The organism is Bradyrhizobium sp. ORS 285, from assembly GCF_900176205.1.
Lineage (GTDB): Bacteria > Pseudomonadota > Alphaproteobacteria > Rhizobiales > Xanthobacteraceae > Bradyrhizobium.
On record NZ_LT859959.1, the window covers coordinates 2,372,672 to 2,430,342 of the forward strand.

A 57,671-nucleotide genomic window follows, 5' to 3' on the forward strand; every position below is an offset into this window, starting at 1 on the left:
ATTGATCTAGTATCGGACGAGATTTCCCAGCTTGCCCCTCGGGGTTTGCTTCGGGAGTTTTGGGCAACTGGACCCATCCCTATTCCGCCAGACAACTCTCCCTAGAGCTGGTCATAGGTTCAAACGCTGACGACCACATGTGCCGACTTTTCCGCGCACAACCTTTGGGGCATTTTAGCTTAAGTCGCAATTCACATTTTGTTAAGGTGCAGCCACCGCAGCTGGCGGCCTCTTTCACATCAACCAGGCGTGCAATGGCGCCTCTTAGCACGCAACGTAAGTCCCCCCGACCCGAGGAGCCAAATTGCGAGTCTGGGGGGACACCGGCTGCGCCACCAGCCGACCTGCCACGGACGCCCTTAATCCGTAGCCTACATCCGTAATGGGCTGAATGCAGACGCCGGAAACTCGTTCGCAGAGTCTGCCTTCGGTCACAATAGCGACCTGTCGTCGAGCCATTCGGACCGATGGCGGGAGGCTTCCGCGTCGAAGAGGGGCGGGGGCGCGACCAATCGAACGGCTCGAGGCGGACCCGCGTGTCCGGGTGGCCCATTCATCGTGGTCGGTTCGGCGATTGCGTTCCGCGATGAAGCGCCCTTGTTCGAAGGCGTCAGCCGCAGGTCGCGGCGCAACCTCGCATAGGATGGCCGCGGGCGAGAGGGTGAGCCAGTCGGTGTGGTCGCCTGCCGTCGCTGCCGTGCGCGTCAAAGGCAACTTCAAACGCAATTTTCATTCAAATGACGCAAGGGCGGCAGGCGGCTGGACCCTGCGGCGCGTGAGCTGGGTCCTGCCGGCGTGCTCACGCCTTCTGACGGCCGTAGATCAGCAGCATCAGGATGATCACCGCGCCGTAGATCAGCTGGCGGCCGGCTTCGCTGATCTGCATCACCGACAGGATCGATTGCAGCAGCGTGATCAAGATGACGCCGGCGATCGTGCCGAGATAGCTGCCGCGGCCGCCGAGGATGTGGGTGCCGCCGAGCACGACGGCGGCGATCGAGGGCAGCAGATAGGCATCGCCCATCGACTGCGCCGCCTTCGACGCATAGCCCGCGAGCAGCACGCCGCCGAAGGCGGAGAGGGCGCCAGACAGCGCGAAGGCCGCCATCGTGATCCGGCGCGTGTCGATGCCGGAGAGATAGGCGGCGCGCTCGCGGTTGCCGATGGCGTAGATGGCGCGGCCGAAGGTGGTGCGCGACAACAGCCAGATCGCGGCGCCGCCGATGATCGCCCAGGCCAGCACGGCATTGGGAAGGCCGGGCACGGCATGGCCGGTGGCAAGATAGCGCATCGCCTTCGAAGCGGAATCCTGCGGCGCAAAGCCGCCGGTGTAGGCGACCATCAGCCCTTGCGCGACCGCGTTGGTGGCCAGCGTGATGATCATCGAGGGAATACGCAGATAAGCGACGCCGATGCCGTTGAGCAGGCCGATCGCGGCGCCGCAGAGAATGCCGCAGGGGATCGCGAGGATGGCGCCGGTGGTGCCATGCGCAGCGGCGGCGCAGGCCATCATCGCGCCGGATGTCACGACCCAGGGCACGGACAGATCGATCTGGCCGAGCAGGATCACCAGCATCATGCCAGTCGCGATCACGCCGAGGAAGCTCGCGACCTTCAGCTGCTGCAGCAGATAGTCCGGCGACAGGAAGCTGCGCGAGTAGAGACTGCCGACCAGTAGCAAGAGCAGGATGCAGCCGAACGAGGCCGCCACCGCCGGATCGATCCGGCGCAGTAGGCCAGCGCCACGAGAGGCCGGCCGGGTTGCCGTTGCGTCGCTCATCCGAACCACTCCAGCCGATTGCGGACGCGCAGCAGGCCGAACGCGCCAATGGAGACCGCAAGCATCAGCACGATCCCCTGGAACAGCGGCTGCCATAGCGGATCGAAGTCGAACACGAACAGGAGATCGCCGATGGTTCGGAAGGCCAGCGCACCGAAGATCGCGCCGATCGCGCTGCCGCGTCCGCCCATCAGCGACACGCCGCCGAGCACCACAGCCGCGATCGAGAACAGCGTGTAGGCGTTGCCGCTCGCATAGGCCGCCTCACCGGTGTAGGAGAAGAAGGTGAGGAAGAGGCCGCCGATCGCCGACAACAGGCCGGCGAGCGTGTAGGCCATGAACTTGGCGGCGCGGATCGGCGCGCCGGACATGTAGGCGGCGACCTCCGACGAGCCGGTGGCGAAGGCGGCGCGGCCGATGACCGAGCGGCTATAGGGCACCCAGATCAGAATCGCCGTCGCGGCCAGCGCCACGAGACTTGTCGGCAGCACGCCGAATATGCGTCCCGTCAGCGCATCGGCCAGCGCCTCGTTGACGGAGCCGCCGGGATTGGGCCTGAGCATCAGCGCCACGCCGTAATACATCGCGCCGGTGGCGATCGTCGTCACGATCGGCTGCAGCCGGCCGAAGATCACGATCGCGCCGTTGATCATGCCGCACAGCAGCCCGGTGCCGAGCACGCCGGCAACGCCGAGCGCAGTCTCTGTGGCCGTGCCGACGACGATCCAGGAGGCGAGACAATTGGTGAGCGTCAGGATCATGCCGACCGAGAGATCGATGCCGGCGGTGATCACCACGATGGCCTGCGCCATGGCGACGAAGGCGAGCAGGGTCGCCTTGTTGGACGCGGTCTGCACCATGTTGGCGCTGAATCCGGCCGGATGGTTGGTCGCATAGATCAGGAACATCGCCACGAAGATGCCGATCGCGAGCATGGTGCCGCGCTGCTCGGCGAGCCAGTACCGCCACTCGGTCATGCCAGACTCGCTTCCGCCGGTTCGCTGTCGTCGACGTTGAGGGCGCTGCTGACCAGCGCGCGCTCTGTGATCTCGGCGCCCGCGAGCTCGCGCCTGACGGCGCCGTCATACATCACCAGCACGCGGTCGCAGCAGCCGATCAGCTCGTCATAGTCGGTCGAATAGAGCAGGATCGCGGCGCCCTCGTCGGCAAGCCTGCGCAGCAGCCGGTAGATTTCCTGCTTGGTGCCGACGTCGATGCCGCGCGTGGGATCATTCAAGAGGATGATGCGCGGCTTGTTCATCAGCCATTTCGCGATCACGACCTTCTGCTGGTTGCCACCGGACAGCGCGCTGACCGGGAGGTCAGGCGAGGCGGTCTTGATCTCGATCAGGCGGATCATCTCGTCGATCAGGGCCGATTGGCGCTGCCGGTCGATGATGCCGAATCGCGCGAAGCGGTCGAAGGCCGCGGCCGAAAGATTGTCGCGCACCGACATCGGCAGCATCAGCCCCTCGGTCTTGCGGTCCTCCGGAATCAGCGCGAGGCCGATGCGCTCGGATTTGGCGGCGACGGGGCTGTCGATCGCAACCTTGTCGCCATCGATGAGAATGTCGCCGCTGGTGTCGCGGAGCACGCCGAACAGCGCCAGCAGCAGTTCGCGCTGGCCCTGGCCATCGAGTCCACCGAGACCGATGATCTCGCCTGCATGCAGCGAGAACGAAATCTCCTTGAGCCGGTCGCCCCAGCCGAGCTTCCTGCATTGCAGGGCGGGCGGCCGGCCGTCTGGCTGACGCAGCGGCTTGTCCGGAAAAACATGCTTGTATTCGCGGCCGATCATCAGCTCGATCACCTCGGCGTCCGTCTTGGTGCCGGCGGTGAAGGTTGAGATGCGGCGGCCGTTGCGGAACACGCTGCAATCATCGGCGAGCTCGGCGATCTCATGCATGCGGTGGGAGATGTAGAGCAGCGCGAGGCCTTCGCTGCGCAGGCGCTTCAGCACCTCGAACACCTTGGTGACGTCGGAGGCCGTCAACGCCGATGTGGCCTCGTCGAGAATCAGGATCTTCGGCTGCCGTGCCAGCGCCTTCGCGATCTCGACCATCTGCCGGCGCGACAACGGCAGGTCCCTGACCAGGGCGCGCGGGTGGATGTCGCCGGCACCGGCGCGATGCAGCGCCTCCTCGGCGATGCGGCGCAGGGCGCGCCGGTCGATCATGCCGAGCCGCGTCGGCGGATGAGAGATCATGATGTTGTCGGCGACTGAAAGATCCGGGATCAGCGACAGCTCCTGGAAGATGCAGACGATCCCGGCGTCGTTTGCCGCCGAAGGATTACTGAACGCGACCTCACGTCCCCCGAGCGTCATGCGGCCTTCGTCCGGCGCGACCACGCCGACCATGAGCTTGATCAAGGTCGACTTGCCGGCGCCGTTCTCGCCGAGAATGGCGTGGATGCGCCCGGGGTGAACCTCGAGATCCGCCCGGTCGAGCGCGACGACGCCGCCATAGCGCTTGGACAATCCTTCGGCGCGAAACAGCGGCTCGGCCGCGATCATGATACTCTCTTCCTCAGCGCTGTCGCGACAGTCACGTTCGATCCACCGCGCCATTCCCTTCGACGGCGCGGCGGATCAGAGAAGGTGGCTTACTGGTTTTCCTTCGACTGGCCCATGATCTCCTGCGCCGTGAAGTTGATGCCGCAGGTCGGGAAGGAGTTGCCGACGAAGAAATTGTCGGATTGGGACGGGAAGTAGTCCACGTCCTTCTTGAAGTTGGGATCCTCGACGACCGACAGTGGCAACTTGACCGATTGCGGCACCACCTTGCCTTCGAGGGCCGCGAGCGCCACCTTGATCGCGACGGCGACCTGGGCAGGACCGGTGCCGGCCGAGGAACACTTCAAGCCTTCCGATGATTTTGCCGCGCAGAACTTGCGGAAGCCGTTCTCGGTCTCTCCGCCGAACGGCACCATCTTGTGCTTGGCGTCGAGCATGGCCTGCACGATGCCGGTGTCACCGCCCTGGCCGGAGATCGCATCGAACGGACCATTGGTCGCGATCGCATCCGCGGTGGCCTTCTGGGCGACGCCGTCATCCCATTTGCCGACGACCTCGGTGGTCTGCCACTTTTTTCCCGAGCTGCTCAGGACCGATTGGAATCCGTTGTGCCGGTCGGTGTCGACCGAGGTGCCGGCGACGCCGCGCACTTCGAGCACCTTGCCGCCATCGGGCACGTTCTTGACCAGCCACTTCGCCCAGAGCTCGCCGAGGCCCTTCTGGTCGACGTTGACGTTGATCGCATCTTCGGTCGCGAGAATGTTGTCGAAGGCGACGAGGATCACGCCGGCCTGCTTGGCGCGCTTGATCACCGGGCCGAACGCCGTCGGGTTCTGCGCGTTCACGACGATGGCGTCATAGCCGGAGTCGATGAAGTTGTTGATCGCCGAGATCTGCGCCGGCACGTCCTCGCCGGTCGAGACCACCTTGAACTCCTTCAGCTTGGCCTTGACCTCCGGCTGGGCCGCATAGGCCTTCGCGGTCTGGATCATCTGGATGCGCCAGGTATTGGCGATGTAGCCGTTCGCAAGCGCGATGCGGTAGGGGCCCTTCTTGGCGGGATACTTGAAGAACTTGGTATCGCCGGCCCACGGCACCATGCATTCGGGCTCAGCCGCGGGACCCTTGACCATCTCCGGCTCTGCAAGCGCCTTGCTTGCGAATGCCGAGACCAGCACCAGGGATGCGCAGGTTGCAAGGCACCGCGCCGTGATCGATTTGGAAGACATTCGTGACCTCCCCATTGTTGCAGCGCCAATCATTGACGCATGTGCGAGACGCCTCACTTGTTGTCGGAGGTTGTTCGAGCGCCGCTCGTCGTCTCAACGATCGCAGCGATACTGGCCAATGACAGCGCTGTCAATTACCGGCGCGTGGCGGGGTGTTTGGCAAGTGGACGCGAAGCGCATTGCGCCTCGAAGGCATTTTTGATGCCTCGAATGCGTCTGACCGCGGCCGCGTCCTGCGCGCATCACCGATGTCAGCGCTATCACGGCGGCATTTTGCGTCGCACCGAGGAAAATGAGACTGCCCGTCAAGGTGGCGGCTGGCGGCGAGACCCGGTGCAGCGCGGCGTCCGCTAGCCTTCGGAGCGATGGGGGGCTCATCCTCGCTTGCCAAACATGGTGAGGGACCGGTGAGGCCTGCCGCCAACACGGCCAGCAACGACTGGCCGGCACAATCGTGTGCTCCAGCAATGGGCGACAAGGGAGGAGTTCGATGCACATGCGACGCGTGGGGTTCGCCGTGGTCACGGCGCTTTTGCTGTCCGGTACGGCTGCGTTCGCTCAGGAGAAGATCAAGGTCGGAGTCACGGCAACGCTCGAGGGCACCTATACGGTGCTCGGGGAGGACGGCATGCGCGGCCATGTCACCGCGCTGAACGTGCTCGGCAAGAAGGTCGGCGACAAGGAGCTGGAGTTCGTCGTTGCCTCGACCGATGCCACGCCTGACTCGGCGGTGCGCGCCGTGCGCAAGCTGATCGAGCAGGACAAGGTGCAGATCCTGCTGTCGCCGCTGTCGGGCGACGAAGGCATCGCGGTGAAGAACTTCGCCAAGACTCATCCGGAACTGACTTTCGTCAACGCCGCGTCCGGCGCGCAGGAGACGACCTATGTCGATCCGGCGCCGAACTTCTTCCGCTTCAACATGGACGGCGCGCAGTGGCAGGTCGGCCTAGGCAAATATGCCTATGAGACCAAGGGCTATCGCAAGATCGCGACGGTCGGCGAGGACTACTCCTTCATCTATACCCAGGTGTTCGGCCTGGCGCTCGAGTTCTGCGGCCTCGGCGGCAAGATCTCGAGCCGGCAGTGGGTCCCGCTCGGCACCAAGGATTTTGCATCGGTCATCGCCGCGCTGCCCGACGATGTCGATGCCATCTATCTCGGTCTCGGCGGCGCCGACGCGGTCAACTTCCTCAATCAGTACCAGCAGGCCGGCGGCAAGGCTCACCTGATGGGCGGCTCGATCATGATCGACCAGACCATCCTGTCGTCCAAGGGCAACGCCAAGAACGCGCTGATCGGCACCATCGCAGCCTCGGGCCAGGCCGATACCTGGGAGGATCCGCGCTGGCAGAAGTTCGTCAAGGCCTATCAGGACTCGTTCCCGCCGGAGAAGCGCTTCCCGAGCCCATCGCTGCTGGCCACCAATTATTACGGCTCGACCATGGCGCTCATTCTCGCGCTGCGGGAGGTCAATGGCGATCTCTCCGATAACCAGTCGAAGCTGAAGGCGGCGCTGGCCAAGATTGAGATCGACGCGCCCAACGGCAAGATCAAGCTCGACTCCAACCGCCAAGCGATCGGCACCAACTTCGTCACCGAGGTGGTCGATGATGGCAAGGGCGCGCTGTTCAGCAAGGTGGTGAAGGTGATCCCCGACGTCAACCAGACACTGGGTTATGACGCGGCCACCTTTGCCAAGATCGGGCTGCCAAGCCGGACCGTGCCTGAATGTAAGAAGTACTGACCAATTGCGGTCAGCAACTCACGCGGCCGGACGCTCGCTCCGGCCGCGTCGTCGCGTCTCTTGCTTTCTGTGCAGCAATGCCCGACGCTGACAAATAATCAAAAAGTCATATCGGTGGGGAAGTGATGAGTAGGGCGCTTGCCGTCTTTCATGCACGCTTCGGTCGCGCGACGGTCTATCAGCTCAATCGGCCGTTCAATGTGCATGCCCATCGCGAGGGGCATCTGATCTTTCACGTCGGCGGAACGCCGGCCAACATCGATGTCTGCGATCAGCGCCATGTCATCGGCGAGGACTCGATCGTCGCGGTCAATCCATGGGAACCACATAATTTCCTGCCGAACGATATCGACAACGGCGCGATCTTCTTCGTGCTCTACGTCAATGCCGAATGGTTCGCACCGCCAGCCATGCGCGAGGGGCTGAAATTCGGCAGGACCTGCTTCCGCCGCACCGCCGCGCTCGACCGCTGCATTCGTCGCACCGCAGCGCTGGTCTGTGGCGCGCCGTCGCTCGGCTGCCTCGATGGCGAGCTGCGCCAGCTGATCGAGAGCTGCTACGAGGAGAGCTGGCGTGTGTCCGAATTGACGCCGGAGCGGCCAAGCACCGAGGTGACCGATTTCCGTGTCCGCAAGTGCATCAAGCTGATGTCGGACAGCCCCTGTGCCGAGATCGAGCTCGATCATATCGCGCGAGAGTCGGGACTGTCACGGCCGCATTTCTATCGTCTGTTCCGCAGCCAGACCGGCGTGACGCCGAACCTCTATCTGAACACACTCCTGATGGAGCGGGCGCTGGATGCGGTCGTCGCAACGGAGTCGCCCATTGCCGACATCGGCTTCGATCTCGGCTTCTCGTCGCAGAGCGGCTTCACCCGCTTCTTTGCCGGCAATGTCGGCATGGCGCCGACCGATTATCGCCGCGCTGCAAAAGTGCTGCGGTCCTGACGTGCTGCTACGCATCGCGCGAAAAGAGACTGTCGATCAAACAGGCGTTCTCGTCTGCCGTTAGTCTTTGGCGGAACGTGATCCGGCAAAGGATCCGACGAGGGAGGACGAGCGATGGCCGGCGTCACCGGCGATCTTCGGCTGCACGCGCGACGCCGTTGTGAAGACGGCGCCGGTTTCCTCGACGTGAGGGGGCGCCGATGAGCGGCTTCATCGAGCGCCGGCCGATCTGGTCCCTCGTCATTCTGATTGCCTTCGCGTGTCTTGCTTGGCTGATCATCGCGGTGTGGCCGCCGGGGCTGGAAGAGGCGATCGGCCGCAAGAAGGTGTTCCTGAGCGCCGTGTTCAACGGGATCACGCTGGGTGGACTCTACTTTCTGGTCGCGAGCGGATTCACCCTGATCTTCGGCCTGATGCGCAACGTCAACCTTGCGCACGGCTCGCTGTATCTGTTCGGCGGCTATGTCGGCTACGGCGTCTCGGCCGCGACCGGCTCGTGGATCCTGGCCTTCATTGCGGCCTTCATCGTCGTCGCTGTCGTCGGCGTGCTGCTTCAGCTGCTCGTGTTTCGCCGCATGGAGGGGCAGGACCTGCGGCAGACCATGGTGACGATCGGGCTGTCGATCGTGTTCGCTGATCTCATGCTGTGGGCGTTCGGCGGCGACTTCTATCAGATCCAGACGCCGGCCTGGCTGATCGGACCGGTCCAGCTGCCGCTGATGACGGCAATGAAGTCGTCCGGCGAAGCGGTGTTCCTGCAATATCCGCTGGTGCGGCTCGTGATCTTCTGCGGCTCGGTGGTGATCGGCGTGCTGATGTGGCTCGCGCTGAACCGCACGCGGGTCGGCATGATCGTCCGCGCCGGCGTCGACGACCGCGAGATCCTCGCCGCGACCGGCGTGCAGATCCAGCTCGTCTTCGTCCTGGTGTTCGCGCTCGGCGCGGGATTGGCCGGCATCGCCGGCGTGGTCGGCGGGACGTTCCAATCGATCTCGCCGGGAGAGGATACACGGTTCCTTCTTGCGTCGCTGGTCGTGGTCATCGTCGGCGGTATGGGATCGATCCCGGGCGCGGCGCTCGGCGCTGTCATCATCGGGCTCGCCGAGCAGCTCGGCTCGGTCTACATCCCGACCTATGCGATCGTCGTGACGTTCCTGATCATGGTCCTGGTGCTCGCGCTGCGGCCCCAGGGCCTTCTGGCGAGGCGATGAGATGTCGCTGATCCAGGAAGCGCGGGCGAGGGAGGGCATGGTCGGACCACGCGGTGCCGTGGGCCAGCCGGCTACGTGGTCCGTCACCGAGCATCCATGGGCCTGGGCGGTGGCGGCCTTGCTGCTGATCATGCCGCTCATCGCAAACGGCTTCTTCCTGATCGAGATCTTCGGCACGACCCTGATTCTCGGCACGATTGCGCTGAGCCTGATGTTCCTCGCCGGCTATGGTGGCATGGTCAGCCTGATGCAGCTCACCATCGCTGGCTTTGCCGGCTACATGGTCGCGGTCTTCGGCGTCAGCGGCAACGCCACTATCAGCCTGGGCTGGCCGTGGTGGCTGGCGACGCCGATGGCGCTGGTGCTCGCGGTGCTGTTCGGCACGCTCGGCGGCGCGCTCGCCGTGCGGACCGAAGGCATCTACACCATCATGATCACGCTCGCGATCGGCGCGGCGTTCTACTATTTCACCAACCAGAACTGGGGGATCTTCAACGGCCATACCGGCATCAACACGATCGCGACGCCGCATTTTCTTGGCATCAACTGGCGCAGCGATATCGCGTTCTATTATCTGATCCTGGTGGTCGCCGCGCTGTGTTACTTCGCCGTACTGTATCTGTCCCGCGCGCCGTTCGGTCTGGCACTGCAGGGCGTGCGCGACAATCCCCCGCGCATGGCCGCGCTCGGCTTCAACGTCAATGCACATCGGATTGCGGCCTACGCGTTTGCCGCGCTGATCGCCGGCCTCGGCGGGGTGCTGCAGGTCTGGAACTATCGGCAGATCTCACCGGGCTCGGTCGCCGTCGAACGCTGCATCGACATTCTGATCGTCGCGGTCGTCGGCGGCGTGACCCGGCCGGTCGGCGCCTATATCGGCGCCTTCATCTTTGTCATCCTGCGCACCTTCGCGCTCGACTTCCTGGTCAAGGTCGGCCTCGACGGCAACCGCTTCCGTTTGCTGATCGGCCTCGGCTTTCTCGCCATCGTGTTTTTCTCGTCCGACGGCGTCGTCGGCCTCTACGAGCGCTGGCGCAAGCGCGGCCAAGCCAAGGAGACGCGGCCCCGACCGGGAGGGCACGGCCATGGATAGGGTGGCGGACCGGCTCTCGGCCCTCGGCTCGACGGCGGCGCTCGAATTGCGCGGCGTGACCCGGATGTTCGGCGCGTTGGCTGCGCTGACGGACATCACCATTACGGTCCGGCCCGGCGAGCGCCGCGCGGTGCTGGGCTCCAATGGCGCCGGCAAGACGACGCTGTTCAACTGCGTCACCGGCGACTTCCTGCCGACCTCCGGGACGATCCGCTTCTTCGGCGAAGACGTCACCGCGTTTCCGCCGTATGAGCGCATCCGCCGCGGCTTGCGCCGGACGTACCAGATCTCGGCGCTGTTCCTTGGGCTCACGGTCCGCGACAACGTCTATCTGGCCTGCCGTGGCGTGTCGCGGGCGCGCTTCTCGATGCTGCGTCCGAGCGTCAGCGACGCGCTGATGCAGTCGACCGAGCGGCTGATCGAGGCTGTGCATCTGACGTCGGTGCGCGATCAACTGGTGTCGGAGCTCGCCCATGGCCAACAGCGCCAGCTCGAGATCGCGCTGGCGCTGGCCGGCGCCCCGCGCTTCATCCTGTTCGATGAGCCGGCGGCTGGCCTGTCGCCGACCGAGCGGCGCGAACTGGTGGAGATCCTGACCGCGCTGCCGCCGCATATCGGCTACATCATCATCGAGCACGACATGGATGTCGCGCTGCGCGTCGTCGAGAGCGTCACGATGATGCACAACGGCCGCATCTTCAAGGAGGGCGCGCCGCACGAGATCGAGTCCGATCCGGAGGTGCAGGAGCTGTATCTGGGAGGCGGTCATGAATGATCGCAGCCGCTCCGCGCCCGCGCTCGAGGTCCGCGGCCTCGACGTCTACTATGGCCATTCGCATGCGCTGCAGGGCGTCGACCTCCGGCTCGACAGCGGCGTGTTCTCGCTGGTCGGCCGCAACGGCATGGGCAAGACCACGCTGTGCAAGGCGATCATGGGTCTGCTGCGGCCATCCGGCGGATCGGTGCGGCTGCGCGGCGAGGATATCACCGGGCTCAATCCGGCGCGCATCGCGCGGCTCGGCCTCGGCTACGTGCCGCAGGGGCGGCGTCTCTGGCGCTCGCTCAGCGTCGATGAGCATCTGCGGCTCGCGGCCGGGCTGCGCCGCGGCGCCTGGACGGTCGAGCGGGTCTACGAGACGTTTCCGCGGCTGGCCGAGCGACGCAACAATGGCGGCGGGCAGCTCTCCGGCGGCGAGCAGCAGATGCTGGCGATCTCGCGCGCGCTGCTGACCAATCCGCAGCTCCTGATCATGGACGAGCCCACCGAGGGGCTTGCGCCGGTCATCGTCGCCCAGGTCGAGGAGATGCTCATCCGGCTCGGCCAGGACGGTGACATCGCGGTGCTGGTGATCGAGCAGAATATCGGCGTCGCTACCGCGATCTCGCCGCGCGTCGCGATCATGGTCAACGGCCGGATCAACCGCATCATCGACTCTGCGCGGCTTGCGGCTGATCGCGAACTGCAGCAGCGCCTGCTCGGCGTCGGCCAGCATGCGGGCGACGAGACCGATCTCGGCACCGAGCAGGCGAGGGAGGAGCCGGTCGCTCGTGCGGCAATGCCCGCGCCGCCAAAGGCCGCTCCGGTCAAGGTCTACGTCTCCAATCCCGTGCTGCCGACGCGCTGGTCGCAGCCGGTGCCGATCGCGCAGATTGAGGCCAAGGCGCGCACCGTCTCGACCAGCGTCACGCGGCTCGATGAGGCGGCGCGCGTCGGACGCGAGCGCGTTGCACCGGGCTCGTCCGGTCCGCCTGCGGTGATCGTGGCCGGTACGCTCGACACCAAGGGCGAGGAGCTGCGGTTCATCCACGACATCATTGCCGGCCACGGCCTCCGCACGCGGCTTGTCGATGTCTCCACCAGCGGCAAGCATGCGAGCTGCGACGTCTCGGCCCAGGAGGTCGCGCTCAATCATCCGCGCGGCGGCTCGGCCGTGTTCGGCTCCGACCGCGGGCAATCCGTGGCGGCAATGGCCGACGCCTTTGCTCGCTGGCTGCGGCGGCAGGACAATGTCGCCGGGATCATCTCGGCCGGCGGCTCCGGCGGTACGTCGCTCGTGGCCCCCGGCATGCGCGAGCTGCCGGTCGGTGTGCCCAAGCTGATCGTCTCGACAGTCGCCTCGGGAGACGTCGGCGCCTATGTCGGTCCGGCCGATATCGCGATGATGTACTCGGTCGCCGACGTGCAGGGGCTGAACTCGATCTCGCGTGCCGTGCTGAGCAACGGCGCGCATGCGTTGGCCGGAATGGTCGCGGCGCGGCAGCAGCAGTCGGCCGCCACTGATCGCGCCAAGCCGCAGCGCGCCGCGCTCGGGATCACCATGTTCGGCGTCACCACGCCGGCGGTGCAGAAGATCACGGCGGAGCTGCGCGACGATTACGAATGCCTGGTGTTTCACGCCACCGGCGTCGGCGGCCGCTCGATGGAGAAGCTCGTGGACTCCGGGATGCTCGCCGGTGTGATCGATCTCACCACCACCGAGGTCTGCGATCTGCTGATGGGCGGCGTGTTTCCCGCCACCGAGGATCGCTTCGGCGCCATCATCCGTTCGCGCGTACCCTATGTCGGCTCTGTCGGTGCATTGGACATGGTGAATTTCGGCGCGCCCGACACAATCCCCGAACGCTATCGCGGCCGCAAGTTTCACGTCCACAATCCGCAGGTCACGTTGATGCGCACCACGCCTGCAGAGAATGCGGAGATGGGGCGCTGGATCGGCGAGCGGCTCAATCGCATGGATGGCCCGGTCAGGTTCTTCCTGCCCGAGAAAGGCGTCTCCGCGCTCGACGCGCAGGGGCAGCCGTTCTTCGATCGCGAGGCGGACGAGGCGCTGTTCCGTAGCCTCGAGCAGACGGTGCGGCAGACGTCGACGCGGCGGATCATTCGCGTGCCGCATCACATCAACGACAATGAGTTCGTCGCCACGATCGTCGCCGCCGTCAGGCCGATGCTCGGGCGGCTGCCGGCGCGGCGCAGACAGGCGAGGTGATGGGCATGCCGAGATATGAGCGCGCACCGCTGCTGAAGAAGTTCCGCGACATGGTCCGTCGCGGCGTGCCGATCATCGGCGGCGGCGCCGGCACCGGACTGTCGGCGAAATGCGAGGAGGCGGGCGGCATCGACCTGATCGTGATCTACAATTCCGGCCGCTACCGCATGGCCGGCCGCGGCTCGCTGGCCGGGCTGATGGCCTATGGCGACGCCAATGCGATCGTGATCGAGATGGCCGCCGAGGTGCTGCCTGTCGTGAAGAACACGCCGGTGCTCGCGGGCGTCAACGGCACCGACCCGTTCCGCGACATGGATGTCTTCCTCGACCAGCTCAAGACGCTTGGATTCACGGGAGTACAGAACTTCCCGACGGTCGGCCTGATCGACGGCACCTTCCGCGCCAATCTCGAGGAGACCGGCATCTCCTATGCGCTGGAGATCGACATGATCGGCCGCGCCCACGACAAGGATCTGCTGACGACGCCTTACGTCTTCAACGAGGCGCAGGCCACCGGCATGGCGATCGCCGGCGCGGACATCATCGTCTGCCATCTCGGCCTGACCACCGGCGGCTCGATCGGCGCGCAGACCGCGCCGAAGCTGGAAGACTGTCCCGGTCTGATCGACAGCTGGGCGTCAGCGGCGCTCAGCGTCAATCCGGAAATCCTGGTGATGGCGCATGGCGGCCCGATCGCCGAGCCGGCCGATGCCGACTTCATCATGAAGCACACGAAGAACTGCCACGGCTTCTACGGCGCCTCCTCGATGGAGCGGCTGCCGGTGGAGCGGGCGCTGACCGAGCAGGTGAGACATTTCAAGGCAATCAGCTCGCGGCCGCGCCGCGTCTGAGGTGACAACAGGAGATCCAGCAGCGATGGCGCCTGGCGCCGCGCTCGCCGGACAGGAGATTGAGGGAGGAATGCAATGTCCGGGGCATTGATCGGTGAGCTGATCTTGTGGCTGATCATTGCGATCATCGTCATCGTGGTCGCCGTCTACATCGTCAACTGGCTCTACCACCGCTCCTCGAAGGAGGTCTCCTTCGTCCGCACCGGCTTCATGGGCGAGCGCGTGGTCATCAACGGCGGCGCCTTCGTGATGCCGTTCATTCACGACTATACGCCGGTCAACATGAACGTGCTGCCGATGGGCATCACGCGCGCGAGGCAGGACGCGGTGATCACCCGCGACCGCATGCGGGTCGATGTCGAGGCCGACTTCTACGTCCGGGTGCAGCCGACCCGCGAGGCGGTCTCGATCGCGGCCGCGACGCTCGGCCGCCGGACGCTCGAACCGGAAAAGCTGCACGCGCTGCTCTCCGGCAAGTTCATCTCCGCCCTGCGCTCCGTGGCAGCCGAGATGACGATGGAGCAGATGCACGAGCAGCGCGGCGACTACGTCTCCCGCGTGAAGGCCGCCGCCTCCGAGGCGCTGGCGCAGAACGGGCTTGAGCTTGAATCCGTCGCGATCACCGATCTCGACCAGACCGATCTGGAGTTCTTCAACCCGTCGAACCGGTTCGATGCCGAAGGCCTGACCCGGCTGATGGAGGACATCGAGAGCAAGCGCAAGCTGCGCAACGACATCGAGCAGGACTCGATGATCAAGATCCGCACCCGCAACCTGGAGGCCGAACGCGAGGCGCTGGAGATCGAGCGCGAGAGCGAGACCGCGCGGCTGGAGCAGGAGCGCGACATCGAGATGCGCCGCGCCTTGCAGCGGACGGAGGTGGCGCGCGAGCGGGCGCTGCGCGAGACCGAAGCGGAGCAGGCGCAGATCTCGGCGCGTGAGGCGATCGAGAAGGCCCGCATCGCCAACGAGCTGACGATCGCGGAGGCGCGGATCGCGGCCGAGCGCGAAACGCGGCAGCGCGAGATCGAGCGCACGCGCGCGGTCGAGGAGCGCGAGCTCTTGGCGCGCGAGGACATCGAGAAAGCACGGATCGCCAATCAGCGCGCCATCGACGCTGCCCGCATCGAGTCCGAGCGTGAGGTGCGCCAGCGCGACATCGAGCGGACGCGAACGATCGAAGAAGCCGAGATCGCCGCGCGCGAAGCGGTGGAGAAGGCGCGCATCCAGCAGGACCGTGTCGTCTCCGATGCGCGGATCGCCAATGACGAGGAGACCCGCCGCCGCGAGATCGAGCGCACCCGCGCGATCGAGCAGGCGGAGATCGCGGCGCGCGAGGCGACGGAAAAGGCGCGCATCGCGCAGACCATGATCGTCAATCTGGAGCGGATCAGCTCCGACGAGCGGACGCGCGCCACCGAGATCGCGCAGGTGCGCGCGATCCAGCAGGCGGAGATCGAGGCGCAGAAGGCGGTTGAAGCCGCCCGCATCGCACGCGAGCAGGCGCTGTCGGCGGAACGTATTGCTGCCGAGCACGCGACACGCAAGCTGGAGATCGAGCGCAATCAAGGTATCGAGATCGCCGGCATCGCCGCGCGGGAGGCGACGGAAGCGAGCCGCATTGCGCAGGAAGAGCGGGTGCGCGCACTGGAGATCGCCCGCGTCAGGACCATCGAAGAGGCCGACATTGCTTCGCGCGAGGCGATCGAGGCGGCGCGGATCGCGCAGGAGCAGGCGGTCGCCGCCAAGCGCATCCTCTCCGAGCAGGAAACGCGCAGCCTGGAGATCTCGCGCACCGAAGCCGTCGAGGCTGCCGATCTCAAGCGGCGCGAAGCCGTCGAGCGGCGGCGCATCGAGGTCGAGTTGGCGCTGGAGGCCGAGCGCATCGCTTCGTCGCGGACGCGTGAGGTGCTCAACATCGATCAGAAGAAGGCGATCGAGCTGGCCGATGAAATCAGAGTGATCGAGCTCGCGGCCAAGCGCGCCGAGCGCATCGATGCCGACCGTCAGGTGAAGGAAGCCGAGATCGTCGCGCGCAAACAGGTCGAGACCGCCGACGTCTCGCGCGAGCAGGCGCTGGAGGCGGTCCGGCTGGAGCGCCGCCGGGCCATCGAGCAGCTCGAAGTGGCGCGCGTGCAGTCGCTGCAGGAGGCCGAGATCGCCGCCCGCGAGGAGGTCGAGCGTGCGCGCATCGCATCCGATCGCGGCCTCGACGAGGCCCGCATCGGGAGGGAACGCGAGCTGCGCAAGCTCGAGGTCAACCGCGAGAAGGACGTCGAGACGGCGCTGATGGAGAAGGCGATCGCGCTGTACCAGAAGTCGCTGGAGGAGTCCGCGGCCAAGGTGACGGCGGAGGAGGCGCGCACGCGCGCGACCGAGGCCGCGGAGAAGGTGATCACGGCACGCGAGAGCGAGATCGCCCGACGCCGCAAGACGGTCGAGGTGCTGCTCGCCGAGAAGCAGGCGGAGGAGACCCGCATCGCCGCCGAGGCCGAGCGCGTGCGCGCGGCGGTGGAAGCCGAAGCGCAGCGGCTGCTCAACGAGGCCGAAAACGTGCTGACCGACCAGGCGCGCTACTCGCTGTTCCGCCGCAAGTTGCTCGACCGCATTGAGGGCATCGTGCGTGAGAGCGTCAAGCCGATGGAGAAGATCGAAGGCATTCGTATCCTCCAGGTCGACGGCCTCAATGGAAATGGCGGCGGCAATGGCGGAAGAAGCGCGACCGACGAGGTGATCGACTCGGCGCTGCGCTACCGCGTGCAGGCGCCGCTGATCGACTCCATCCTCTCCGACATCGGCGTCGAGGGCGGCAGTCTCGCCAAGATGCCGGGCCTGATCCGCGAAGCCAGGGACATGCAGGGCATCCGCAAGGACACGGCGGCGCGCAAGGATGCCGGCGGCGGAGCCGGCGACGGAACACCGACCGAGCCGTCGGGCGACCGTGGTCCGCGCAAGAAGGGTTGATGCGAGATGGCGAGGGTTTACGTCTCCACGGTCGTCAATGCGCGCAATGATCGGGTCTGGGCGCGTGTCCGCGATTTCAACGGCCTGCCGAATTGGCATCCGGCCATCGCCGAGAGCCGCATCGAGGGCGGCGAGCCCGCCGACAAGATCGGTTGCGTCAGGGATTTTCGTCTGCGCAACGGCGATCGTATCCGCGAAAAGCTGCTCGGCCTGTCCGACTACGACATGTTCTGCACCTACTCGATCCTGGAATCGCCGATGGGCGTGTCGAACTACGTCGCCACCTTGCGGCTGACGCCGGTGACGGACGGCGACAAGACGTTCCTGGAATGGACGGCCGAGTTCGACTGCGCGCCGGAGCGCGAGGCCGATCTGGTCGGCTCGATCGGCGGCGGCGTGTTCCAGGGTGGCTTCGATGCGCTCAAGCGCGCCTTCGGAGGCTAGCGCCGTGCCGCACGTCGTCAAGAGCACCATCGTCGATGCCCCCACCGATCGGGTGTGGGAGGTGCTGCGCGACTTCAATGGCCACGATCGCTGGCACCCGGCGGTCGCGACCTCGGCGATCGAGCGCTCGCAGACGTCCGACAAGATCGGCTGCGTCAGGCGCTTCCGGCTCCAGGACGGCTCGGAATTGCGCGAGCAGTTGCTCGCGCTCTCCGACCTCGAACAGAGCTTCAGCTACTGCCTGCTCGATACCCCGGTCCAGCTCTTCAACTACGTCGCCCATGTCCGGCTGCTGCCGGTCACTGACGGCGACCGCACGTTCTGGCACTGGGAGAGCCGTTTCACGACTCGGCCCGAGCAGACCGAAGCGCTGACGCGCATGGTAGCGGAAGACATCTACCAGGCCGGCTTCGAGGCGATCCGCTCGCATCTGAAGCAGGCGGCATGAACGAGAGGTGAGCCGATGCCGGTGACGGTCAGGACATTCCAGGCGCTGAGCGAGGCGGCGTCCGCGCTGTCGTCGGATCGCGCGGCGCGCTATCTCGGCGGCGGCACGCTGGTGATGCGTGATCTCAACGAGGGTGACGTCTCGATTGGGACCGTGGTCCGCGCCACCGACCGCGCCTTGCAGGGCATCGAAGCCGCCGGCGCGCGTGTGCGCATCGGCGCCGGCGTCACCTTCGCGCGTGTGCTGGCCGAGCGCGAACTCGCCTTCCTGCATCCGGCCGCGCGCTCGATCGGCGGCCCGGCGGTGCGCAACATGGGCACCGTCGGCGGCAACCTGTTCGCGCCAGCGCCGTTCGGCGACTTCACGGTGGCGCTGCTGGCGCTCGACGGCATGATCTCGCTGCAGGGCGGCTTCGGGTTGCGCGACATGCCGCTCGAGGAATTCCTGCAATCGCGCGACCGTCAGGCGGGTGCGCTGGTCGTGGCCGTATCCTGCATCCGGCCCGTATCGGCCGATGCATTCCGCTACCGCAAGATCGCGCGCATCAAGCCGAAGGGCGGCTCGGTCATCACGCTCGCGGCGCACCTCCCGCAGAGCGGCGGCCGCGTCACCGGCGCGCGCATCGCACTGGGGTCGATGGCACCGACCGCGATCCGCGCCAAGGCCGCCGAGCGCGCGCTGGAAGGCCGGCCGCTCGATGCCAGCGCGATGAGTGCGGCGGCCGCCGCAGCAGGCGAGGGCACGTCGCCAGCCGATAACTCGCTGGCGAGCGCGTGGTACCGCCGCGAGGTTGTCGGCGTGCATCTGCGGCGGTTGTTGTCGGGACAGGAGAGCTAGGTCATGGCGAAAACTCCGCTGCAGTTTCGCCACAACGGACGCGATGTCGCGCTGTTCGTCGATGGCGGTACCAATCTTCTGGTCGTGCTCCGAGAAATGCTCGGTGACGTGACGCCAAAATTCGGCTGCGGGCAGGGCGGCTGTGGCGCCTGCACCGTGCTGATTGATGGCGAGGCGCACCTCTCCTGCCTGACGCTCGCCGAGACCGTCGAGGGCCGCGCGGTCGAGACGCTCGACGGCATCAAGTCCGGGCCGAACCTGCATCCGCTGCAACGCGCCTTCGCGGAAGGGTTTGCCGCGCAATGCGGCTTTTGCACGCCGGGCATGCTGATGGCCGCCAAGGCGCTGCTCGATCGCAATCCGCAGCCGAGCCGCGAGCAGGTGGTGGAGGCGATCTCCGGCAACATCTGCCGCTGCACCGGCTACGAGCCGATCATCAATGCGGTGCTGGCGGCGGCCGCATCGCGCGCGAGCGCCTGAGGGGAGAGCGTCATGCTGGAACTGCGCAAGGACATCTTCGCCGACGAGCGCGACGACAATCTCAACGAGGTCGGCAAGGGTACGCAGCGCCAGGATATGCTGGGCCACGTCACCGGCACCTCGACCTATTTCAATGACCACAAGCTGCAGGGCATGCTGCATCTGCGTGTCGTGAGATCCACGCAGCCGCATGCGAGGCTGCGCCGCGTCGACACCAGCGAGGCCGAGCGAAGCGAGGGCGTCCGGCGGGTCATCAAGGGCGCCGATGTGCCGCGCAATCTCAACACGCTGCTCAGCCTGATCAATTTCGGCAAGGACGACGAGCCGACGCTGGCCGTCGACAAGGTGCGCTATCGCGGCGAGCCGATCGTCGCCATTGTCGCCGACACGCCGCGTGCGGCTGCCGAGGCGGCGGCCAAGGTGCGCGTCGACTACGAGGCCTTGCCGGCGGTGTTCGATGTCGAGGAGGCGCTGAAGCCCGGCGCGCCGACGGTCAACGAGACCTATCCGAAGAACACCTTCACCTATCACGAGCGCTACGATCATCAGAAGCTGCGGTTCGGCGATGTCGAACGCGGGTTTGCTCAGGCCGATCACGTGCTGGAGCAGCGTTACCAGATGTCGCCGATCGAGCATGCGCCGGTCGAGACCAACGGCTCGATTGCCGCGCCCGACACCAACGGGCGCTACGTCGTCTACACCTCCACCCAGGCGCTGTTCTTCTCGCTCGACACCTGCGCCAAGATCCTCGATCTGCCGTCGAACACGTTCCATTTCATCGGCGGCACCGTCGGCGGCGGCTTCGGCGGCAAGGTCGACACCTTGACCGAGCCGCTCGCGATCCTCGCGGCGATGCTGACCGGGCGGCCGGTGCGCTATTTGTTCGGGCGCGAGGAGGAGATGCAGTTCGGGCCGCCGCGCGGCGCCGAGCGGATCTACATCAAGGACGGCGTGATGCGCGACGGCCGCATCGTCGCGCGCCAGATCCGCGGCTATTTCGACTCCGGCGCGTACACGCGGCTGTCGAGCTACGCCGTTGTCAAATGCGCCGCGCATCTGCCTGGGCCGTATACGATCCCGAATGTTCATGGCGACATCTACTGCGTCTTCACCAACCGCACGCCGGCGACCGCGATGCGCGGCTTCGGCATCACCGGCATGGACTTCGCGCTCGAATGCCAGATGGACAAGCTCGCGCATCTCATTGGCATGGACCCCATGGAGTTCCGTATCCTCAATGCGTACCGCGACGGCGACATGAAGGCGCATCGGCGCGAGGCCAAGAACACCGCGCTGATCGAATGCGTGCAGGTCGCAGCGGAGAAGGCGAAGTGGCCGATCCGCGAGGAGTTCCGCCGGATGTCGTCGCGCAAGGATGGTGGCGGGGCGCGAGCCGCGGTGCCGCCCCCACCCCGCGAGCCCGTGCAGCCGCGGTCTGTGCCCGCGCAGCAGCGCACCAGCTACGACCGCGGGCTGCCCATCTCACCGCCCGAGCCGCCGCCACCACCGAGCCCGGCGCCATCGCCGGGACACGGTGCGACGCGGTTCTCATCCGTCTTCGGCACGAGGAGGCGCTGACATGACCCGATACCGCGGCCGCGGCATGGCGGCAATCAACTATCCCATCGGCATGAATCTCGGTGGCGATCCGAGCCAGGCGCTGGTGCATTCCAATCCTAGCGGCAAGTTCACGGTGGCGCTGTCGTCGATCGATCTCGGGCAAGGCATGAAGTCGGTGACGCGGCAGATCTGCGCCGAGACGCTCGGCGTGCCCGTCGAGGACGTCTATGTCGACACGGCGGACTCCGACACGGGCCCGCATTGCATGGGTTCGTTCGCCTCGCGCGGCACGCATCGCGTCGGCAATGCCGTGATGGCCGCTGCCAAGGAGGCGCGCGGCGTCATGATGGAGGCGGCGGCAGAGGAACTCGAGGTCAACGCCAGCGACCTCGAGACCGATGGCCGCGGCAACATCCACGTCAGGGGCGCGCCGCATCGCTCGATCTCGGTGAAGGATGTCGCCATCGCCGCGCAGTTCCGCCAGGGCAAGACCATCTCCGGCCGCGGCATTTTCCTGGTGCCGCTGTCGGACGTCGATCCCGAGACCGGCGAGATGTCGCCGGCGACCTGCTACGCGCACGCGTGTCTGGTTGCGGAGGTCGACGTCGATGACGAGACCGGCGAGGTCGGCGTGATCAGGATGGACAGTGCTTATGAGCTCGGGCGAGCGCTCAACCCACGTCTTGTCGAGCAGCAGTTGGTCGGTGGCGCTTGGATGGGGATGAGCCACGCGCTGTATGAGACCACCGAGCCGTATTATCCCGATCCCAGGCAGGGCCCGCGCGACTTCGTCGAATATCTGATGCCAGGACCCGGCGACATCTGTCCGCACGACATCGCGGTGCTGGAGCGGCCCGCGCCCGACGGCCCGTTCGGCGGCAAGGGACCGGGCGAGATGTGCGCCAACCCGGTGCTTCCGGCAATCGCGAATGCGATCTTCAATGCGGTCGGCGTGCGCATCGATGAGCTGCCGATCACGCCGGAGAAGGTGCTGCGCGCGATCAAGGCGCAGGGCGGCGCGCGGCCGCAAACGCGGCGGTGACGGCGCATGGTGGTCCGAAGCAACATCGTCGGCATCGACTCGCCGCAGGCGCTGGAAAAGGCGCTGCGCGCGGCCTATTACCTCGCCGATGACGGGCTCTCCACCGCCGCCTATCTCGCGCTCGCGCTCGGCAAGCCGCTGCTGCTCGAAGGCGCGCCCGGCGTCGGCAAGACCGAGGCTGCGAAAGCGATCGCCGCAGTGCTCGGCCGCAAGATGATCCGGCTGCAATGCTACGAGGGCATCGACGCGGCAGCGGCGCTGTACGAGTGGAACTACCCGCGCCAGATGCTCGCGATCCGCCAGGCCGGCGAGGAGAGCATCGACATTTACGGCGAGAGCTTCCTGATCGAGCGGCCGATGCTGGCCTGCCTGCGCGCGCCGGACTCCACTGTTCTCCTGATCGACGAGATCGATCGCGCCGACCAGGAGTTCGAGGCCTTCCTGCTCGAATTCCTCTCCGACTTCCAGATCTCGATTCCCGAGCGCGGCACGGTACGCGCGGCCGAGCGGCCGATCGTGGTGCTGACCTCGAACCGGACCCGTGACCTGCATGAAGCGCTGCGTCGCCGCTGTGTCTATCATTGGATCGATTATCCCGATGCGGAACGCGAAGCGCGGATCGTGATGATGCGCGCCTCCAGCGTCGCTGAAGGAACGGCGCGGGCGGTGGTGTCGGCGGTGGCGAAGCTTAGGCGCGAGCCTTTGAGCAAGGCGCCCGGGATCGCCGAGGCCGTCGATTGGGCCGAGGCGGCGACCTTGCTGAACCGGACCGGCGCGCGCTGGCCTGATGCATTCAAGCGATCCATCGGTGTCGCGCTGAAGGATGAGGAGGATCTGTCCTTCGTCGCGCCGCGGCTGGACGCGCTGCTAGCGGAGGCGACGACATGAGCGAGGTCCGCTTGCCACGCGCCACCGGGATCTTCGTGACCTTCGCCGCCCTGCTGCGGCGGAACGGCTTTGCCGTTGCACCCGAGCAGACTACGGCCTTCCTCGCCGCGATCGAACTGCTCGGGCCGGCCAGTCTCGACGATATCAGGCGTGCGGGAGCCGCGACCCTGGCGCCGCCGCCGGAGCGGCTCTGCACCTATCATCTGCTGTTCGACATTCATTTCGGCGTGAGCGAGGCGACGGCCCTCAGCGAGAGCGACCAGCAGGATGACGTCATCCGGCTGCAGGAGGAGGGCGACGACGGCGTCGATCCCGACAGCACGCAGGAGCAGAACGAGTCCGGGCTCGCGGCCACGCAAGCCGAGGCGCTGGTCGCGCGCCGTCTTGCGGCCACGAGCGGCGGCAATGCCTTGCAGCGTCTCGCACGGCAGGCGCGTGCAAAGCTGCCGAAGCGGCGCGGCCACCGCCGAATGCGCGCGCGGCGCGGCAGCTTCGTCGATTTGCGTCGAACCTTGCGCGAGAGTGTGCGCCGCGACGGCGAAGTGCTGTCGCTGCGGCGGCTGAAGCGGCGGCCGCGGCTGCGCCGTCTGTTGTTGTTGATCGACGTCTCCGGCTCGATGAAGGCGCGCACCGAGGACAACATGCGGCTGGCCCACGTGCTGGTGCAAGCCATCCCGCACGTTGAGGTGTTCACGCTCGGCACGCGGCTGACTCGCATCACACGCCCGCTGCGCCTGAAGCGGCGCGAGCAGGCGCTGCTCGCGGCCTCTCATCTGGTCAGCGATTGGGACGGCGGCACGCGGATCGGCGAGGCGCTGCAGGCCTTTCTCGCGGTGCCGCGCTTCTCGACTTACGCCCGTGGTGCAGCGGTCCTGGTGATCTCCGATGGACTGGAGCGCGGCGATCATCAGGTGCTCCGCGAGGCCGTGTGGAAGCTGTCGCTGCGTGCCTGGCGCGTGAGCTGGCTGACGCCGCTGGCGACCGGGCCCGGCTTCAAGCCGCAGACGGAGGCGCTGCAGGCGATCGCCCCATTCGTCGACGATATCGTTCCCGGCGGCTCCGACGACGTCATCGTCTCGCATGTGCTGTCGCTGGCGCAGAGGAGGGCGGCATGAGCGGATATGTAGATGCGCATCATCATATCTGGCGCCAGGCCGATCTGCCTTGGCTCGTCGGCCCGATGCAGCCGCGCATCTTTGGCCCGTACGAGCCGATCCGACGCGACTATCCGATCGAGGAATACATCGATGATATCGCCGGCAGCGGCGTGACCCAGTCGGTCTACGTCCAGACCAACTGGGCCAAGGACGGTTTCGAGAACGAGGCCGCGTGGGTGCAGCGAACTGCCGATCAGCACGGCTTTCCCCACGCCATCGTCGCCTATGCCGATCTCGCCGTCGAAGATGCCCGACCGCAATTCGATCGGCTCGCGCGCTATCCGCTGCTGCGCGGCGTCCGGATGCAGCTGCACTGGCACGAGAACCCGCTGTATCGCTTCGCTGCGTCTCCGGATCTCTGCAGCCACCCGACGATCCGCGCCAACATCGCGCGGCTGGCCGACTATGGCTGGTCGTTCGACCTGCAGATGTTCGCCGGTCAAATGGCCGGTGCCGCCGCGCTGGCCGCGAGCTGTCCGTCTGTGACCTTCATCCTGCAGCACGCCGGCATGCTGGAAGACCTGTCTCCGGAGGGACGCGAGCAATGGCGCGCGGGCATGCAGCGGCTCGCGGCCTGCCGCAACGTCGTCAGCAAGCTCTCGGGCCTCGGCACCTTCATACGCCGCAACGATCCAGCGCATGTCGCCGATATCGTGCGCGAGACGATCGAGATGTTCGGTTCCGACCGCTGCCTGTTCGGCTCGAACTTTCCGATCGAAAAACTCTGGACCGACTATCGCGCGCTGGTCGCGAGCTACGAGGTAGCTATCAGCCATCTCGACGACCACGCGCGTGCGCTGGTGATGGGAGAGACCGCGCGGCGGGTCTACCGGCTGGGATGACGCTGCGCGCAACGACAACAAAAGCAACAGGGAACGCTCATGGCGCTGGAAATCAAGGTTCTCGACTATGGTGATATCGAGCTGGAATCGAGCTTCCTCGTGCTCGGGCGCGACTGCGGCCGTACCCGCCGGGTGCTCACGCTCGGATTCCTGATCCTCGGCGGCCCGTATCCGGTCGTGGTCGACACCGGCTATCGCTCCAACCAGATCATGGAGACGCTGGGCATGCGCGGGCTGCAGTATCATGAGAACATGATCGAGAACCAGCTCGCGCGGCACGGAGTGCGCATGGGCGACGTCCGCTACGTCTGCCACACCCATCTGCACATCGATCATGCCGGCAAGGACGATCTGTTCCCGATGAACACGACGGTGGTGCTGAACCGGCGCGAGCTGGAATATTCGGTGTCCGGATTGATGCATCCGCAATACCCGGCGCCCGACATCAAGCACCTGATCGACCGCCTGCACACCAAGAGCGCGCTGCGCTTTCTGGATCTTGAGCTCACCGGCGCGGTCGAGCTGATGCCGGGGGTGTATTGCGAGGCGGCCAACGCCCATACCGAGGGCTCGATGAACATCCACGTCCACACCGCCGACGGCATCGCCACGATCTGCGGCGACGTCATCTACGACTTCAACGACCAGATCGTGACGCCGTTCAACGAGATCCAGGACGCCGAGCCGCGTACGACCGGCAACCACGGCACCAGCAAGCGCGCCGAGAAGGCGGCGATCAAGAAGCTGCTGTCGAGCTCGCGCTATTTGCTGCCGATTCACGATCGCCCTGCCAAGATCGAGGGTGGCATGGTGGTAGGGCGGCTGCACGACCAGGTGCCGGGCCCGCTGGTGCAGTCGCTGCCGCAGCGGCACTGGTTTCCGGCGTGAGGACGCGCCATGACCCACGTTACCTTGCGCCCTGAGTTCGAGACCCTGATCGACCCCTACGCGCCGGTGGCGCAGGTCGCGACCGGCTTCGACTTCACGGAGGGGCCGATCTGGCATCCGGCCGAGCAGTTCCTGCTGTTCTCCGACATGCCTGCCGACGTCCGCCGCCGCTGGGACGCCAAGCGCGGCGTCGTCGAGATGCGGCGGCCGTCCAACAAATGCAACGGCATGACCTACGATGCCGAGCTCAACCTGATCGTCTGCGAGCACGCGACGTCGTCGCTGGTACGCGAGCGGCCCGACGGGCGGCGGGAGATCCTGGCGTCGCATTATCAGAACCAGGAGCTGAACAGTCCGAACGACGTCTGTGTGCATTCCAGCGGCGCGATCTATTTCTCCGACCCCTGGTACGGCCGCATGCCGGTCTTTGGCTTGGAGCGGCCGCGTCAGCTTGGCTTCCAGGGCGTCTACCGCGTGCCGCTGGGCGGCGGCGCGCCGCTTCTGCTGGTGGAGCGCAATCTGTTCGATCAGCCGAACGGGCTGTGCTTCTCGCCGGACGAGACGCTGCTCTATGTCAACGACACGGTGCAGGCGCTGATCCGGGTATTCGATGTCGGCAGCGATGGCAGCCTGTCGAACGGCCGCGTTTTCGCGAGCGGCATCCGCTCGGAGCTGGAGCCCGGCGTGCCCGACGGCATGAAATGCGACCAACGCGGCCATGTCTGGGTCACCGCGCCCGGCGGCGTCTGGGTCTATGCGCCCACCGGCGAACTTCTGGGCAAGGTGCGCGTGCCGGAGCTGGTCGCCAATCTCGCCTGGGGCGGCGCTGATTTCCGCACGCTCTATCTGACCGCCACGCATTCTGTCTATGCCATCGCGACCAAGGTCGGCCCGCGCCATGAACCTTACATGAGCGCGCGGCGGACGGCTGGACCCACATCGGCCGCGTCTTCTTCGACCGCGCCCGCGGCGCCGCAACTCGCCGGCGACATGCAGCTCGATCCGCGGCGCTGCGCGATGATCATCCAGGACCTGCAGAACGACGTCATCATGGATGGCGGCGCGTTCGCCGATTCCGGCGCGCCCGGGCATGCCAAGCAGCAGCGCGTGGTCGACAACGTGCGCCGGCTGGCCGAGGTCGCCCGCGCGCGCGGCGTCGTCATCATCTTCGTCTGGTTCGTCGTCGAGCCCGGCGCGCCCGGCGTGACCTTGAACGCGCCGCTGTTCGAAGGGCTGGTCGACAGCAGGGCGATGGTGCGCGGCAGTTGGGGCGCAGCGCCCGTCGCCGGCCTGGAGCCGCGCAGCGGGGACTTCGTCGTCGAGAAGATGCGGATGAGCGCGTGGGAGGGCACCAGGCTCGAGACCATCCTGAAGGCGACGGGGCGCGACGTCATCATCAATACGGGCGCGTGGACCAACATGTCCGTGGAGCACACCGCGCGCACCGGCGCCGACAAGGGCTACTTCATGGTGGTGCCGGAGGACTGCTGCTCGACGATGAACGCGGACTGGCACAATGCCGCGATCAACTTCGCCCTTCAGAACGTGTCCGTCGTCACCAATGCCGATGCGGTCATCAAGGCGCTGGGGTAGGGCATGCCCAAGCTGTTTCATCTCGTTGCCTCGCCGCGCGCGGACTCCGGGTCGAGCGCTGGCGCGCGCGTCTTCCTCGGCCGCTTCAGGCAGGTGCGGCCGGGCTTCGACATCGACGAGATGAATCTCTGGCGCGAGAATCTGCCGGAGTTCGACGGCGAGATCCTGCAGGCGAAGTATGCGCGCATGGGCGGGCGCGCCTTCACCGAGGGCCAGCGCGCAGCATTCGCCATGGCAGAGCGCATGGCGGTGCGGCTCGATCTCGCTGACCGCGTCGTGATCTCGACGCCGATGTGGAATTTCGGCATCCCCTACAAGCTCAAGCACTGGCTCGACATCATCAACCAGCCCGGGCTCACCTTCCGCTTCGATCCCGTCAGCGGCTATCTCCCGCTGTTGAAGGACCGCCCGACGCTGGTGATCCTTTCGAGCGGCGGCGATTTCTCGACCGGCATGAGCCGCGGCCGGACGGATCTGGCGACGCCCTATCTGCGCGAGGCGCTGCGCTTCATGGGTCTGCGCGACGTCACCTTCGTCGCGATCGGGCCGACCAGCGGGCCGGCGGAGCACACCGGCGCGGCGCGCGAGCGCGCCCACCGCCGTCTCCTGGACATGGCCGCGCGCTTCTGAGCGGACGCTCGCATCCCAGCTCATGATAGCGCCTATGCGCGAGAGAGCCTTGCGCCGCGGGCGAGGTGCGGGGCATCTTGACGCGACGTGAGATGAGTCCGGTGTGCACGGTCCGGCCGAGGCGCGGCCCGGCTCGAGCTGCGGGATGGGCAGGGCGGCGGGCTCGCTCTGGACTGCACGTATGAAGGGACCTCTGGTCCTGCGCAAGGAAACTGCCGATGCCGACGATCCTGTTCGAGAATGCCGCTTTGCTCGATCCGCTGCAGCCCGACTTGAGCGAGGGCATGCATGTGCTGGTCGAGGACGGCCTGATCAAGGAGGTCTCGGACAGGCCGCTGCAGGGGAGCGCGGAGCGGAGGATCGATCTCAAGGGCAAGACGCTGATGCCCGGCCTGATCGATTTGCATGTGCATGCGATCGCGGTCGAGCTCAATCTGGCGCAGCAAGTGCAGATGCCGAACGTGCTGGTCACCCTGCGCTCGGCGCTGATCCTGCGTGGCATGCTGCGGCGGGGCTTCACCACCGTGCGCGATGCCGGCGGCGCCGGCTATGCGCTCAAGCAGGCGGTCGACACCGGGATCACCGAGGGCCCGCGGCTGTTCGTCTCCGGCCGCGCACTGAGCCAGACCGGCGGCCATGGCGACATGCGCCCGCGCACCGATTTCCTCTCCGACAACGCGCCGTGTCCGTGCTGCGTCCGGGTCGGCGCGCTGGCGCGCGTCGCCGATGGCGTCGATGGCGTGCGCAAGGCGGTGCGTGAGGAGCTGCAGATGGGCGCCGACCAGATCAAGATCATGGCCTCGGGCGGGGTGGCGTCGCCGACCGATCCGGTCGGCGCGTTCGGCTATTCCGAGGACGAGATCCGCGCCATCGTCGCCGAGGCGAGGGGACGCGGCACCTACGTGCTGGCGCATGCCTACACGGCCGAGGCGATCGCGCGCGCGGTGCGCTGCGGCGTTCGTACCATCGAGCACGGCAACCTCGTCGACCTGCCGACCGCGCGGCTGATGGCCGAGCACGGCGTCTACGTGATCCCGACGCTCGTCACCTACGAGGCGCTGGCCAATGAGGGCGCGCAATACGGCCTGCCGCCGGAGAGCGTCGCCAAGATCGCCGACGTGCGCGACGCGGGCTTGCGCTCGCTGGAGATCTATCGCGAAGCCGGCGTCAAGATGGGCTATGGCAGCGACCTCCTCGGTCCGTCGCAGCGCCTGCAGAGCGACGAATTCCGCATCCGCGCCGAGGTCCTCGGTACGCGCGAGGCGATCGCCAGCGCCACGGTGATTGGTGCCGAAGTGCTCGGCATGGAAGGCAAGCTCGGCCGCATCCAGCCCGGCGCGTTCGCCGATCTCCTCGTCGTCGACGGCAATCCGCTGCGCGACATCTCCTGCCTGCTCGGCCAGGGCGATCGCATTCCCCTGGTGATGAAGGCCGGCCAGGTCCACAGCGACAGGCTGAATACCTGAAGGCTGCTGTCGCTCGGGAGCGGCCGCCTGCCGCTCCCCGCGAGACGCATGACGGCAGCCTCGCGACGCCTCTTGCGTCCGAGCTGTGCAGATCGTTTCGCCCTTCATGAAGAGAGGGCGCGGGGAATGCCGGGTGCTGGCCGCACCCATGGCCCGCCTGCGAAAAAAAATGCAGGCGGCAGGAACCACAGGTTCAGCCGAGACAACCCGGCATTCCCCGCGCGATGGTTTTCACGCTTATCTCGCGCTCTCCTCGGTGTACCGGCTTGTTAGTCACCGTCGTCTTCCGGATCATCATCCCCGAAAGACTTGGCGCCAGCTTCGGGGCGCCAGGACCACGCGTCTTCACGTCCGCAGACTGCCGTTCGTCGGCGGGCTCTGAAAGCCCGCTGCAGCACGCCTGCAGCCACCGCATCCCGTGCCCTACGTCTCGTGACGATCGCGAAGCGCCCCTCTCGCGGGTCCGGGATGACCGCAGTCAATCACAAATTCCGAAAAGACGAAAGAGGAATATTTTCCGGTGCAGGACTGGACAGGCCAAATCAGCTTGAGATTGCTAAGGAAATAAGCTGCCCGGCGCAGCCCTGTTGATGCGACGACGCAGCATGGCGACTGATGGGCGCTCGTCCGATCCGAAGTTGCATGGTTGCGGTCAGAGAATGTCTGCGATCGAATGGCCCTGCAACTCGATGCCCAGGCCCTGCATGCCCAGGTCGGTGATCTCGCCGCCCATCGCTTTCAGGCTCTCCTCGCGGATCAGCGACATCAGCCCGCGGCGCAACGCCAGGAATTCCGACGACATCATCATCGATTGCTGGCGCGGCCGCTCCAGCGGGATCTGGATCTCGGCCTTGATCGAGCCGGGGCGCGCGGTCATGCAGTAGACGCGGTCGGACAGGAAGATCGCCTCGTCGATGTCGTGGGTCACGAACAGCACCGAGATCTTCAGCCGCTGCCACATGTTCGTGAGGATCTGCTGCATGATGATGCGGGTCTGGGCGTCGAGTGCACCAAACGGCTCGTCGAGTAGCAGCACCTTGGGGCCGGTCGCGAGCGCGCGCACGATGCCGACGCGCTGCTTCATGCCGCCCGAGAGACGTTCGGGGTAGTGGTTCTCGAACGCTTCGAGACCGGCGAGCCCGAGCAATGTGCGCGCGGCGCGGGCGCGCTCGAACTTGGGCATGCCGCGCATCTTCAAGCCGAACTCGACGTTCTCGCGCACGGTCTTCCAGGGAAACAGCGAATATTGCTGGAACACCATGCCGCGCTCGGCGCTCGGCCCGGTGACGGCCTGGCCGTCGACGGTGACGACGCCGCTGGTGGGCTTGAGGAAGCCGGCGACGGCATTGAGCAGGGTCGACTTGCCGCAGCCCGAAGGGCCCACGATCGAGACGAACTCACCGGGGGCGACATGGATCTGCGTGTCGGTGACGGCTTCGACCGCGCCGTCGATGGTCTCGTAGCTCAGGGCGAAGTTGCGGACGTCGATATGGCCCTGTCTCGTCTCCGCGGCAATCTGGCTCATCGCGACCTCCATGGCATCACCAATTGACCGGCGGCGCGGATCACCAGGCTGGAGCCGAGTCCGAGCACACCGATCGCGATCATGCCGAGCGCGATGTCGGCATATTGGACCAGCGAGTACGCCTCCCAGGTGAAGTAGCCGATGCCGAACTGTCCGGAGATCATCTCGGCCGCGATCAGCGACACCCATGCGACGCCCATGCCGACGGTGAGGCCGGTGAAGATGTGGGGCAGGGAAGCAGGGAAATAGACCTCGCGGAAGATCGAGGCCTCGCGCGCGCCGAGGCATTTGGCGGCGCGCACCAGCACCGGATCGACCAGCGTCATGCCGTGCAGCGTGTTGACCAGGATCGGGAAGAACGAGCCGAGGAAGGTGATGAAGACGATGCTCTGCTCGTTGGTCGGCCACAACATGATGGCCATCGGCACCCAGGCGATGGCGGGGATCGGGCGCAGCACCTCCGCGACCGGGAAGATGATCTCGTGCACCAGCTTGAAGCGGCCCATGATCAGGCCGAGCGGCACGCCGACCAGAGCGGCCAGCGAGAACCCGATGAAGATCCGGCGACAACTGAGCAGGATGTGCATCAGGAACTTCGGATCATGGATCGCCTTGGTGAAGCTCGCATAGACCGCCAGGGGCGCCGGCACGTTGGTGAACTTCACGAAGAAGACGACGCGGTAGGTCGTCAGCAGGTGCCAGGCGATCAGGAACAGGATCAGCGATGCGGTGCCGATCAGCAGGCCGCGCAGCCGGTCCTGGTTCAGCCGGAACCAGCGCGCGGCGCGGGCGGAGAACTCCGGCCGGCTCGGCGGGGTGGCGGCGGCAGGCGCGGCGGGCGCCGCAGCCTGCTCGGGCGATGTCATCAAAGCGGGGCTGCTCACGTCTTGCCTCCCGCTACCGCGAGCTTCACGGCCTCGTCAAGTCCCATCACCTTGCCGCCGATCGTTGCGGCGTAGGCCTCGGCATCTTTCTTCAGCAGGAAAGGCGCGATTTCGCCATTCGCGGCGGCGAAGAAGGCCTGGTCGGCGAACAGCTTGATGCCGCGGGCGGTGTCGAAGACATAGGCGACGTTGATCTTCTTGCCCTTGGCCTTGTAGTCGGCATAGGCGCCGAGCGTGCAGGCTGCGCTGCTGAAGGCGGAGATGCCCTCGCCATCGACCCAGACCTCGCCGGCCTTGCGCGGCTCGGTGATCGGCTTGTTGCAGAACTTGTCCTGGCCGGAGACCTCGTAGTTCGCAGTGCTGGCGAGCTCCTTGTCATAGTCGAGCTTCAGCTCGGCATAGGCCTTGCGGATATAGCTGTCGTCGACCCATTTCTTCGGATCGAACTCCTTCATGCGCCCGAGGCTCTGCAGCACCTTGACGTCGGTCGCGGCCGCATCGACCAGCGCCGGCTTGATCGTCGGATCGGTGGTCATATTGCCGCCGGGTCCGAGGAAGATGTAGACGACCTCCTTGTTGATCCCGGTCCATTCCTGGATCTTCTCGGCCGCCGCCTTCGGGTCCTGGCGGAGCCACTGGTTGGCGGCGATGACCGCCTTGACATAGGCGATCACGACCTCCGGATATTTCTCGGCGAAGTCGGTACGGACGACCACGCCGTGGAAGGTCGGCAGATTGGTCTGGACGCCGTCATAGATCTTGCGGGCAAAGCCGCGGAAGGGCAGCAACTCGGCGAACGGCACGAAGTCGGCATGGGCGTCGATCTTCTTTTCCTGCAGGTTGGTCGAGCCGACCTCCGGGGTCTGGCTGACGAGCTGGAAGAAGTCCGAGGGATAGCCGCCGTCCTGCAGCGCCTTGAGGACCATGCCATGTGCGGCCGAGCCGAACGGCACGCTGACCAGCTTGCCCTTGAGGTCCGATAGCTCGTAGTAGGGCGAGTCCTTGTGAACGACGATGCCGTTGCCCGAGCCGGACAGGCTGTAGGCGGCGACCGCAATCAGCCGGCTCTTGCTCTCGGGATTGGTCTCGAAGGTGAAGCCGTTCACGATCAGAGGATAGTCGCCCATCATGCCGAATTGCAGCTTGTTCGCCATCATGCCGTTGGTGACCGGCGGGCCTGACGTGAAGTTCTGCCACTCGATCTCGAACTTGATGTTGGCGTACTTGCCGTCCTTGGGGAGATACTTCTCCAACAGCTTGAGCTGCCGCACGATCGTGCCGGCGGTCACCGTGTTGGTCGTCGTGTCCTGGGTGCCGATTCCGATCGTGACCGTCTCTGCTGCGGCGGGCTGCGCTGCGATGAATGACAGGCAGGTGACGGACAGTATGAGCGCTTCAAGGCGGCGGACCATTCTCATCCCCGTTCGGTTGGATGGCTGATGGCGCCATGATGAAGGCCGCATCCGTGAGCGCAAATCCGGACTTCGGCTTGGGGTCGATTAGTTGCCGTCAAATCCCGGTTGCGTACTCCTTGGGCAACTTTGCTCCTGACAGCCGCTTGCATGAGCAGGCCGGCTAGTCGGCGGCCTGGCCGCGCATCTCGTCCAGGATATCGGGACGGCAGACCACGATCTGTGAGCGCTTCGTCCGGACGATGTTCTTCTCTTGCATCCGCTTCAGGCTGATCGTCACCCATTGCCGCGTGGCGCCGACCATGTGCGCGATGTCGGCATGGGTGAAGGCTGCAGCGATGACCTTGCCGTCGGGATCATCGACGCCGTAGAGGTCGACCAGATGCAGCAGGAGATGCGCGAGCCGCTCGGTGATGGAACGCGTGCCCAGCATTTGCGCCAGCGCGGAGTAGCACTTGCCCTTGAAGCTCAGGCCCTCGATCAGCCCGATCGCGAGGTTGGGGATGTCAGCGACCAGCGCGCGCAGCTCCTTGCCTGGAAGCTGAATGACACTGGCGTTGCTGGCCGCGACTCCAGACCATTGATGCACGCCGGTATCGAACACTTCCGGGCCGCCGACGAAATTGCCGACATGCCAATAGGCCAGCGTGATCTCGCGTCCCTGCGGCGAGGTGTAGAACACCCGGATGCGGCCGCTCTCGATCAGGAAGATGCCGTCATGTTTAGCGCCCTGGCTGAACAGCGTCTGGCCGCGGTTCAAGACCTTGCGGCGCCCCTGCTTGAGCACCTGCTCACGCTCACGCAGACTGAGCCTGTCGATCAGCGACGGCGGCCCGCCGATGGACTGCTGGCTTTCGCTGAGCAGAAGCGACGAACTGGTCACGGCGCGTGCGGATGTCAGGGGCGAGGGCACGGCTTCCGGTTTGGCCGCCTGCAGCAACATGTCTTGCCTCCGCATTGATCACGTTGATCAGAGGCGGAGCAATGTTCGTGCCATCCGGTGCGGCGGCCAGGGCTCAGCCCGCAGCGAGTTCCCAGAGGTATGATTTCGGATAAATGCCGCGATTGTGGCCGTCGGAGAACGCGATGTTCAGGCCGTAGCCAAGGTCTCCGAGGCCGACGATGCCGATGCCTGGAAAATGCGCCGGGAAGCGGTCGTCGAAGCGCGCGCGCCGGCAATGCGCGCACATGCAGGACTGGCGCAGCCGTTCGGCCGACAGCACGGCAGGTCGCCGGCTCTCGTCCCGCAGCAGCAAGGATGTCAGATCGGAGCTGACCTCGCACTCTGCGATATCAGATACGGCCATGTTGTCTCCTGGTTGCGCCAAGACCTGATGGTCAGTCTAAGCGCCCGGGACGGGAGCCACCCAGCAACTAATTGCCAGCGACAGCCGAATCTCGATTCGTCATCCTCAGTCGCCGTGGTTTCGACCGTCCGACCGCCAAACTTTGCAACTAATCGACCGGCGCGGTGCTTTCGAAATTGCCGCAGCGGCTCGTTTCCGCGACATCGTCCTCATCAACCGAGGCACGGCGCATGCGCCGCGAGGAGACGAGATGAGCGCTTTTCAGACCGCCACGGTGTTGTCGGTCCGGCACTGGACCGATACGCTGTTCAGCTTCACAGCCACGCGGGATCCCGGCTTCCGCTTCCAGAACGGCCAGTTCGCGATGATCGGGCTGGAGGTCGACGGCCGGCCGCTGATGCGCGCCTACAGCATGGCAAGCGCCAATCACGAGGAGGCGCTGGAATTCTTCAGCATCAAGGTCGCCGATGGTCCGCTGACCTCCAGGCTGCAGAAGATCAGGGAGGGCGATCGCATCCTGGTCGGCCGCAAGGCGACGGGAACGCTGATCGCCGGCAATCTCATTCCGGGACGCCGGCTGCTGCTGCTGTCGACCGGGACCGGGCTCGCGCCGTTCGCCAGCCTGATCAAGGACCCCGAGATCTATGAGACCTATGACACCATCGTGCTGGCGCATGGGTGCCGGCAGGTCTCCGAGCTCGCCTATGGCGAGCAGCTCGTCGACGGGCTGCGCAGTCACGAGTTCTTTGGCTCGTTGGTCCGAGACCGGCTGCTCTATTACCCCACCGTCACCCGCGAGCCGTTCCGGAACCGCGGCCGCATCACCGACCTGATCGCATCGGGGCAGATGTTCGCGGATATCGGCGGGCCGGATCTCGACCGCGAGACGGATCGGGTGATGCTGTGCGGCAGCCCTGGGATGTTGGCCGAGCTGCAGACCATGCTGGAAGCGCGAGGCTTCACCGAAGGCAATCACAGCACGCCCGGTCATTTCGTCGTCGAGAAGGCCTTCGTCGAGCGCTGATCCCCGGCCGGGAAGAAACGCGCTCCGGCGACAACTAATTGCTATCGCCGGCCGCCCCGCTGAACAACTCTGACCAGGACCGGTGTCCCCGGCCAAGCAGGAGCTTAGAATGGCAATGGATGAAATCGTCGACGGCCTCTCGGAGGTGTCCTGCGACGTGCTGGTGATCGGTGGCGGCACGGCCGGCCCGATGGCCGCCCTGAAGGCCAAGATGAAGAATCCGAAGGCCAACGTCGTTCTGCTCGAGAAGGCCAACGTCAAGCGTTCCGGCGCGATCTCGATGGGCATGGACGGCCTGAACAACGCCGTCATCCCCGGCTACGCGACGCCGGAGCAGTACACCAAGGAGATCACGATCGCCAATGACGGCATCGTCGACCAGAAGGCGGTCTATAAATACGCCCAGAGCTGCTACGGGATCATCGAGGAGCTCGACAGCTTCGGCATCCGCTTCCTCAAGAACGAGAACGGCGATTATGCCGTCAAGAAGGTGCACCACATCGGCACCTATGTTCTGCCGATGCCGAACGGCGAGACCGTCAAGAAGGCGCTGTACCGCCAGCTGCGCCGCGCGCGCATCCTGATCTCCAACCGCTACATGGCGACGCGGCTGCTGAAGTCGAGCGACGGCCGCATTGCGGGTGCCGTGAGCGTCAACACCCGCACCGCCGAGATCCTGGTGATCAAGGCCAAGGCGGTGATCCTGTGCATGGGCGCGGCCGGCCGGCTCGGCCTGCCGACGTCCGGCTACATGTTCGGCACCTACGAGAACGCCGCCAATTCCGGCGACGGCTATGCGATGGCCTATCACGCGGGCGCGGCGCTCGCCAATCTCGAATGCTTCCAGATCAATCCGCTGATCAAGGACTATAACGGCCCGGCCTGCGCCTATGTCGCCGGTCCGTTCGGCGCCTACACCGCCAACAACGAGGACCGCCGCTTCATCGAATGCGACTATTGGTCTGGCCAGATGATGCTCGAGTTCTACAACGAGCTGCTGTCGGGCAAGGGGCCGGTGTTCCTGCAGCTGAAGCATCTGCACGATAAGACCATCGAAGAAATCGAGCACACCCTGCACAAGGTCGAACGTCCGACGCGGGGGCTGTTCCAGGAAGGGCGCGGCGTCGACTACCGCAAGGAGTCGATCGAGATGCACATCTCCGAGATCGGCTTCTGCTCCGGCCACAGCGCGTCGGGCGTGTTCGTCGACGACAATGCCCGTACCACCGTTCCCGGGCTCTACGCAGCCGGCGATATGGCGAGCGTCCCGCACAATTACATGCTGGGTGCCTTCACCAACGGCTCGTTCGCCGGGCTCGACGCGATGGAGTTCGCCGACAATCACGATTTCGGCGAGATCGACTCCGCCGAGATCGCGGTGGAGCGCGAGCGCGTGATGGCGCCGACGAAGCGGGAGGACGGCATTCCGCCGAACCAGATCGAGTACAAGACGCGCAGGCTGGTCAACGACTATCTGCAGCCGCCGAAGGTGACGCGCAAATACGAGCTCGGCATGCGCCGGCTCGCCGAGGTCCGCGAGGACATGCAGGAGCGCATGATCGCGCGCAATGCGCATGAGCTGCTGCGCGCGCTCGAGGTGCAGTCGATCATGGATTGCGCCGACATGGCCGCCCACGCCTCGCTGTTCCGCGAGGAGAGCCGCTGGGGGCTCTATCACTGGCGCACGGATTTCCCGGAGAAGGACAACGAGAACTGGTTCTGCCACACGCTGTTGAGCAAGCAGGACGGCAGGATGACCAGCGAGAAGCGGGAGGTGCAGCCCTATGTCGTGCCGATCGCGGACGACGAGAAGGACCTCTACGACAAGCAGCGCATCCGCGCCAGCGCCTGACGATCAGACGGAGAACGAGACATGCCTCTTGCAACCTATCAGACGTCGGTTCCGGTGGTGGTCGACGACGCCAAATGTATCGCCGACAAGGGCTGCACGGTGTGCGTCGATGTCTGCCCGCTCGACGTGCTCAGGATCAGCGACATGACCGGCAAGGCCTTCATGGCCTATGACGAGTGCTGGTACTGCATGCCCTGCGAGGCGGATTGCCCGACGGGCGCCGTCACCGTCAACATTCCCTATCTGCTGAGGTGATCATGGCGAGCCCGTTCGAATCCTATGACGACCTCGACGATGCCGACGAGCGCCTCGGCTCCGCCGATCCGGCGGAGCGGCGGGTCGCGATCATCGCGCTGGGGCATTCCGGTGATCCGGCTGCGGTCGCGCATCTGGCGAAGATGGTGGCCGATCCCGCTGCCGGCGTTCGGCAGCAGGTGGCGATGGCGCTCGGTGAGTTCGACGGGCCGGAGGCGGCGGAGGCGCTGGTCCAGTTGCTCGTCGATCCCGAGCGGATCGTGGCATCAGCCGCGGCCGACAGTCTCGCCGAGTTCAAGGATCCGGCATCGGCTGACGCCATCCTCCCGCTGGTCAAGCATCCGCACGCCTTCGTCCGCATGGGTGCGCTGCGTGCCCTGAAGGAGCTCAGGCGCAAGGACACGCTGAAGCCCGCGCTGGAGGCGCTGCAGGACTCCGATGCCGCGGTCCGCGTGCAGGCGATCGGCGTCATCGGCTTCCTCAAGCTGGAGGAGTCCATTCCGGCGCTGACGGCGCTGATCGGCGATTCCGACGCGCATGTCCGTCGCGCCGCGGTCAGCGCGCTGGCCTTCTCGCATATGAAGATCGCTGCGGAGACCATCACCCGTGCGCTCAAGGATGCCGACTGGATGGTGCGCGAGATGGCGGCGGAGACGCTCGGCCTCAATGTCAACGGTGCCGTCGCCGCCGACCCGTTGATTGCGTGCCTGGCGGATGAGTTCTGGCAGGTGCGGCTGAAGGCGATCCGCAGCCTCGGCCGGATGAAGATCGCCCACGCCGTGCGGCCGATCGGCCGCTGCATCACCCACGAGCAGGCCAATCTGCGCAAGGAGGCGGCCGCTGCGCTCGGCGAGATCGCCGCGCCCGATGGTGAGCCGTTCCTGGCGCTCGTCGCCGACGATCTCGATCCCGACGTGCGCAAGAACGCCAGATGGGCCCTGCATCAGATCGCAGCCAGCAAGGCGCGGGCAGGCTCCTGACGGCGATCGCCGCAGTGGCCCGCGACCGTCCGTCACGCCATCATGTCCGGAATTGCCGGGCTTTTGTCATGCAATGACGGCCCGGTCGCCTGTATTCTGATCGCTTCACATCAGGGTGCAGACCGTCATGACGAAAATTCACGTGAACGGCCGCGACTATGAGGTCGCGGCGGAGGCGGATACGCCATTGCTCTGGGTGCTCAGGGATACGCTTGGGCTGACCGGCACCAAATATGGCTGCGGCATCGCGCAATGCGGCGCGTGCACGGTCATGATCGACGGCCAGGCGACGCGGTCGTGCCAGGTGCCGCTCGACAGCATCGGCACGTCCGACATCCGCACTATCGATGCGATCGAGCAGGATGGCATCGGCCGCAAGGTCGTGGAGGCCTGGGTGGCGGACCAGGTGCCGCAATGCGGCTATTGCCAGTCCGGGCAGGTGATGGCGGCGACCGCGCTGCTCAAGCAGAATCCCAGGCCGTCCGACGCCGACATCGCCGACGCCATGACCAATCTCTGCCGCTGCGGCACGTATAACCGCATTGCTGCCGCGATCCGTCGCGCGGCCCAGGCCTGAGGAGACCTCGTCATGAATGCTTTCCTCAAGACCGATTTGTCCGCCGCGCTGCCGTTGATCTCGGCGCAGGGCGTCACCAATTTGTCGCGCCGCCGCCTGCTCGGACTCGGTGTGGGCGCCTTCGTGCTTGGCACGCTGCTGCCGGCGTTGCGCGCGGAGGCGCAGAGTGCTGGATCCGTGAAGCCCGGCACGCGCGTGCCGGCATTCCTGGTCATCGGCAAGGACAACACGATCAAGCTGCTCAGCCCCTTCGTCGAAGGCGGGCAGGGCATCAATACCGGTCTCGCCCAGATCGTCGGCGAGGAGCTCGACGTCGATCCGAGCCGCTTCGAGGTCGAGTGTGCGCCGCCCGGTCCCGACTACGCGATCATCAACGGTCTGCGGTTGACCGGTGGCAGCTTCTCGACACGATCGAGCTATGAGGTGATGCGCAAGCTCGGCGCCAGCGCGCGCGAGATGCTGATCCGGGCTGCGGCGGCCAAGCTGAACGTCAAGCCGGACACGCTGACGACCGAGGATGGTCAGGTGGTGCATGCCGCGTCGAACCGGCGCGTGTCCTATGGCGAGGTCGCCGAGCAGGCGCTTGCTTTGACGCCCGCCGACAACGTGGCGCTGCGCGATCCCGCCACCTTCCGCTACATCCGCCAGCCGATGGCGCGGCTCGATGTCCGTGCCAAATCGACCGGCAAGGCGGTCTATGCGATCGATCAGAAGGTCGATGGCATGCTTTATGCCGCCATCCAGCATGCGCCGGTGCTCGGCACCGAGCCGGAGCGCATCGGCAACGAAGCGGCCGTGAAGGCGATGCCGGGCGTCGACGCCGTGCACAGGCTGCCGGGCGCCGTCGCGGTCACGGCCGATAGCTGGTATCGCGCGCGCAAGGCGGTCGAGGCGCTGGACGTCGCGTGGTCCAAGGCGCCGGCGAGCGGCTTCGACGCGGTCGCGGCGGACTACTCCTCGGCCGGCCTGCTCGCCGCGCTGAAAGCGTCTGATGCGAGCGGCGTCTCCGCGGAGAAGGACGGCGATGTTGCGACGGCCTTTGCCGGCGCTGCCACCATCGTGGAAGCCGAGTACGACGCGCCCTATCTCGCGCATGGCCAGCTGGAGCCGCCGTCGTCGATGGCGCGCCTCAATCCCGACGGCTCGCTCGAATTGTGGGTGCCCAACCAGATGCCGGAGCTGTTCCAGGGCATCGCCGCCAAGCTCGCCGGCATCGCGCCGGACAAGGTGATCCTGCATTCGCCGATGCTCGGCGGCTTCTTCGGCCGCCACTTCGCCTATGGCTCGTCCAATCCGTTCCAGCAGGCGATCCTGCTGGCGAAGGCGACGCAGCGTCCGGTCAAGGTGCTGTGGTCGCGCGAGGAGGAGTTCAAGATGGACGCGCTGCGCCCCTTGAGCTTCAGCCGCTTCAAGGCGGCGCTCGACAAGGATGGCAAGCCCACAGCGATCCAGGTGCGCACCGTCGGCGAGGGGCCGATGGGCCGCTGGTTCGGTGTCACCGCCGGCGGCAAGGTCGACAGCTCCGCGGTCGAGGGCATCGTCGAGAAGCCCTATGCGATCCCCCATCGCAGCATGGAATATGCGAAGTTCGCGCACCCCGTGACCATCGCGTTCTGGCGCTCGGTCGGCCACTCCATGAACGACTATTTCTACGAAGGCTTTCTTGACGAGATCGCCGATGCCGGCAAGCAGGATCCATATCAGCTGCGCCTTGCGTTGCTGAAGGACAGGCCGCGGCATCTGAAGCTGCTGGAGACGGTGGCGAAGATGTCGGGCGGGTGGAAGCGTGGGCCTTATGAAGCCGACGGCGGCAAGCGCGCGCGCGGCGTGGCGCTGGCCTCGCCGTTCGGCTCCGAGACGGCGACCATCGCCGAGGTCTCGCTGAAGCAAAGTGAGGTGCAGGTCCACAATCTCTGGATCGCGTTCGATCCCGGCAGCATCGTCAATCCCGCGATCGTCAAGTCGCAGGTGGAGTCGGCGGCGGCGCTCGGCCTGTCGGCGGCGCTGTTCGAGGAGCTCGTCTACAAGGACGGCGTCCGGCAGTCGCATAATTTCGACGACTATCCGATCCTGTCGCGCAGCGCGATGCCGAAGGTCACGGTCGAGATCATCGAGAGCGGCGCGCCCATGGGCGGCGTCGGCGAGCCGGGCCTGCCGGGAATTGCGCCGGCGGTGGTCAATGCCGTCGCTGCGCTGACCGGCCGGCACGTGCGCAGCCTGCCGCTGGCGAAGGCGAAGCTCGGCGTTTGATACAAGTCTGCCATTCAGAAAAGTCTGCATCCCGGCACAGCGTGCCGGGATGCTTTGTCATCAGCGCGTGAGAAATCTGTCCACTTCGGCCGCGAAGTCGTCGATCTCCTGAAACAGGAAGGCGTGGCCGGCGTCCGGATACAGCACGAGCTTGGCGTCGGGCGCCTGCTGCGACAGCACGTAGGAGCGGTAGGCCGGCAGCATCACGTCGTGCGCGCCATTCGCGACCAGCATCGGCATGGGCAACTCCTTCGCCCGATGCAGCACGCCGGGCCAGGTCGAGATCGCCTTGACCTGGGCCATGAACGAGGCCGCCGTCACCTTTGGCCCGAGCTGCGGCTGCGTGGCGATGCGCGCCAGCGACGCGCGTCCGGCGGCCACCGCCGTTTCGGTTTCAGGATAAAACAGAAACAGGAAATCGTCCGGTCCGTTCTCCGGCTTGGTCATCACCTGTGCGACGCGCGGATGCGCCTGTGGTCCGTCCGCGATCGGACCGGGGCTCGATCCGGCAACGATCAGCCGGCGCACCAGATGCGGCGCGTCGAGCGCGAGCTGCTGGGCGACCACGCCGCCGAGCGACCAGCCGAGCACGTCCGCCTGGCCGAGGCCGAGCAGACTCATCAGTTCGGCCGCAACGGTCGCGATGCCGCCGATGCTGTCCGGCACCTCGCCCTCGGAGCGGCCGATCCCTGAGCTATCGAAGCGGATCACACGGCGCTCGGCCGCGATCGCCTCGATGAAGGCGGGGTCCCAATCGTCCATGGTGCCGCGAAAGCGCTGCAACAGCAGCAGCGGCACGCCGGCGGCTGGGCCGTCCTCGCGCCAGGCGAGCTTGCCGCGTGAGGTGGCCAGCCAACGGATGGTGACGTCGTCGCTCATGATCTCTCTCCTCGGTACGTCCGATGAGACGAGAGCGTAGGAGAGGCGAGCTACGCCTCAAACGACGCAGAAGCGTCGATTCAGGACACGTCACCTGCTGCTTCCCCAGGCTCGCCGTCGATCAGCCGCAGGCTGCGGCGCAGACTCTGCGGCGGCTGGCCGAAGAAGCGCAGGAAGGCGCGGCGCATGCGGTCGCGATCGGCAAAGCCGGTGTCGCGAGCCACGAGATCCATCGAATGGCGACCATCCTCGAGCATGGCCTTGGCCGCCTCGAGCCGCAGACGCTCGACGGCCTTGGCCGGCGATTGTCCGGTCTCCTCGCGGAAGATGCGGCTGAACTGGCGCGGGCTCAGGCTGGCGGCCTCGGCGAGCTCCTCGACGCTCAGCGGGTTGCGCAGGTTTTCCTTGGCATAAGTGAGCGCACGGCGCACGCGGTCGGAGCGCGGCTCGAGTTCCAGCAACGCCGAGAATTGCGACTGTCCGCCGGGACGGCGGTGATAGACGACGAGGCGCCGCGCCACGGCGCGCGACAACTCGGCGCCGTGATCGTCCTCGATCAGCGCCAGCGCGAGGTCGATCGCCGCGGTCATGCCGGCCGATGTCCAGATGTTGCCGTCGGACACGAAGATGCGGTCGTCGTCGACGCGGACCGTGGGGAAACGCTGCTGCAGCGCGCTCGCATGGGCCCAATGCGTGGTCGCGCTGCGGCCGTCGAGCAGGCCGGCCTCGGCCAGCAGGAACGCGCCGGTGCAGACCCCGGCGACGCGGCGGCACTTCTCACCGGCCTCCGTAATATAGGCGCGCAGCGCGGGACTCGCCGGCCGCGGCAGCAATTCGCCGACGACCATGAGCGTGTCGGGAAAATCGCCCAAGGGCTGGGTGTCGATGCGCACGCCCAAGGTCGAGCGGATCGGGCCGCCATGCTCGGACATGATGTTCACGCGATAGATCTGCTCGCCTTTCTGGATGTTGGCGAATTCGAACGCGGTCGAGGCCGCAACGCCCATGATCTGGAAGCCGTCCTCCATGATGAAGCCGATCTGACGCAACGCGATACCTTTCGTGTCTCGATTTGCCGTTTATATGTCGTTTGAGACATATAGGCCCAGCGCTACCTTCTCGCAACGCAACAAGCTCCGTCTCTGGCGGACACGAGAAGGGAAATCCTGCCATGACCAGCCAGACCAAAGGCACCGTCCTCATCACCGGCGCCTCCTCGGGCATCGGCGCCGTTTATGCCGAGCGGTTCGCTGCGCGCGGCCATGATCTCATCCTGGTCGCCCGCAACCAGGATCGCCTGAACGCGATCGCCGACAAGCTGGCGACGCGCCACGGCGTCAAGGTGAAGACGCTGGTCGCCGACCTCACGGCGCGCGACGATCTCGCCAAGGTCGAGGCGGTTTTGACGGCCGACGCCTCGATCACCCACCTCGTCAACAATGCGGGCTTCGGCAGCGCCGCGCCGCTGGCCAGCGCCTCCGTCGATGAGATGGAGAAGATGGTCGCGATCAACGTGACGGCGCCGCTGCGGCTGACCTACGCGGCCGTGCCGCAATTCGTCGCGCGCAAGCAGGGCACCATCATCAATATCGCCTCCATCGTCGCGATCGGGCCGGAGGTTTTGAACGGCGTCTATGGCGGCACTAAATCCTTCGTGCTCGCCTTCAGCCAGTCGCTGCGAAAGGAGCTCGCCGGCACCGGCGTGCATGTCCAGGTCGTGCTGCCCGGCGCGACCGGCACCGAGTTCTGGGACATCGCCGGTCTGCCGGCGAGCAACCTGCCAAAGGAGTGGGTGATGACACCTGCCGATCTGGTCGACGCCGCGCTGCGCGGGCTCGATCGCGGTGAGTTCGCCACCGTGCCCTCGCTCGCCGACGGCGCGGAGTTCGACGCCTGGGAAGCCGCGCGGCAGGCCATGCTGCCGCATCTGTCGAGCGCGGAGGTTGCCGAGCGTTATCGCTCCTGATGCGAGTTGGGCTCAGCCATGCGCTGGGCCCAACCGACAATCCGGTGAAGACATCATCGGGCTCTGCGCTCCGGCCCGGAGTCGGACGAGCGCGCAGACGTTCGTCTTGCTAGTCTTCCTGACACTATCGACAACCATCGGAGCAAACGCCATGAACCCGCAGGGGCTGATCACGCTGCCAAGCCAGAACGATCCAGGCACGACGATGCGCAAGCTGCAGGACGCGGTCAGAGCGAAGGGTATGACGATCTTCGCCCACATCGATCATGCGGCCGGCGCTGCCGAAGTCGGGATGACGCTGCGCCCCACGGATCTGCTGATCTTCGGCAGCGCCAAGGGCGGAACGCCGCTGATGCAGGCGGCGCAGAGCATCGGCATCGATCTGCCGCTGAAGATCCTGGTCTGGCAGGATGCCGAGGGACGGACCTGGCTGTCCTACAACGATCCGGCCTGGCTGGCGCAGCGACATGGCGGGCCGGCGGGTGCGGAGGGCGCGGTGCAGGCCATGAGCGGCGCGCTCAAGGCGATCGCCGGCACCGCGACGTCAGCAGAGTAGAGCCGCGCGATGCCGGTCATTCCCTGGAGGTCGTTGTGGCGAGAGATGGTGTCGGGCGCGCGCACGATGGGCGTCGGGGCCTATCTGCTCGTCGGCGCGCTGGTGCTGATGCTGGTGGCGGTGATCGTCGTCGCCATTCTCGGATGGTCGTCCGCGGAAGGCACTGACGTGCCGTCGTCGGGCTATGCTGCGCTCGCCATCGGCGTGGTGTTCTCCATGGTCTGCGGCGTCGGGCTGATGGTTTTGGTGTTTTATAGCAGCCGGGCCGGCTATGACGAGCCGCCGAAGCTCGTTGCGGACACGACAGACGACGAGCCCGGATCGGAGCGTAATGCATTTTCCCGTCGGAGTGATCGATGACCGCGCGCATAGTCAAGCTTCCGCTGATTCCGGCGTCCTTCTTCGGCATCGTGCTCGGCATCATCGGGCTCGGCAACAGCTGGCGCGCGGCGCATCAGCTGTGGGGATTGCCGGCCGACATCGGGGAAGTCCTGATGGCGGTGGGCGTTGTCGTCTGGGCCGTCATTGTCTTGTTCTATGCGGCGAAGTGGATCTTCTCCGCCGATGCGGCTCTGTCGGAGGCACTGCATCCGGTCCAGTGCTGCTTCATTGGACTGGCCGGTGTCTCGACCATGCTGGTCGCGATCGCGGCACAGCCCTATCACCAGACCGCCGCGCTTGTCGTCTACGCCATCGGTCTCGTCTTCACGCTCGGCTTCGCGCTATGGCGCACCGGTCAATTGTGGCGCGGCGGCCGCGATCCTGCAGCCTCGACGCCGGTGCTGTACTTGCCGACGGTGGCAGGATCTTTCGTCACGGCGATCGGGGCAGCGGCGCTGGGCTTTGCTGATTGGGGTCGTCTCGCCTTCGGTGCAGGACTGTTTTCCTGGCTGGCGGTGGAGTCGGTCCTGCTGCACCGGCTGTACACGGCCGATGCGTTGCCGGCCACGATCCGTCCGACTCTGGGAATTCAGTTGGCGCCGCCGACCGTCGGCGCGCTGGCCTATCTCAGCGTGACCGAGGGGCAGCCCGACATGGTGGTCAGCGCGCTGATCGGCTATGGCATGCTGCAATTGCTGCTGCTCGTCCGGCTGCTGCCATGGATCCTGGAGCATCGGCTCTCGGCATCCTATTGGGGCTTCTCGTTCGGCCTGACCGCGCTTGCCAGTTCGTTACTGAAGATGGTGATCCGCGGCGACCATGGACCTGCCGCGACGCTGGCGCCGATCGTGTTCGTGTTCGTGAATCTCGTCATCGGGGCGCTGGTGCTACGCACGCTCTGGCTTCTCGTCTCAGGCCGGATTCTCGCGCCGCCTGTCGCTGCTCCGCAGCAGGCTTGAACCGAGCGGCCGTGGGCTCGCGTCATCTCGCTATTGCGTCGCGACCTGCTGATAACCGGATGCTATAGCCGCTAGCTCAAATCCGTATTTCCGCTCACGGCAGGCCCTCACTTAGCTTCAAGCTCCAAAATACGCTCGAACGCGGCACGCGGGCCTTTGGCTTCGACGTGCCGGACAGAAGGCGCGCAGATCCAATCTGCCGCCGTGATCGAGCCGGGGTGAAGCGACAAGGGCTTAAGGCAGCGGATGCGCGCGTGGTCTCATTATTTCAACCAGGAGCGCATCGTCTTCGCGCTCACGGTGCTGCTGCTGATTGTCTTCGCTCTGACGTTGCCGAAATTCCTGGCGCCAAGCAATCTGCTGTCATTGGTTCGTAGCGTTGCCGTGCTCGGAATTCTCGGGCTCGGCATGCTGATCGTCGTGCTCGGTCGCGGCATTGATCTGTCGCTGGTCGCAACGATGGCGATCTCGGTGGCGTGGAGTCTCCAGCTCGCCGCCAGCGGCATGTCGATGGCCAGCGCGATGGGCGTAGGATTGCTGCTCGCGCTCGGCATGAGCCTCGTCACGGGCATCCTGATCGCTTATGCCGAGATCCCGTCGCTGTTCGGGACCCTGGCGATGGCGACGTTCGTCTACGGCTTCGGTCGCGCCCATCTGATCACCGGCACCGACGTCGTCTATTTGCCGCCCAACATCGGCGCGGTCGCGAGCCTCGGGCACGGCGCGCTGTTCGGCATTCCCATGCCGATCGTGGTTGCCGCCGTCGTGGCGCTGATCGCCTATCTGTTCCTGCGCTACACCAAGCCGGGGCGCTTCATCTATGCGATCGGCGACAACCTCGCGAGCGCGCGGATCGGCGGCGTGCCGGTGCGTCCGATTCTCGTCGCGCAATATGTCATCGCCGGCGGCATTGCCTTCGTCGCCGGCCTCGTGACTGCGACCTCGGCGGAGGCGATGAACACCCGCGTCGTCAATTCCAACATGATCTACGACGTCATCCTCGTGGTCGTGCTCGGCGGCGTCGGCCTGTCCGGCGGCCGCGGCAATGTCCGGAACGTGATCGTCGGCGCGCTGCTGATCGGCGTGCTGATGAACGGCATGACGATCATGGACGTGCAGTACACGATTCAGAACGTCGTCAAGAGCCTGATCCTGCTGCTCGCCATCGTCGTCGACAGCATCGTCAATCCCCGCGACGAGCAGACGGGACAACAGGGCGACATCTGAAGCCCCAACCAACGTGCCTCAATCAACAAAATCGGAGGAGACCACCTTGAAGACCCTGCATCGCCTGGCCCTTGCGGCCACCGCATTCGCTAGCATTGCCGCAGCCGCCGTCGGCGCTCGCGCCGACGACATGAACGATCCCTATCGCCAGCCGGCGCTGGATGCGCTCAAGGGCAAGTCGATCGTCTATCTGCCGATCTCGATCGGCTTCGATCTGGCCCAGGCCTGGGGCGGCGTCGTCAAGACCGAAGCCGAGCGCTACGGCATGAAGTTCAAGTCGCAGGACCCGAACTGGAACACCGGCGCGATGGCGCAGGGCCTGACCTCGCTGGTCGCCGAGAAGCCGGACGTCATCGTGACGCAGAACCCGGACCTGCAGTCGCTGGCGCGCCTGCTCAAGCAGGCCAATGCCGCCGGTATCGTCGTGATCCAGATGAACATGCAGGGCGCGGTGCAGACCGATGCTTTCGTCGGTCCCGACTTCATTTCGATGGGCGAGCAGGCCGCCAAGATGGTGGTCGCCAAATGCGGCAAGGGCACCGAGACCTCGCACAAGGTGTCGATCGTGCAGGGCGTGCTGACCGGCGGCGTCAGCTACTACCAGGTGCAGGGCATCAAGAAGGTGTTCGACGCCAATCCCGAGATCAAGGTGGTGTCGAGCCAGGCGGCCGACTGGGACGCCTCCAAGGCGCGAGCCATCACCGAGACGGTGCTGCAGCAGAATCCGGATCTGTGCGGCGTGATCGACGTCTGGGATGGCCAGGGCGTCGGCACCGGCGCTGCCATCAAGCAGGCCGGCAAGCAGGACCAGGTCTACTTCGTAACCTCCGGCGGCGGCGCGCAGAGCATGTGCGATCGCTTGGCCGACGGCACCTTCTCGGCCGCGATCAACTATGACGCGCCGGGCATGGGCCGCGACGCCTTCACCGCGATCTCCGCGGTGCTGCAGGGCAAGCAGAAGGCCGGCACGGTCAAGTTTCAGCTGTATTCGCCGACCCGCGTCATGACCAAGGCCGACGTCAAGGCCGGCACCTGCTGGGATCCCGAGCAGTACGCCAAGCTGCTGCGCTGATCTACGTCATCCATGCGTGGCCGCCTGATTGGGCGGCCACGCGCTCTCTCTGATTTTGACCTTAGCGACTGCGTGCAGAGGCTCCTTTGGCGTCGACCAGTACATTTACGAAGCTGAGATATCGCTTCATCCCGGACCACGTCATCGGCGAGCTGCTCTCGAAGAAGTGGATCGACAACGCGATCCCGTTCCTGGTGCTGCTGTGCGTGATCGCTGTCTTCGGATCGCTGATCCCGAACTTCTTCACGGGCGCCAATCTCGCGATCAGCGCGCGTGAACTCGGCGAGTTCGGCCTCGTCTGCATGGCGATGATGATCGTCATCGTCGTCGGTGGCATCGACCTCAGCGTCGGCTCGAATTTCGCGCTCGGCAATTTCCTGACACTTGCGCTGCTCAACCTCGGCGGCTGGCCGGTCGGGCTCGCGATCCCCGCGGTGGTGCTGGTCTGCGGCGGCGTCGGGTTGCTCAACGGCTATCTGATCGGCTTCCTGCGGCTGCGCGCTTTCCTCACCACGCTGGTGACCTTGATCATCGTGCGTGCCATCGTCGACATGCTGCTGTTGAAATACGCGCAGGCGATGTCGGTCAGCTTCTACCAGTCCGATGTCTGGGACGTCATCGGGCTCGGCGGCTTCGCCGAGGTGCCGTCGAGCTTCATCGTCCTGGTGTTCGTCGCGCTGATCGGCCATGTGCTGCTGACGCGCAGCCGTCCCGGCTGGCGCATGATGGCGATCGGCGGCTCGCGCCGCTCGGCGCATAACATTGGCCTGTCCGTGCGCGGCATGGTCTGCGCCGCCTACACGATTTCCGGCATGCTGTGCGGCCTCGCCGGCGTGCTCTATGCCGCGCGGCTGAGCGGGGCAGGCACGGATACCGGCATGGGCCTGGAGATCTCGGCACTGACCGCGGCCGTGCTCGGCGGCAACAGCCTCGGTGGCGGCCGCGGCTCGGTGGCGAAAGCGCTGATCGGCGCGGTCATCGTTCTCGTCATGACCAACGGCGTGTTGCGCATCGGCCTCAACAGCGGCTCCGGCCCGATGGTGCTCGGCCTGACCCTGCTGCTTGCCGTGTTCATCGACGTGCGCTGGCTCAAGAACCGCGACAAGCTGCTGTCCAAGGTCTACGTGTCGCCGACCTATGTCGAGCTGCCGGCGCCACGCTCGACCTCGGCGGAGACGGGCGGGGCGTTCGCGCTCAACGACCGGCTCGGTGCCGTCGAGATCATCGGCCTCGGCGAGGTGGAGTCGCCGGAGGACGTCATCCTCGATGACGAGGACTACCTCTATTGCGGCACGCGCCATGGCGACATCGTCCGCTTCGCGCCCCCGGACTACAAGAATTGGGAGGTCTATGCCCATATCGGCGGCTCGCCGCTCGGCATGGCGTTCGACCGCACGGGCGACCTGCATGTCTGTGTCGGCGGCATGGGGCTCTACAAGATCGACCACGCGCGCAACGTCAGCAAGGTCACCGACGAGACCAACAGATCGACCTTTTCCATCGTCGACGATTCCCGGCTGCGGCTCGCCGACGATCTCGACATTGCGCCCGACGGCCGGATCTATTTCAGCGAAGCCACGATCCGCTACGAGATGCACGATTGGCCGGTCGATGCGCTGGAGAGCCGCGGCAATGGCCGCATCATCTGCTACGACCCGAACAGCGGCAAGACGCATACGGCGCTGCGCAACCTGATCTTCCCGAACGGCGTCTGTCTCGCCCATGACGGCCAGTCGGTGTTGTTCGCCGAGAGCTGGGCCTGCCGCGTCAGCCGTCTGTGGATTTCCGGTCCAAAGGCAGGGCAGGTCGAGCGCGTGCTCGACGCGCTGCCCGGCTATCCCGACAACATCAACCGCGCCTCCGACGGCTCCTATTGGTGCGCGATCATGGGCATGCGCTCGCCGGCGCTCGATCTCGCGCTGCGCATGCCCGGCTTCCGCCGCCGGATGGCGCGCCGCATCGCGCCCGACCAGTGGCTCTATCCCAACCTCAACATCGGCTGCGTGATCCGCTTCAACGACAAGGGCGAGGTGCTGGAGTCGCTGTGGGATCAGGGCGCCAAGAACCACCCGATGATCACCTCGATGCGCGAGCACCGCGGCTATCTCTATCTCGGCGGCATCACCAACAACCGCATCGGCCGCATCAAGCTCGATCACGCCGATCCGAACTGGAGCGCCATGCGCAGCTATTGGGGGCGGGCATGAGCGCGTTGGTCGGAAGCTGGCTGGAGCGTTTCCTCGGACGCGGCCGCGCCGCGGTGACCGTGCCGCCGCTGGATGGCGCGCTGAAGCCGAATAATCGTCTGGAAGATGCGCCGCGCGGCATCGCGAGCGCCGCGCCGGACAATCTGGTCGTGTGCGATGGCGCGATGTTCTGGTCGAGCGGTGTCAGGCTGTTTCGCGCAGCCGACGGCGCCGAGGCGGAGGCCGTCGCGACGCTCGATGGGACCATCTCGGCGCTGGCAGTTTCACCGCGGGGGCAGATCGCGGTGGCCTGCGACGGCAAGGGCGTTTCGATCCTGGCGCGTGACGGCTCGGTCACCAATGCCGGTCGGCGCAGCGGCTGGCCGACGGCCTGCATCACCGCGGTGAGTTTCGTCGATGAGGCGACCCTCGTCGTCTGCGTCGGCTCGGTCGAGACCGGGCTTGATGCCTGGCAGCGCGACCTGATGGAGCATCGCCGCGCCGGTGAGGTGTGGAAGCTCGATCTCGTGAAGCGGGAGGCCAAGCGGCTGGCCGCCGGGCTCGGCTATCCCAATGGCGTCGTGGTCGCGGCCGATCAGTCGCTGATCGTCAGCGAGGCCTGGGATGTCCGGTTGGTGCGCCGCGCGGAGGATGGCCGCGAGCTCGCTGTCGTGGTCGACGATCTGCCCGGCTATCCCGGCCGCATCGCGCCCTCCGCGCGCGGCGGCTATTGGCTCACCGTGTTCGCGCCGCGCAGCCCGCTGATCGAGTTCGTGCTGCGCGAGGACGACTATCGCCGCGCGATGCTGGCCGAGGTGCCGCCGGCCTATTGGATCGCGCCGGCGCTGCGCAGCGGCATCTCGTTCCACGAGCCGATGCAGGGAGGCGCCTTGAAGCAGATGGGCATTCTCAAGCCGTGGGCGCCGACCTTGTCCTATGGACTCCTCATCGAGCTCGACGCCAATTTCGTGCCGCTGCAGAGCCTGCACAGCCGCGCCGGCGGCAAGCGCCACGGCATCACGTCGGCGGTGGATGTGAATGGACGTCTCTGGCTGACCGCCAAGGGCGGCGACGAGATCATCGCGATCGATCGCGTGGGCCGGGAGGGGAAGTGATGCAGCCGGTCGTCGAACTCAAGAACGTCACCAAGGAATTCCACGGCATTCCGGCGCTGCGCAACATCTCGTTCGATCTGCGGCCGGGCGAGGTCCACGCGCTGCTCGGCGAGAACGGCGCCGGCAAGTCGACGCTGACCAAGATCATGGCCGGTGTCTACGAGGTCACCAGCGGCGAGCTGATCGTCAATGGCGCGAAGGTCTCGTTCAAGACGCCGGCCGAGGCGCTGCGCAACGGCATCGCGATGGTGTTCCAGGAGACCAGCCTGGTGCCGTCGCTCACGGTGGCGCAGAACATCTATCTCGGCAACGAGAAGTTCCTGAACCGGCTGCGCGGCATCTACATCGCCGCCCAGCAGTTCCTGCAATCGCTCAATTTCGGCGTCGATCCGACGATGTATGTGTCGCAGCTCGGGGCGGCGCAGAAGCAGATGGTCGAGATCGCGCGCGCCGTCCACCACAAGGCGCGCGTCATCATCTTCGACGAGCCGACCGCGACACTGACCCCGGAGGAGAAGCATCACTTCTTCGCACTGGTGAAGCGGCTGAAGCGCGACGGCGTCTCGATCATCTTCATCTCGCACGCGCTGGAGGAGGCACTGTCGATCTCCGACCGCATCACCATCATGCGCGATGGCCAGCATGTGGTGACCGACGATGCGAAGAACTTCGACCGCGACAAGATCATCACCGCGATGGTCGGCCGCACCCTGTCGGACGAGCTCTACGGCAAGGCGGGTGACGAGCACGCCACGCGGCCCTATGGCCGCAAGATGCTGAGCGTCCAGAACCTGTCGATGGGCCGCATGGTCCGCAACAATTCGTTCTCGGTCTATGCCGGCCAGATCACCGGCATCTTCGGCCTGATCGGCTCGGGGCGCACGGAGACCGCCAAGATCATCTCCGGCGTGGTGAAGCGCGACTTCTTCCATGGCGGCGAGGTCAAGCTGGACGGTCGCTCGGTGCGCTACCGCGTGCCGCGCCAGGCGGTGCGCGACGGCATCGTCTACGTCACCGAGGACCGCAAGATCGAGGGCTTCTTCGAGACCAAGTCGATCGCCGAGAACATCTATCTCAATCTCGTGGCCGCCGATCTCAACAAGAGCGTGGTCATCTCCTACGCCGAGATGATGGATCTGGCGGCGACCTGGACCAAGCGGCTCAACGTGCGCGCCATCAGCAACGCCGCGCGCGTGGTCGAGCTGTCCGGCGGCAATCAGCAGAAGGTCGTGATCGCGCGCTCGCTGGTGCAGGAGCCGAAGCTCGTCATCTTCGACGAGCCGACGCGCGGCGTCGACGTCGGCGCCATCGCCGAGCTGCACCACGTCATCAACGAACTGGCGGATGCCGGGCTCGCGGTGGTGGTGATCTCGTCCTACCTGCCGGAAATCCTCAACCTCGCCGACCGCATCCTGGTGTCGCGCCAGGGCCGTGTCGTCGAGGAGTTCTCGGCCGACGAGGCGACCGAGGAGAAGATCATGTACGCGGCCGTCCACTGAGCGACAGGCCGCAGAGTTCAAGGGAATAACATCATGAAGATCAGGGCCGCCGTTCTCGAGGACATGGGCCTCGCCGGACCCTATGCATCGTCGCGTCCCCTCCGGATTCAGGAGGTCGAGCTCGACGGTCCAGGTCCCGGTGAGGTGCTGGTGCGCATCGCCGCCGCCGGCCTGTGCCACTCCGATCTCTCGGTGATCAATGGCGACCGTCCGCGCCCGCTGCCGATGGTGCTGGGTCACGAGGCGTCGGGCGTGGTCGAGGAGGTCGGCGCCGGCGTCGATGATCTCGTGCGCGGCGATCACGTCGTCTGCGTGTTCGTGCCGAGCTGCGGCCATTGCGCGCCATGTGCGCAAGGGCGGCCGGCGCTGTGCGAGCCGGGCGCCGAGCACAACGGCAAGGGCGATCTGCTCAGCGGCGGCTTCCGGCTGCATCGCGCCGAGGAGAGGGTGCATCATCATTGCGGCGTGTCGTGCTTCGCCGAATACGCCACGATGTCGCGCCGCTCGCTGGTGAAGGTGCAGAAGGAGGTGTCGCTGCACATCGCAGCCCTGATAGGCTGCGCGGTGCTGACGGGCACCGGCGCCGTCTTCAACGGCGGCGATGTCGGGCCCGGCGGCAAGGCGGCGATCATCGGGCTCGGCGGCGTCGGGCTCGCCGCAGTGATGGGCGCAGTCGCGATCGGCGCGGAGAGCGTGATCGCGATCGACATGTTCGAGCCGAAGCTCGCGCTGGCGCGCGAGCTCGGCGCGACCCACACCTTCCATGGCGCCGATCCCGATCTGGTTGCGAAGGTGAAGGAGGCGACCAAGGGCGGTGTCGATGCCGCGCTGGAATTCGCCGGCTCCGTGAAGGCGCTGGAGATGAGCTACGCCATCACCCGGCGCGGCGGCACCACGGTGACCGCCGGACTGCCGAACCCCAAGGCGGTACTGTCGCTGCCGGCCGTGTCCTTGGTCGCCGAGGAGCGGACCTTGAAAGGCAGCTATCTCGGCTCCGGCGTGCCGTCGCGCGACATCCCGCGCTTCCTCGGCCTTTATCACCGTGGCCGCCTGCCGGTGGACAAGCTGCTGACCCATCGCATCAAGCTCGACGACATCAACGCCGGCTTCGATCGCCTCGCCGACGGCAGCGCGATCCGCCAGGTCGTGGAATTCAACCGAGAGATTTTCACATGAGCAGGATTGAGCCGATGCGGCGCTATCAATGTTTCATCGACGGCCAATGGCATCAGCCGGCGTCCGGCGACTATTTCGAAAGCTTCGATCCGTATCTGGCTCAGCCGTGGGCCCTGATCCCGAAATGCGACGCTCGCGATGTCGACCTGGCCGTGGGCGCGGCGCGCCGTGCGCTGGAGCAGGGCGAGTGGGCCAACATGCACCCGTCGCAGCGCGGCCAGCTGCTGCGCCGGTTCGGTGATCTGATCGCGCGCGATGCCGATCAGCTCGCCGCCGTCGAGGTGCAGGACAACGGCAAGCTCTATGCGGAGATGCGTGGCCAGGTCGGCTACATCCCGCAATGGTTTCATTATTTCGGCGGGCTCGCTGACAAGATCGAAGGCGCGGTCGTTCCGATCGACAAGCCCGACATGTTCACCTACACGCGCCATGAGCCGGTCGGCGTGGTCGCGGCGATCACGCCGTGGAATTCGCCGCTCTTGCTCGCGACGTGGAAACTGGCGCCGGCGCTCGCGGCCGGCTGCACCATCGTCATCAAGCCGTCGGAGTTCACCTCGGCCTCGACGCTCGAATTGATGCGGCTGGTCGAGGAGGCGGGCTTTCCGGCGGGCGTGCTCAACGTCGTCACCGGCTTCGGCGCCGACGTCGGCCAGCCGCTGACGAGCCACAAGGGCGTCGACAAGATCGCCTTCACCGGTGGCGAGAATTCCGGCCGCCACGTGCTGCGCAACGCGGCGCAGACCTTCAAGCGCACCACCCTCGAGCTCGGCGGCAAGTCGGCGCAGCTGGTGTTCCCGGATGCCGACCTCGACAACGCGGTGAAGGGTGTGGTGTCCGGCATCTTTGCCGCGACAGGCCAGACCTGCATCGCCGGCTCGCGCCTCCTGGTGCATGAGAGCATCCACGACGCGTTCCTGGAGAAGTTCGTCGCGCTCGCGCAGACCGCGCGCATGGGCGATCCGATGAACATGGACACGCAGGTCGGTCCGGTGACGACGCAGCCGCAATATCAACGCGTGCTGTCCTGCATCGCGATGGCGCGCGAGGAGGGCGCCGAATGCGTGATGGGCGGCAAGCCGGCCAACCGTCCGGAATGCGGCCAGGGTTGGTTCGTCGAGCCGACTGTGTTCGCGGGCGTCCATAACGCGATGCGGATTGCGCAGGAGGAGGTGTTCGGGCCGGTGCTCTCGGTCATCAAGTTCCGCGAGGACGACGAGGCCTTTGCGATCGCCAACGACACGGCCTACGGCCTGGCCGCCGGCGTCTGGACCAACGACCAGCGCCGCGCCTTCACCGCAGCCAAGCGGCTGCGTGCCGGCACGGTCTGGACCAACACCTATCGCGCCGTCAGCTACATGGCGCCGTTCGGCGGCTTCAAGGCCTCCGGCATCGGCCGGGAGAGCGGGCAGGAGGCGATCATGGAATATCTGGAAACGAAATGTGTCTGGATGTCTTATGGCAAGGATGTGCCGAACCCGTTCGTGATGCGTTAGCCCGCCGCAACCGGAAGCGATGAGGGACGATGGCTGCCGACTTCGAGGGACTGCTGGTTGTTTCGATCGAGCAGGCGGTGGCGGCAGCCTACGCCTCGTGCAAGCTGGCCGACGCCGGCGCGCGCGTCATCAAGATCGAGCGGCCCGAGGGGGACTTCTCCCGCGATTACGATCATTTCGTCCATGGCGAGAGCGCCTATTTCGTCTGGCTCAATCGCGGCAAGGAGTCGATCGCTCTCAACCTCGCCGACGACGGCGACAAGGCGGTGCTGGCTTCGATGCTGGCGCAGGCCGACGTCTTCATCCAGAACCTGGCGCCAGGGGCGATCGACCGGCTCGGCTTCTCGATGCAGGGCCTGCGGGCCAAGCACGAGCGGCTGATCACCTGCGCCATCTCGGGCTATGGCGACGAGGGGCCGCTGCGCGACGCCAAGGCCTATGATCTGCTGGTGCAGGGCGAGAGCGGGCTCGCCAACATCACCGGCAACGAATATGGCGCGGCGCGCGTTGGCGTCTCCGTCTGCGACATCAATGCCGGCATGACGGCGACCCAGGCGATCTTCCAGGCGCTGTATGCGCGTGAGCGCACCGGCTGCGGCCGCCACATCTCGGTGTCGCTGTTTCATGCGATGGCCGACTGGATGAACGTGCCGTATCTGCAATATGCCTATGGCGGCGTGCCGATCGGCCGGGTCGGGCTGCATCATCCGACCATCGCCCCCTATGGCAGCTATGCCTGCGGCGGCGGCCGCTCGATCCTGATCGCGATCCAGAACGAGCGCGAATGGGTGATCCTGTGCCGCGACGTGCTGAAGCGACCGAGCCTCGCCACCGATCCGCGCTTTCTGAACAATGGCGAGCGCGTCAAGAACCGCGCGGCGCTCGATGCCGAGATCGGGCCGATCCTGCTGAGCATGGACCTCGATCGCGCGATCAAGTTGCTCAGCGACGCGCGGCTCGCCTTCGGGCGGGTTTCGACCCTGGCCGATTTCGCCGAGCATCCGCAGAACCGCTATGTCGAGATCGATACGCCGACAGGGCCTGTGGTGCTGATGGCGCCCGGCGCGGTCGCCGATGGACAGGTGCCCGCGTTCGGACCGATCCCGGCGCTCGATGCGCATGGCGAGCGGCTGCGGCGAGAATTCGCGCCCAAGCCGCAGGACTAGAGCAACGCCGCCTCTGCGAGCGAGCCCACGCGTGGCCTGCAATACGCCTGCGCGAGGGGCTCGCTTGACAGCCTCCTGATGCCGCTGATCTATAGCGTTCCTTGATCGTGTGTATGCCGACCATAGCGAAAAGTTATGGCGGACATACAGGAATGTTGGGACGGAAATGGACCTGCGGCAGCTTCGCTACTTCATTGCGATCGTCGAGCAGGGCTCCTTTTCCAAGGCGGCCGAGACCCTGAACGTCGCGCAGCCCGCGCTCAGCCTGCACGTCCGCAACATGGAAGCGGAGCTCGGCTCGGCGCTGCTGTTTCGCAGCCCCCAGGGCGTGGTC

51 protein-coding genes (1 of these 51 cut by a window edge) are annotated in these 57,671 nt (G+C 66.0%); 40 read left to right on the forward strand and 11 right to left on the reverse strand.

Annotated elements, in window-relative coordinates; genetic code table 11:
* Positions 1-799: 799 nt before the first annotated feature.
* The 4 genes from BRAD285_RS10745 to BRAD285_RS10760 form a co-directional block, all read right to left on the reverse strand.
* Positions 800-1,780: an ABC transporter permease gene (locus tag BRAD285_RS10745; protein ID WP_006609907.1), complete on the reverse strand. Its 981-nt coding sequence runs from the start codon at positions 1,778-1,780 to the stop codon at positions 800-802.
* On the reverse strand, positions 1,777-2,757 hold the full coding sequence (locus BRAD285_RS10750) for an ABC transporter permease (protein ID WP_006609908.1): 981 nt from the start codon (positions 2,755-2,757) through the stop codon (positions 1,777-1,779). The genes BRAD285_RS10745 and BRAD285_RS10750 overlap by 4 nt, the downstream gene beginning before the upstream one ends.
* Positions 2,754-4,295: a sugar ABC transporter ATP-binding protein gene (locus BRAD285_RS10755; protein ID WP_006609909.1), complete on the reverse strand. Its 1,542-nt coding sequence runs from the start codon at positions 4,293-4,295 to the stop codon at positions 2,754-2,756. The genes BRAD285_RS10750 and BRAD285_RS10755 overlap by 4 nt, the downstream gene beginning before the upstream one ends.
* An 89-nt stretch (positions 4,296-4,384) precedes the next feature.
* Positions 4,385-5,524, reverse strand: a complete 1,140-nt coding sequence (locus BRAD285_RS10760; protein ID WP_035644789.1) for a sugar ABC transporter substrate-binding protein — start codon at positions 5,522-5,524, stop codon at positions 4,385-4,387.
* 490 nt (positions 5,525-6,014) lie between these two features.
* On the opposite strand from BRAD285_RS10760, the gene BRAD285_RS10765 reads away from it, so the two are divergent.
* The 21 genes from BRAD285_RS10765 (at position 6,015) to BRAD285_RS10865 (ending at position 29,596) form a co-directional block, all read left to right on the forward strand.
* On the forward strand, positions 6,015-7,268 hold the full coding sequence (locus BRAD285_RS10765; protein ID WP_006609911.1) for an ABC transporter substrate-binding protein: 1,254 nt from the start codon (positions 6,015-6,017) through the stop codon (positions 7,266-7,268).
* A gap of 125 nt (positions 7,269-7,393) precedes the next feature.
* Complete coding sequence (locus BRAD285_RS10770; RefSeq protein WP_006609912.1) at positions 7,394-8,215, forward strand: AraC family transcriptional regulator; 822 nt, start codon at positions 7,394-7,396, stop codon at positions 8,213-8,215.
* A gap of 200 nt (positions 8,216-8,415) precedes the next feature.
* Positions 8,416-9,426: a branched-chain amino acid ABC transporter permease gene (locus tag BRAD285_RS10775; RefSeq protein WP_006609913.1), complete on the forward strand. Its 1,011-nt coding sequence runs from the start codon at positions 8,416-8,418 to the stop codon at positions 9,424-9,426.
* 1 nt (position 9,427) lies between these two features.
* Complete coding sequence (locus tag BRAD285_RS10780; protein ID WP_006609914.1) at positions 9,428-10,519, forward strand: branched-chain amino acid ABC transporter permease; 1,092 nt, start codon at positions 9,428-9,430, stop codon at positions 10,517-10,519.
* The gene (locus BRAD285_RS10785; RefSeq protein ID WP_006609915.1) at positions 10,512-11,294 is read left to right on the forward strand and encodes an ABC transporter ATP-binding protein; all 783 of its coding nucleotides are present in this window, start codon (positions 10,512-10,514) and stop codon (positions 11,292-11,294) included. Before BRAD285_RS10780 ends, BRAD285_RS10785 begins: the two co-directional genes overlap by 8 nt.
* Entirely contained in the window at positions 11,287-13,506 is a 2,220-nt protein-coding gene (locus tag BRAD285_RS10790; protein ID WP_006609916.1) for an ABC transporter permease, read from the forward strand. Before BRAD285_RS10785 ends, BRAD285_RS10790 begins: the two co-directional genes overlap by 8 nt.
* Before the next feature lie 5 nt (positions 13,507-13,511).
* Positions 13,512-14,357 carry a phosphoenolpyruvate hydrolase family protein gene (locus BRAD285_RS10795; RefSeq protein WP_006609917.1) on the forward strand — a complete coding sequence of 282 codons (846 nt, stop codon included), beginning with the start codon at positions 13,512-13,514 and terminating at the stop codon, positions 14,355-14,357.
* Between the two features lie 75 nt (positions 14,358-14,432).
* Entirely contained in the window at positions 14,433-17,321 is a 2,889-nt protein-coding gene (locus tag BRAD285_RS10800) for a flotillin family protein (RefSeq protein WP_006609918.1), read from the forward strand.
* Positions 17,322-17,327: 6 nt separating this feature from the next.
* Positions 17,328-17,765 (forward strand): SRPBCC family protein, encoded by a 438-nt coding sequence (locus tag BRAD285_RS10805; protein ID WP_006609919.1) that lies wholly within the window; start codon positions 17,328-17,330, stop codon positions 17,763-17,765.
* 4 nt (positions 17,766-17,769) lie between these two features.
* Positions 17,770-18,213 (forward strand): SRPBCC family protein, encoded by a 444-nt coding sequence (locus BRAD285_RS10810; RefSeq protein WP_006609920.1) that lies wholly within the window; start codon positions 17,770-17,772, stop codon positions 18,211-18,213.
* A 15-nt stretch (positions 18,214-18,228) separates the two neighbouring features.
* Positions 18,229-19,050, forward strand: a complete 822-nt coding sequence (locus BRAD285_RS10815; RefSeq protein ID WP_006609921.1) for a xanthine dehydrogenase family protein subunit M — start codon at positions 18,229-18,231, stop codon at positions 19,048-19,050.
* 3 nt (positions 19,051-19,053) lie between these two features.
* A complete protein-coding gene (locus BRAD285_RS10820) occupies positions 19,054-19,530 on the forward strand; it encodes a (2Fe-2S)-binding protein (RefSeq protein WP_006609922.1) in 477 nt (158 codons plus the stop codon).
* A 12-nt stretch (positions 19,531-19,542) separates the two neighbouring features.
* Entirely contained in the window at positions 19,543-21,108 is a 1,566-nt protein-coding gene (locus tag BRAD285_RS10825) for a xanthine dehydrogenase family protein molybdopterin-binding subunit (protein ID WP_006609923.1), read from the forward strand.
* 1 nt (position 21,109) lies between these two features.
* Positions 21,110-22,132 carry a xanthine dehydrogenase family protein molybdopterin-binding subunit gene (locus BRAD285_RS10830; RefSeq protein WP_006609924.1) on the forward strand — a complete coding sequence of 341 codons (1,023 nt, stop codon included), beginning with the start codon at positions 21,110-21,112 and terminating at the stop codon, positions 22,130-22,132.
* 6 nt (positions 22,133-22,138) lie between these two features.
* Positions 22,139-23,020: a MoxR family ATPase gene (locus BRAD285_RS10835; protein WP_006609925.1), complete on the forward strand. Its 882-nt coding sequence runs from the start codon at positions 22,139-22,141 to the stop codon at positions 23,018-23,020.
* The gene (locus BRAD285_RS10840) at positions 23,017-24,135 is read left to right on the forward strand and encodes a VWA domain-containing protein (RefSeq protein WP_006609926.1); all 1,119 of its coding nucleotides are present in this window, start codon (positions 23,017-23,019) and stop codon (positions 24,133-24,135) included. Before BRAD285_RS10835 ends, BRAD285_RS10840 begins: the two co-directional genes overlap by 4 nt.
* Positions 24,132-25,019 carry an amidohydrolase gene (locus BRAD285_RS10845; protein WP_006609927.1) on the forward strand — a complete coding sequence of 296 codons (888 nt, stop codon included), beginning with the start codon at positions 24,132-24,134 and terminating at the stop codon, positions 25,017-25,019. The genes BRAD285_RS10840 and BRAD285_RS10845 overlap by 4 nt, the downstream gene beginning before the upstream one ends.
* A gap of 39 nt (positions 25,020-25,058) precedes the next feature.
* Positions 25,059-25,907 carry an MBL fold metallo-hydrolase gene (locus BRAD285_RS10850; protein WP_006609928.1) on the forward strand — a complete coding sequence of 283 codons (849 nt, stop codon included), beginning with the start codon at positions 25,059-25,061 and terminating at the stop codon, positions 25,905-25,907.
* A gap of 9 nt (positions 25,908-25,916) precedes the next feature.
* Positions 25,917-27,500 (forward strand): isochorismatase family protein, encoded by a 1,584-nt coding sequence (locus BRAD285_RS10855; RefSeq protein WP_006609929.1) that lies wholly within the window; start codon positions 25,917-25,919, stop codon positions 27,498-27,500.
* 3 nt (positions 27,501-27,503) lie between these two features.
* The gene (locus BRAD285_RS10860) at positions 27,504-28,130 is read left to right on the forward strand and encodes an FMN-dependent NADH-azoreductase (RefSeq protein WP_006609930.1); all 627 of its coding nucleotides are present in this window, start codon (positions 27,504-27,506) and stop codon (positions 28,128-28,130) included.
* Between the two features lie 218 nt (positions 28,131-28,348).
* Entirely contained in the window at positions 28,349-29,596 is a 1,248-nt protein-coding gene (locus tag BRAD285_RS10865; RefSeq protein WP_006609931.1) for an amidohydrolase family protein, read from the forward strand.
* Between the two features lie 652 nt (positions 29,597-30,248).
* On the opposite strand, the gene BRAD285_RS10870 is transcribed toward BRAD285_RS10865, so the two are convergent.
* The 5 genes from BRAD285_RS10870 to BRAD285_RS10890 all read right to left on the reverse strand — a co-directional run bounded on the left by BRAD285_RS10870 (position 30,249) and on the right by BRAD285_RS10890 (position 34,724).
* On the reverse strand, positions 30,249-31,133 hold the full coding sequence (locus tag BRAD285_RS10870; protein ID WP_085962756.1) for an ABC transporter ATP-binding protein: 885 nt from the start codon (positions 31,131-31,133) through the stop codon (positions 30,249-30,251).
* On the reverse strand, positions 31,118-32,005 hold the full coding sequence (locus BRAD285_RS10875; RefSeq protein ID WP_006609933.1) for an ABC transporter permease: 888 nt from the start codon (positions 32,003-32,005) through the stop codon (positions 31,118-31,120). Before BRAD285_RS10875 ends, BRAD285_RS10870 begins: the two co-directional genes overlap by 16 nt.
* On the reverse strand, positions 32,002-33,417 hold the full coding sequence (locus BRAD285_RS10880; RefSeq protein ID WP_006609934.1) for an ABC transporter substrate-binding protein: 1,416 nt from the start codon (positions 33,415-33,417) through the stop codon (positions 32,002-32,004). Before BRAD285_RS10880 ends, BRAD285_RS10875 begins: the two co-directional genes overlap by 4 nt.
* 163 nt (positions 33,418-33,580) lie before the next feature.
* Complete coding sequence (locus BRAD285_RS10885) at positions 33,581-34,360, reverse strand: Crp/Fnr family transcriptional regulator (RefSeq protein ID WP_006609935.1); 780 nt, start codon at positions 34,358-34,360, stop codon at positions 33,581-33,583.
* A gap of 73 nt (positions 34,361-34,433) precedes the next feature.
* Positions 34,434-34,724, reverse strand: a complete 291-nt coding sequence (locus BRAD285_RS10890; RefSeq protein WP_006609936.1) for a gamma-butyrobetaine hydroxylase-like domain-containing protein — start codon at positions 34,722-34,724, stop codon at positions 34,434-34,436.
* A 250-nt stretch (positions 34,725-34,974) separates the two neighbouring features.
* On the opposite strand from BRAD285_RS10890, the gene BRAD285_RS10895 reads away from it, so the two are divergent.
* The 6 genes from BRAD285_RS10895 to BRAD285_RS10920 all read left to right on the forward strand — a co-directional run bounded on the left by BRAD285_RS10895 (position 34,975) and on the right by BRAD285_RS10920 (position 41,662).
* Positions 34,975-35,748 carry a ferredoxin--NADP reductase gene (locus BRAD285_RS10895; protein ID WP_006609937.1) on the forward strand — a complete coding sequence of 258 codons (774 nt, stop codon included), beginning with the start codon at positions 34,975-34,977 and terminating at the stop codon, positions 35,746-35,748.
* A gap of 109 nt (positions 35,749-35,857) precedes the next feature.
* Complete coding sequence (locus BRAD285_RS10900) at positions 35,858-37,600, forward strand: fumarate reductase/succinate dehydrogenase flavoprotein subunit (RefSeq protein ID WP_006609938.1); 1,743 nt, start codon at positions 35,858-35,860, stop codon at positions 37,598-37,600.
* Positions 37,601-37,621: 21 nt separating this feature from the next.
* Positions 37,622-37,855, forward strand: coding sequence for a ferredoxin family protein (locus BRAD285_RS10905; RefSeq protein ID WP_006609939.1), 234 nt, complete (start codon positions 37,622-37,624; stop codon positions 37,853-37,855).
* 2 nt (positions 37,856-37,857) lie between these two features.
* Positions 37,858-38,835, forward strand: a complete 978-nt coding sequence (locus tag BRAD285_RS10910; RefSeq protein ID WP_006609940.1) for a HEAT repeat domain-containing protein — start codon at positions 37,858-37,860, stop codon at positions 38,833-38,835.
* Between the two features lie 127 nt (positions 38,836-38,962).
* Positions 38,963-39,412, forward strand: coding sequence for a (2Fe-2S)-binding protein (locus BRAD285_RS10915; RefSeq protein ID WP_006609941.1), 450 nt, complete (start codon positions 38,963-38,965; stop codon positions 39,410-39,412).
* Between the two features lie 12 nt (positions 39,413-39,424).
* Entirely contained in the window at positions 39,425-41,662 is a 2,238-nt protein-coding gene (locus tag BRAD285_RS10920) for a molybdopterin cofactor-binding domain-containing protein (RefSeq protein ID WP_006609942.1), read from the forward strand.
* A 60-nt stretch (positions 41,663-41,722) separates the two neighbouring features.
* Here the strand turns inward: BRAD285_RS10920 and BRAD285_RS10925 are convergent, their stop codons facing one another.
* Together BRAD285_RS10925 and BRAD285_RS10930 are read right to left on the reverse strand one after the other, a co-directional pair.
* Positions 41,723-42,541, reverse strand: coding sequence for an alpha/beta fold hydrolase (locus BRAD285_RS10925; protein WP_006609943.1), 819 nt, complete (start codon positions 42,539-42,541; stop codon positions 41,723-41,725).
* Between the two features lie 80 nt (positions 42,542-42,621).
* Positions 42,622-43,590 carry a GlxA family transcriptional regulator gene (locus BRAD285_RS10930; protein WP_006609944.1) on the reverse strand — a complete coding sequence of 323 codons (969 nt, stop codon included), beginning with the start codon at positions 43,588-43,590 and terminating at the stop codon, positions 42,622-42,624.
* 122 nt (positions 43,591-43,712) lie between these two features.
* On the opposite strand from BRAD285_RS10930, the gene BRAD285_RS10935 reads away from it, so the two are divergent.
* The 13 genes from BRAD285_RS10935 to BRAD285_RS10995 all read left to right on the forward strand — a co-directional run.
* Positions 43,713-44,507: an SDR family oxidoreductase gene (locus tag BRAD285_RS10935; protein ID WP_006609945.1), complete on the forward strand. Its 795-nt coding sequence runs from the start codon at positions 43,713-43,715 to the stop codon at positions 44,505-44,507.
* Between the two features lie 151 nt (positions 44,508-44,658).
* On the forward strand, positions 44,659-45,063 hold the full coding sequence (locus BRAD285_RS10940; RefSeq protein ID WP_006609946.1) for a DUF302 domain-containing protein: 405 nt from the start codon (positions 44,659-44,661) through the stop codon (positions 45,061-45,063).
* Between the two features lie 48 nt (positions 45,064-45,111).
* Positions 45,112-45,423 carry a hypothetical protein gene (locus tag BRAD285_RS10945; RefSeq protein WP_175345154.1) on the forward strand — a complete coding sequence of 104 codons (312 nt, stop codon included), beginning with the start codon at positions 45,112-45,114 and terminating at the stop codon, positions 45,421-45,423.
* Positions 45,420-46,403 (forward strand): dicarboxylate transporter/tellurite-resistance protein TehA, encoded by a 984-nt coding sequence (gene tehA / locus BRAD285_RS10950; protein WP_006609948.1) that lies wholly within the window; start codon positions 45,420-45,422, stop codon positions 46,401-46,403. Before BRAD285_RS10945 ends, tehA begins: the two co-directional genes overlap by 4 nt.
* A gap of 246 nt (positions 46,404-46,649) precedes the next feature.
* Complete coding sequence (locus tag BRAD285_RS10955; RefSeq protein WP_006609949.1) at positions 46,650-47,630, forward strand: ABC transporter permease; 981 nt, start codon at positions 46,650-46,652, stop codon at positions 47,628-47,630.
* Positions 47,631-47,676: 46 nt separating this feature from the next.
* On the forward strand, positions 47,677-48,702 hold the full coding sequence (locus tag BRAD285_RS10960) for a sugar ABC transporter substrate-binding protein (protein ID WP_006609950.1): 1,026 nt from the start codon (positions 47,677-47,679) through the stop codon (positions 48,700-48,702).
* Positions 48,703-48,788: 86 nt separating this feature from the next.
* Positions 48,789-50,909 (forward strand): SMP-30/gluconolactonase/LRE family protein, encoded by a 2,121-nt coding sequence (locus tag BRAD285_RS10965; protein WP_006609951.1) that lies wholly within the window; start codon positions 48,789-48,791, stop codon positions 50,907-50,909.
* On the forward strand, positions 50,906-52,003 hold the full coding sequence (locus tag BRAD285_RS10970; protein WP_006609952.1) for a strictosidine synthase: 1,098 nt from the start codon (positions 50,906-50,908) through the stop codon (positions 52,001-52,003). Before BRAD285_RS10965 ends, BRAD285_RS10970 begins: the two co-directional genes overlap by 4 nt.
* The gene (locus tag BRAD285_RS10975; RefSeq protein ID WP_006609953.1) at positions 52,003-53,502 is read left to right on the forward strand and encodes a sugar ABC transporter ATP-binding protein; all 1,500 of its coding nucleotides are present in this window, start codon (positions 52,003-52,005) and stop codon (positions 53,500-53,502) included. The genes BRAD285_RS10970 and BRAD285_RS10975 overlap by 1 nt, the downstream gene beginning before the upstream one ends.
* 33 nt (positions 53,503-53,535) lie before the next feature.
* The gene (locus BRAD285_RS10980) at positions 53,536-54,678 is read left to right on the forward strand and encodes a zinc-dependent alcohol dehydrogenase family protein (RefSeq protein WP_006609954.1); all 1,143 of its coding nucleotides are present in this window, start codon (positions 53,536-53,538) and stop codon (positions 54,676-54,678) included.
* Between the two features lie 14 nt (positions 54,679-54,692).
* Positions 54,693-56,171, forward strand: coding sequence for an aldehyde dehydrogenase (locus BRAD285_RS10985; RefSeq protein ID WP_006609955.1), 1,479 nt, complete (start codon positions 54,693-54,695; stop codon positions 56,169-56,171).
* Between the two features lie 29 nt (positions 56,172-56,200).
* The gene (locus BRAD285_RS10990) at positions 56,201-57,337 is read left to right on the forward strand and encodes a CaiB/BaiF CoA-transferase family protein (protein ID WP_006609956.1); all 1,137 of its coding nucleotides are present in this window, start codon (positions 56,201-56,203) and stop codon (positions 57,335-57,337) included.
* A gap of 166 nt (positions 57,338-57,503) precedes the next feature.
* Positions 57,504-57,671, forward strand: partial view of a LysR substrate-binding domain-containing protein gene (locus BRAD285_RS10995; RefSeq protein ID WP_006609957.1) — the 5' portion only. The gene runs 825 nt beyond the window's last position; only the first 168 of its 993 coding nucleotides appear in the window; it begins with the start codon at positions 57,504-57,506; its stop codon lies off the right edge, out of view.

Coding starts and splice junctions, on each gene's coding strand:
- BRAD285_RS10745 (WP_006609907.1), bottom strand. CDS start 1,780: ATGAGCGACGCAACGGCAACCCGGCCGGCCTCTCGTGGCGCTGGCCTA.
- BRAD285_RS10750 (WP_006609908.1), bottom strand. CDS start 2,757: ATGACCGAGTGGCGGTACTGGCTCGCCGAGCAGCGCGGCACCATGCTC.
- BRAD285_RS10755 (WP_006609909.1), bottom strand. CDS start 4,295: ATGATCGCGGCCGAGCCGCTGTTTCGCGCCGAAGGATTGTCCAAGCGC.
- BRAD285_RS10760 (WP_035644789.1), bottom strand. CDS start 5,524: ATGTCTTCCAAATCGATCACGGCGCGGTGCCTTGCAACCTGCGCATCC.
- BRAD285_RS10765 (WP_006609911.1), top strand. CDS start 6,015: ATGCACATGCGACGCGTGGGGTTCGCCGTGGTCACGGCGCTTTTGCTG.
- BRAD285_RS10770 (WP_006609912.1), top strand. CDS start 7,394: ATGAGTAGGGCGCTTGCCGTCTTTCATGCACGCTTCGGTCGCGCGACG.
- BRAD285_RS10775 (WP_006609913.1), top strand. CDS start 8,416: ATGAGCGGCTTCATCGAGCGCCGGCCGATCTGGTCCCTCGTCATTCTG.
- BRAD285_RS10780 (WP_006609914.1), top strand. CDS start 9,428: ATGTCGCTGATCCAGGAAGCGCGGGCGAGGGAGGGCATGGTCGGACCA.
- BRAD285_RS10785 (WP_006609915.1), top strand. CDS start 10,512: ATGGATAGGGTGGCGGACCGGCTCTCGGCCCTCGGCTCGACGGCGGCG.
- BRAD285_RS10790 (WP_006609916.1), top strand. CDS start 11,287: ATGAATGATCGCAGCCGCTCCGCGCCCGCGCTCGAGGTCCGCGGCCTC.
- BRAD285_RS10795 (WP_006609917.1), top strand. CDS start 13,512: ATGCCGAGATATGAGCGCGCACCGCTGCTGAAGAAGTTCCGCGACATG.
- BRAD285_RS10800 (WP_006609918.1), top strand. CDS start 14,433: ATGTCCGGGGCATTGATCGGTGAGCTGATCTTGTGGCTGATCATTGCG.
- BRAD285_RS10805 (WP_006609919.1), top strand. CDS start 17,328: ATGGCGAGGGTTTACGTCTCCACGGTCGTCAATGCGCGCAATGATCGG.
- BRAD285_RS10815 (WP_006609921.1), top strand. CDS start 18,229: ATGCCGGTGACGGTCAGGACATTCCAGGCGCTGAGCGAGGCGGCGTCC.
- BRAD285_RS10820 (WP_006609922.1), top strand. CDS start 19,054: ATGGCGAAAACTCCGCTGCAGTTTCGCCACAACGGACGCGATGTCGCG.
- BRAD285_RS10825 (WP_006609923.1), top strand. CDS start 19,543: ATGCTGGAACTGCGCAAGGACATCTTCGCCGACGAGCGCGACGACAAT.
- BRAD285_RS10830 (WP_006609924.1), top strand. CDS start 21,110: ATGACCCGATACCGCGGCCGCGGCATGGCGGCAATCAACTATCCCATC.
- BRAD285_RS10835 (WP_006609925.1), top strand. CDS start 22,139: ATGGTGGTCCGAAGCAACATCGTCGGCATCGACTCGCCGCAGGCGCTG.
- BRAD285_RS10840 (WP_006609926.1), top strand. CDS start 23,017: ATGAGCGAGGTCCGCTTGCCACGCGCCACCGGGATCTTCGTGACCTTC.
- BRAD285_RS10845 (WP_006609927.1), top strand. CDS start 24,132: ATGAGCGGATATGTAGATGCGCATCATCATATCTGGCGCCAGGCCGAT.
- BRAD285_RS10850 (WP_006609928.1), top strand. CDS start 25,059: ATGGCGCTGGAAATCAAGGTTCTCGACTATGGTGATATCGAGCTGGAA.
- BRAD285_RS10855 (WP_006609929.1), top strand. CDS start 25,917: ATGACCCACGTTACCTTGCGCCCTGAGTTCGAGACCCTGATCGACCCC.
- BRAD285_RS10860 (WP_006609930.1), top strand. CDS start 27,504: ATGCCCAAGCTGTTTCATCTCGTTGCCTCGCCGCGCGCGGACTCCGGG.
- BRAD285_RS10865 (WP_006609931.1), top strand. CDS start 28,349: ATGCCGACGATCCTGTTCGAGAATGCCGCTTTGCTCGATCCGCTGCAG.
- BRAD285_RS10870 (WP_085962756.1), bottom strand. CDS start 31,133: ATGGAGGTCGCGATGAGCCAGATTGCCGCGGAGACGAGACAGGGCCAT.
- BRAD285_RS10880 (WP_006609934.1), bottom strand. CDS start 33,417: ATGGTCCGCCGCCTTGAAGCGCTCATACTGTCCGTCACCTGCCTGTCA.
- BRAD285_RS10885 (WP_006609935.1), bottom strand. CDS start 34,360: ATGTTGCTGCAGGCGGCCAAACCGGAAGCCGTGCCCTCGCCCCTGACA.
- BRAD285_RS10890 (WP_006609936.1), bottom strand. CDS start 34,724: ATGGCCGTATCTGATATCGCAGAGTGCGAGGTCAGCTCCGATCTGACA.
- BRAD285_RS10895 (WP_006609937.1), top strand. CDS start 34,975: ATGAGCGCTTTTCAGACCGCCACGGTGTTGTCGGTCCGGCACTGGACC.
- BRAD285_RS10900 (WP_006609938.1), top strand. CDS start 35,858: ATGGCAATGGATGAAATCGTCGACGGCCTCTCGGAGGTGTCCTGCGAC.
- BRAD285_RS10905 (WP_006609939.1), top strand. CDS start 37,622: ATGCCTCTTGCAACCTATCAGACGTCGGTTCCGGTGGTGGTCGACGAC.
- BRAD285_RS10910 (WP_006609940.1), top strand. CDS start 37,858: ATGGCGAGCCCGTTCGAATCCTATGACGACCTCGACGATGCCGACGAG.
- BRAD285_RS10915 (WP_006609941.1), top strand. CDS start 38,963: ATGACGAAAATTCACGTGAACGGCCGCGACTATGAGGTCGCGGCGGAG.
- BRAD285_RS10920 (WP_006609942.1), top strand. CDS start 39,425: ATGAATGCTTTCCTCAAGACCGATTTGTCCGCCGCGCTGCCGTTGATC.
- BRAD285_RS10925 (WP_006609943.1), bottom strand. CDS start 42,541: ATGAGCGACGACGTCACCATCCGTTGGCTGGCCACCTCACGCGGCAAG.
- BRAD285_RS10935 (WP_006609945.1), top strand. CDS start 43,713: ATGACCAGCCAGACCAAAGGCACCGTCCTCATCACCGGCGCCTCCTCG.
- BRAD285_RS10940 (WP_006609946.1), top strand. CDS start 44,659: ATGAACCCGCAGGGGCTGATCACGCTGCCAAGCCAGAACGATCCAGGC.
- tehA (WP_006609948.1), top strand. CDS start 45,420: ATGACCGCGCGCATAGTCAAGCTTCCGCTGATTCCGGCGTCCTTCTTC.
- BRAD285_RS10955 (WP_006609949.1), top strand. CDS start 46,650: ATGCGCGCGTGGTCTCATTATTTCAACCAGGAGCGCATCGTCTTCGCG.
- BRAD285_RS10970 (WP_006609952.1), top strand. CDS start 50,906: ATGAGCGCGTTGGTCGGAAGCTGGCTGGAGCGTTTCCTCGGACGCGGC.
- BRAD285_RS10975 (WP_006609953.1), top strand. CDS start 52,003: ATGCAGCCGGTCGTCGAACTCAAGAACGTCACCAAGGAATTCCACGGC.
- BRAD285_RS10980 (WP_006609954.1), top strand. CDS start 53,536: ATGAAGATCAGGGCCGCCGTTCTCGAGGACATGGGCCTCGCCGGACCC.
- BRAD285_RS10985 (WP_006609955.1), top strand. CDS start 54,693: ATGCGGCGCTATCAATGTTTCATCGACGGCCAATGGCATCAGCCGGCG.
- BRAD285_RS10990 (WP_006609956.1), top strand. CDS start 56,201: ATGGCTGCCGACTTCGAGGGACTGCTGGTTGTTTCGATCGAGCAGGCG.